We start from the raw sequence: 57,209 nt of genomic DNA on the forward strand, positions 1-57,209 counted from the left end.
CTTGCAAGTATCGGGCTTTGGTGAGTGTAGCCACCTTACCCCGCCATGACGCCTCGTATCCGCTTCCTGTTCGTCAGGCCAGCGTTTTGCCTCGGGCTGCCTTCAGATTCCCCCTCGCGAGGGACACCCTTGCCGTCGGCTAGCACTTCCCCTTGCAGGGCGTGCAGGGGACTTTCACCCCCAAGTCATCCTGAAGCACCACCCCCAGGAACAGCGCCGGTCAAGGCGCTGCGCGCCATGCCTGGCGCACTACAAAAACACCGACGCCGTGGCGTCGGTGTTGAGCAGCCATCCAAACCGATTTATTCGGCGGCGGGTTCCGCTTTGACTTTCTGACGTAGGCGGATGTTCAAATCTTTCAACTGCTCGGGGCTGACTTCGCCCGGTGCATTGGTCATCAAACAGGCAGCGCTTTGGGTTTTCGGGAAGGCGATGACTTCACGAATAGTTTTGGCACCGACCATCAGCATGACCAAGCGATCCAAGCCAAAGGCTAAGCCACCATGAGGCGGTGCACCATACTGAAGTGCATCCAGCAGGAAGCCAAATTTCTCTTGGGCTTCTTCTTCACCGATGCCTAGAATCTCAAACACCGTGCTCTGCATGGTCTGATCGTGGATACGAATAGAGCCGCCGCCCAATTCGGTACCGTTGAGCACCATATCGTAAGCGCGTGAAAGCGCATTGGCGGGGTCTGCCTTGAGCTCTTCCGGTGTGCAGGAAGGCGCGGTAAAGGGGTGGTGCAGCGGGCTCAGGCGACCACTGTCGTCGGCTTCAAACATTGGGAAGTCGACTACCCACAGTGGCGCCCACTCTTGAGTATAGAGTTCCAGATCAGCACCGAGCTTGACGCGCAGCGCGCCAATGGCTTCGTTAACGATACGGGCTTTATCGGCACCGAAGAAGATGATGTCACCATCTTCTGCGCCCACGCGGTCGAGCAGCTCTTCAACGATGTTTTCCATAAACTTGACGATCGGAGACTGCAGACCTTCAAGCCCTTTGGCGCGCTCGTTGACCTTGATCCACGCCAAGCCTTTGGCGCCGTAGATGCCGACAAACTTGGTATATTCGTCGATCTCTTTGCGCGATAGCTTGGCGCCGCCGGGTACTTTCAGCGCCGCTACGCGACCATCATCCGCGCTGGCGGGGCCAGAGAAGACTTTGAAATCGACTTGCTGCATCAGGTCGTCGACATCGGTCAGTTCCAGCGGGATACGCAGATCCGGCTTATCGGAACCGAAGCGGTCCATCGCTTCCTGCCAGGTCATGCGCGGGAACTCAGGGAGTTCGGCTTTTAGCACGTCCTGGAAAAGCTGACGAATCATGGCTTCGGTAATGCCCATGATGTCGTTCTCTTCCACAAACGACGCCTCGATATCAATCTGAGTGAACTCAGGCTGACGGTCGGCGCGCAAATCTTCATCGCGGAAGCACTTGGCAATTTGGTAGTAGCGGTCAAAGCCCGCCACCATCAACAGCTGCTTAAACAGTTGCGGCGACTGAGGCAGTGCAAAGAAACTACCCGCGTGGGTACGGCTAGGCACCAGGTAATCACGAGCACCCTCTGGCGTAGCGCGGGTGAGTACCGGCGTTTCGATATCCAGGAAGCCTTGGTTTTCGAGGTACGCGCGCACGTTATGAGAAATACGCGAGCGCAGACGCAGCTTCTCGATCATATCCGGGCGACGCAGATCGATATAGCGATGCTTTAAGCGCACTTCTTCGCCGACCTTGCCATGCTCATCCAGCTGGAATGGCGGGGTAACGGCGGTGTTGAGCACTTCAACGTCTTTTGCCAACACTTCAATCATACCCGTCGGCATGTTGGCGTTTTGGGTGCCTTCTGGGCGCAGCCGAACGCGACCAGTGATACGCAGGACAAATTCACTGCGGGCACGGTCGGCATTAGCGAATGCCTCGGCGGTATCAGGGTCGACCACGAACTGTGCGATGCCGTCGCGATCGCGCATATCGAGGAAAATTACCCCACCGTGGTCACGGCGGCGATGAACCCATCCGCATACCGTAACCGTTTGATCCACCAAAGTTTCGTTTAGCTGGCCGCAATAATGGCTGCGCATGTCAAATCCTGTTCTGTTACGTGGCAATGAGTGTGTCGCGGGCGTCCCGACCCTGACTGCCGCGGCTATGCCGCGGCGCCCTTGTCTTTGGGAGTGTCGCTCTTAGCGGTAGCGCTGGAATCGCTTGATTTACCGGCATCTGCAGAGGCAGTTTTGCCATCAGCGGCCAGGTTCTTTTTGCTACCCGTTTTGAAATCAGTTTCGTACCAACCGCCGCCGGCCAAACGGAATCCCGCTGCCGAGACAAGCCGTTCCAAGCCATCACTTTGGCATGCAGGGCAATCATTGAGAGGATCGGCGCTAATCTTCTGCAATTTTTCCATGCGATGGCCGCAGGCCTTGCACTCATATTCATAGATGGGCATCTTAATGACTCCTAATAAGCTCAACCCTGACAAGCTTAGTTCTGACAGGCCTGATTCTAAAGACCCAGCTCTAAAGGCTCAGTTCTAAAGACCCAGCTCTGACAAATCCAGTTCTATCTAAAAGACTCGTTCTGAAAAGAAAGAACAATGGCGAACACAAACGCTGCCAGGCTGCAATATGTGGCCAGTCGGGGTAAATTCCAAGGCTGCGGTTGATAAAGCGCCGCCATTATACCCTTTTGTGCCCCCTGACGAGCAAGGTTATACAGCCCCCTGCGGTTAATGGAGAGAAGAAAATGCCCCATGCGGTGATACTGGATGCGCAAAGTCTCGGCCCCGAGATCAATTTGGCCGCCATTAAAGAGACGGTTTCAAACCTTGAGGTGTTTGAGCAGAGTACCACGCAACAAGCGCGGGAACGCCTTGCTAACGCCGATGTAGCGATCGTGAACAAGGTAGTGCTGGACGCCGAAACGCTGCAGCAACTGCCAAAACTGCGGCTAATATGCGTATTGGCGACAGGTCTCAATAATATCGATCTTGAAAGCGCAAAAGAACACAACATTGAAGTTAAAAACGTCGCGGCTTACGGCACTGCCAGCGTTTCCCAACACACTTTGATGCTCATGCTCGCGTTAGCCAATCGTCTTCCCCAATATCAGCGCGATGTCGCCGCAGGCGAGTGGCAGCGTAGCGCCTTCTTCTGTTTGCAGGATTACCCAACGCTCCAACTGGCAGGTAAACAGCTAGTGATGGTCGGACAAGGCGAGTTAGGTACCGAAGTAGCACGCTTGGCGGAAGCCTTTGGCATGCAAGTCACCTTCGCCGCCCGCCCCGGCAAAGAAGCTAATGATAAGCGCCCTGCCCTGGACGACCTGCTTCCCGATGCCGATGTTATCAGCCTGCACTGCCCGTTGAGCGAGGCCACCAAGCACTTGATCAATCGGGAGCGCTTAACGCGCGCCAAGAACTCACTGCTACTGGTCAACTGCGCCCGCGGCGGGGTTATCGATGAAGTGGCAGCGTTAGAGGCGCTGCGTAGCGGCAAGCTGGGTGGATTAGGCGTTGATGTACTGCCCGCTGAACCACCCAGAGATGGGCACCCACTGCTGGATGCACTCAGCGAGCCGCTAAACTTAATTGTCACGCCTCACAACGCCTGGATTACACCAGAAGCGCGCCAGAATATTGTTAGCCTGACAGCTAACAATATCCTTGAATGGAAAGGTGCCCAATAGAGACCTGCCGTCTCATTAGAGGCTCCCAATAGGCTTTACTGGGTGGCAAAGTGGCTCGGGGCGCGGCAGTTATCCAGCACCTCGAGCTCTACATGGGTAACTTGTGCACCTTCTGAGCCCTGCCATAGCCATTCGCTTAGCAGCTTGACTGCGTCGGAGTGACCACACATCAACACTTCAACCCGGCCATCGGGCAAGTTTTTGGCATAGCCGGTGATACCGTGCTGAAGGGCTTTCTCTTGGGTAGCCCGGCGATACCAGACCCCCTGCACCTTACCGGTCACAAGGGCACGTACACAGCAATCACTCATACTTACCTCCTTACCTTGGCGCTTCTGAACGGAGTGTTAAACATACTCACGTTTGACAATCACTGCACTGTTACGCGGAATCAGCGGGCGGCCACGGCGTAGTAGCAATGAGCGGGTGAACGCCGCCCCAAACAGCAATATTAGTGAACTGTAGTAGACCCATAGCAAAATCATGACTACCGACCCGGCGGCGCCATAGGTAGATGCTGTAGCCGTATACGCCAGGTAAATCGCGATTACACTGCGCCCAATAGTAAACAGTACGGCAGTGACGACTGCGCCAATCAACACATCTTGCCAGCGCAACACAACGTCGGGAAGTACTTTAAAAATGGTGGCAAATAGTAAGGTGACCACAGCCAGCGAGACCAGCGACTCAACTGACGTTGTCAGTAAGCTGGCATAAGGCACCAGATTATCGGCGGCCTGGAGCATACCGCGCAAAACGACGCCTAATACCAGCGATACCATCAGTATAAATCCGATGGAGAGCACCACCGTTAACGATAGCAACCGGCTTTTAATAAAACGTAAAGCGCTATTAGAAGTGGGCTTTGCCGTTACGCCCCAAATGGTATTGAGCGAAAATTGCATCTGGGCGAAAACGGTTGTTGCACCGATCACCAGGGCTCCTACGCCCAATAGCGTTGGCAGGATACCCGACTCCTCAATCCTGGATTGAGCGACGGCGTCTTGAATAGCGACAGCTGCGTCAACCCCTAAGGTACCTTGCAGTTGCGCTACAATTTGTCCCTGAGCCGCCTCTTCTCCCATCACGACACCGATAACTGTGACAGCGATAATAATGGTAGGCGCCAATGAGAAAAGTGTATAGAACGCTAGCGAACCTGCGTAGCTAAAGGCATTACGCTCCAACCATAGTGACGTGGCGTCTTGGACTACTTTCCACCAAAAGATAGCGGCGCGTTTAATCATATTCACTCCCTGTGCTCTGGGTAACGGGGCTTTTTATAAGCGTTATCAACATCCTATTTTTCTAGCATACCTAACCACAGCGTTTAGCGCAGTTTTCTGGTAGGTTGCATCTCTGAGTTCACCAAACGAAAAAGGAAGCTTGGATGGCCACTGATACTTCGCGCTCTGCGACTGCCTGCGATTTCGACTGTTTGGTGTTTATTGGCCGTTTTCAGCCGCCACATCTGGGGCATCTCGCGGTCATTCGTGAAGCGCTCAAACGCGCACGGCAGGTCATTGTGTTGGTAGGCTCTTCTTGGCAGGCTCGCTCACTGCGTAACCCCTGGCGATTCGACGAACGACAAGCCATGCTTCGCGCGGGATTTGACGACGCCGATAATCAACGCTTGGAGATCACCCCGCTACTCGACGCCCTCTATAACGACGATGTTTGGGTGCGCGATGTGCAGCGCAAAGTGCGCGATTTAGCTGCACCTGCCAATGCTCGCCTACCACGTATTGGCTTGATCGGAGCCAGCCGCGGCCAGTCAAGCTACTACCTTTCACTGTTTCCTCAGTGGGAGTCTGTCAGCGTGCCGTCGGTGGAGGGGATTTCAGCCAGCCAAATACGTGAGCGACTGTTTCGCTCGCCGAGCTCAACGAATGACTACCTGAGTACCGGCGCTTACCACGATTTACCGCCAGGGGTGGTGGAGAGCGTCAAACACTTTTGCAATGAGGGCGCCTATCAGCGCCTGATCGAAGAGCAGCAGTTGTTGGATCAGTACCGTCAGGCCTGGGCTCACGCGCCCTACCCGCCTATTTTTGTCACGGTCAACGCAGTGGTCGTGCAGTCAGGCCATGTGCTGCTGGTACGACGCACGGCGGCACCGGGCAAAGGCCTTTATGCCCTGCCGGGAGGGTTTATTAACCCCCATGAACGGCTGCTGGATGCTTGCTTGCGTGAACTTCGCGAACGCATTCGCTTAAAGGTTCCTGAGCCTGTACTCAAAGGCTCGCTGCGTGGGCAACGCCTGTTTGATGAACCCCACCGCAGCTGGCGCGGGCGCACCTTGGCGGAAGCTTTCTATTTTGCGCTACGCCCCGATCAGCAGCTGCCACGCCTAAAGCCCGTTAAAGGCGGTGATCATGCGCGCTGGGTAGCACTTGCAGATCTCGAGCCCGACAGCCTGTTTGAAGATCACTTCTTCATCATTCAGAACTTTTTAGGGCTACCCGCAGATTTTGGCAGTAGCTAAACGTCAACAGGCCCTAGGCTTGTAGGAAATCCCGCGGCAGCTTCATCATCTGCCGCCATAAACGCTCTACGCCGGGCTTATGCACCATCGAGCAGCGATATAAGCGGATTTCCAGGGGGATATCCCAGCTAGGGTCGCCTGCCCTCACCAAACGGCCACTTTTCAGCTCTTCACGAATACAAAAGTCGGGGATCCATGCGACGCCAACGCCTTGTAATACCATTCCCTTCAGGCCTTCAGCCATGGCCGTTTCATATACCGTACGCAGCTTCATACGCAGCGGGTCATTTTTCAGCAGCATGCGCACACTGCGCCCTAAAAAGGCCCCCTGGGTGTACGAAAGATAGGGAATGGAGGTGTCGTGCTGGAGTGAAAACTTTGCTTTCCCATGCTCGTCGGGTAACGAAACGGGCAGCATATTGACCTTACCAATTGAGAAAGAGGGGAATACTTCAGCGTCCAGTTGCATCGTCGCAAAAGGGTCATAGTAGGCGAGCATCAGATCGCAGTTACCCTCTCGCAGCACATGTATTGCCTCGCCCACATTCATGGCCACCAAGCGGGTCGGCAACTCGCCCAAACCCTGCTGCAGGCGGGAGATCCAAGGCGGATAAAAACTCAATGCCAGGGAGTGCGCCGCGACAATATCCAGCGCCTCATTGGCAATAGAGAGACCGCGCAAATGGCTAAGCGATTCGTTTAACTGTTCGACCAGATTGCGCGCAGTAACCAAAAACAGCTGCCCTTCGGGCGTTAACCCCACGGGGGTAGTTGAACGATCTACCAAGGTGACATCAACGGCCTGCTCCAACGCGCGAATACGGCGACTAAAGGCTGGCTGGGTCACGTGTCGCTGGCGTGCTGACGCAGAGAAGCTGCGTGTATTGGCTAGCGCGACAAAATCCTCCAGCCATTTTGTTTCAAGATTCACCCCATGACTCCTTGTCTCACCCTGCGTTTGAGCATCTCGATTTTCCTTTTAGGCTGACGTATCTATTGAACCGGGGCCATTAAATAGGCCGCCCGCGAAACGACTTTCATCCATACCGGGCGCTGGTTAATTTCATCGATAGTGACACGACGACAGTGAGCAAAGTCTTTTTCCAGCATCGCCTCGACGCTGGTAGCAAAATCGCGGCTAGGAATAAACGCGGTAATCTCAAAATTTAACCGAAACGAGCGATTATCCAAATTGACTGTCCCTACCGTGGCTGCTTCGTCGTCTACCAGCATGACTTTTTGATGTAAAAAACCAGGAAGATAACGGTATATTTTAACACCCGCCCTTAACATATCGGGTAGAAATGAGAACGCAGAGAGGAAAACCAACAAGTGGTCGGGGCGCTCTGGAATCATCACCCGAACGTCGACGCCGCGCATCGCTGCCAGCCGCAGCGCATCCTGAACTCCCTGGTCAGGGACGAAATAGGGGCTAGTCACCCACAGCCGCTGCTTGGCGCTATGAATGACCTGCTGGACGAGAAGGCTGGCGGTGTCCTGACGGTCAGCGGGCCCAGAAGGCACGATCACCACATGGTGGTCGGTCACTGAGGAACACGTATCGGCCATCCAGTTCAGGCTAATCACTTCATCCGTCGCCCAGTGCCAATCCTCCCAAAATGCCTCCTGCAAGCCCAGTACGCTGGGCCCTGCAAGCTTGAGATGGGTATCACGCCAAGGCCCGTGCCGTGGGTTCTCGCCGAGATATTCGACCCCAATATTAAAGCCCCCTATCCAGCCCTCCTTGCCGTCTATTACCGTTATTTTGCGATGGTTGCGAAAGTTAAGCTGAAAACGGTGCTTAAAGCCTCGCGATGAGCGAAAGGCACTCACGGCCACCCCATCGCTGATTAAATCATTGAGGTAGCTATCGGCTAACTTGCGGCTACCCACTTCATCATAAAGAAAATAGACCCGCACGCCGCGCCGGGCAGCACACTGTAAATGGTGCTTCAAACGTTGCCCGAGAGCGTCGTCGCGAACAATGAAGAACTGCACCAAAACATATTTTTCCGCCCGGTCAATACCATCGAACAGGCTTTCAAACGTTGCTGGCCCGTCAATGAGCAGTGTCGCTTGATTGCCATGGGTTAACGGCATCATGGCAAGCTGCTCGACCGCCTGAATATCGGCGTTGGTAGAGGGCGCAACGTAGGGTTGAACGTTAGCCCGGTAGTGCACTAGAACCCGGCGTAGCACGGTGTCCCGCTGGCCGCGGGCAGACACATAGCCATAAAACCTTGGACGCCCGAAAAACCAGTACGCTGGAAGCGCGACATAAGGGAACGTCAGCAGCGAGATGATCCATGCCACGGCCCCCTGAGAGGTGCGACTAGACATCAGCGCCATAATGGCTGAAACGATGCCAAGCAGGTGTATCAGTAAGATGCTGGTCCCTAGCAACCAGGAGGTCATAGTCACGTCCTTATAAAAGCCCTCACATAGAACAAGGCCTCGCCGTCAGCGAGGCCCTTATGCGTCTAAAGCCTAATCAACCTTACCACTCCATTACGCCGATTGGGCAATAATCTCTTTCCACTTCGCAGGCCCGGTTTGATGTACCGATGTGCCCAGGCTATCAACGGCGACGGTCACCGGCATATCTTCAACCTCAAACTCATAGATTGCTTCCATACCTAGGTCTTCGAAGCCCACTACCCGCGATTTTTTAATCGCTTGAGCGACCAGATAAGCCGACCCACCGACCGCCATTAAGTACACCGCTTCATTGTCACGGATAGCATCAATAGCGGCTTGGCCACGCTCTGCTTTGCCGACCATGCCTAACAGGCCAGTCTCTTCCAGCATAGTGCGGGTAAATTTATCCATCCGCGTGGCGGTAGTTGGGCCAGCGGGGCCAACGACTTCGTCACCAATGGGATCAACCGGGCCCACGTAGTAGATAAAGCGACCTTTCATATCCACGGGCAGCGGCTCGCCTTTGGCCAGCATATCGACCATGCGCTTATGAGCAGCATCGCGCCCCGTGAGCAGCTTACCGTTCAACAGCAGCGTATCACCAGGCTGCCAGGTTTTAACCTCCTCAGGCGTCACCGTATCAAGATTGACACGTTTGACGTTTTCACCCGCCTCGCGAGTGATTTCCGGCCAATCCTCAAGCTTCGGCGGCTCAAGTACCGCGGGGCCAGAGCCGTCAAGCGTGAAATGGGCATGACGGGTCGCCGCGCAGTTGGGAATAATCGCGACGGGCTTGTTGGCCGCATGGGTTGGATAGTCTTTGACTTTAATATCCAGCACGGTGGTTAAGCCGCCTAACCCCTGGGCACCGATACCGCTCTTGTTGACCTTGTCAAACAGTTCTAAACGCAGCTCTTCGGCACGGTTGCTGGGGCCACGGGCCTGTAGATCCTGAATATTGATAGGATCGAGTAGCGCTTCTTTGGCAATCAGCATGGCCTTTTCGGCGGTGCCGCCGATGCCAATCCCCAGCATCCCGGGTGGACACCAGCCAGCGCCCATCTTCGGAAGCTGCTCCATCACCCAATCAACCACACTGTCGGAGGGATTCAGCATGGCGAACTTGGATTTTGCTTCGCTACCACCGCCCTTCGCCGCTACGTGAATATCGACCGTATCGCCGGGCACAATCGAGTGGTGAATAATCGCCGGGGTGTTGTCTTTGGTATTGGCACGCTTGCCGTCGGGATCCGCCAGCACCGAGGCGCGCAGGATATTATCGGGGAGCAAATAAGCGCGACGAACACCTTCGTTAATCATGTCGTCCAGGCTCATGTCCGCTTCCCAGGTAACGTTCATGCCCACGTGAACGAATACGGTGACGATGCCAGTGTCCTGACAGATTGGACGGTGCCCGGTGGCGCACATGCGTGAGTTAATCAAAATCTGTGCGATGGCGTCTTTGGCGGCAGGGTTCTCTTCGCGCTCATAGGCGGCGGCCATGGCGTCGATGAAATCTTTAGGATGGTAGTAAGAGATGTACTGCAGAGCATCGGCAACGCTTTGAATAACGTCGTCCTGGCGAATCACGGTCATGGACTAATAGCTCCTAGGTTATCGTCTAGTCAGCGGCTTCCCCTCCGCGCCCGCGGAGGTGCCGTCTTAGCGTGCTACCAGTATACCGTATTGGCACTTACGCAGCAGCAATCCCTGGCACCTATCTGACTACTATGGTTAGGGCTTTAGTCGATGGTATCTCTTAAGCAAGATAACGGTATAACCCTACTCACGCCGACTGACAATATGGGCATAAATAAAGCCTGCGCGCCCCGACCCTTTTGCGCTCGATCACCGTTCCACAGCGGTGGCACTCTAGCCCTGCTCGCTCGAAAACCGCAAAACGCCACTGCCTGCGCGGCTCACCCGCTGCTTTAGCCTGAGCAATCCAGGCCTCACAATTAGTAACACCTGCGGCTTGGTAGGCTTGCCGGGTAACATCAATGATGCAGTCAGCCAGAGTTTGCTGCTGTTCTGGGGTTAAATCCACCGGTCGAGCGCTTGGCGGAAGCTGGGAGAAAAACAGTATTTCAGAGCGCAAATAGTTGCCCAGCCCGGCGACCAACCCCTGATCGAGCAGCAGTGCCCCCAGGCTGCGTTTATGAAACTGCTTTAAATTCAGCCGCTGCTGCACATCGGAGGGAGCCACGTCTTGACTCAGTAGATCAGGGCCCAAGCGGGCTAAGAAAGGGTGTTCGGTGAGATGTTCTGCGTGCCAGAGGGAAATATCGGAGGCGCTATAGAGGCTGGCGCAGTGCCCTTCTGCGCTCAATCGAACCCGCAGCGCTCGCTTGGTATTAGGCGGCTTATCCTCGCTATGCAGCTTCCAAACACCATAAAGTTGGTTGTGGGAATAAAGCACGCGCTGATCGGCAAACCGGACCAGCATTGCTTTACCCCAGGTATCTACTCGGGCAACCCGAACACCAATAAATGAGGCTGCCTGCTCGGCAAGTTCTGGAAAGGCGAACCAGGCATCGTCGATCACCCGTCCACCTATCTGCTGCTCGATACGATCCGCCGCGCGGCGAATTTCTGGGCCTTCTGGCATACCGCTAGCCCAGCGCCAGCTGTTTGTCTTTCATTTGATGGAGCTGGTCGCGAAGCCGAGCCGCCTCTTCGAACTCCAGATTTTGTGCTGCCTCAAACATGGCGTCTTCGAGCTTGCTGATGGCGCCCAACAGATCATGCTTGCTCATCGTGGTGACATCATACTCGGCGGCGCTTTCCGCCACCTTGCGCTCATTACCACGCCGACGGCTGTTCTTCTTGCCCGGCGCCTGGGCGGCTTCAAGGATATCGGCCACTGAGCGGGTAACCGTTGTTGGCGTAATACCGTGTTCTAGGTTGTGTTCGGTCTGCTTGGCGCGACGACGCTCGGTTTCATCAATCGCCTTGCGCATCGAGTCAGTAATCCGATCACCGTAAAGAATCGCCTTGCCGTGGGCGTTACGGGCAGCACGGCCAATGGTCTGTATCAGCGAGCGCTCGGCACGCAGAAAGCCCTCTTTATCGGCGTCGAGAATTGCCACCAACGATACTTCGGGAATATCCAGGCCTTCACGTAGCAGGTTGATGCCCACTAACACATCAAACTTGCCCAGGCGTAAGTCACGAATAATCTCAACCCGCTCGACGGTGTCGATATCCGAATGTAAATAGCGCACTCGAATGCCGTGCTCGTCAAAATACTCGGTCAGGTCTTCCGCCATACGCTTGGTTAGCGTGGTCACCAGCACCCGCTCACCTACTGCAGTGCGCAGTCCAATTTCCGATAGCAGATCGTCTACTTGGGTACTGGCCGGACGCACTTCAATTTCAGGATCCAGCAGCCCGGTGGGACGCACCACCTGCTCAACGGTCTGGCTAGCGTGTTCGCCCTCATAGCGGCCTGGAGTGGCGGAAACAAAGATGGTTTGTGGTGAAATGGCCTCCCACTCTTCAAACTTCATGGGCCGGTTATCCAACGCCGAAGGCAACCGGAAACCATACTCGACCAGGGTCTCTTTACGCGAACGGTCGCCTTTGTACATACCACCTACCTGGGGCACGCTGACGTGGGACTCGTCGATAAATAGCAGTGCGTCATCGGGCAGGTAATCAAAGAAAGTAGGCGGTGGCTCGCCGGGGGCACGCCCAGAGAGGTAGCGGGAGTAGTTTTCGATACCGTTGCAGTAACCCAGCTCCAGCATCATCTCAATATCGTAAAGTGTGCGCTGCTCAAGACGCTGTGCTTCTACCAGCCGTTCATGCTTACGCATCCACTCCAGTCGCTCTTTGAGCTCCTCTTTAATGGCATCAATGGCGCCCAGAATCGTTTCCCGGGGGGTGACGTAGTGCGATTTTGGATAGATAGTCATCCTTGGCACCTCCCCGCGGACAGCGCCAGTGAGCGGATCAAACAGTCGGATAGTGTCGATTTCGCTGTCAAACAGCTCTACCCGCACCGCCTCCTCGTCAGAGTCGGCAGGAAAGATATCGATCACATCGCCGCGCACCCGGTAAGTACCGCGGCGGAAATCCATATCATTACGAGTGTACTGAAGCTCGGCCAAGCGCCGCAGGAAAGCGCGCTGGTCAATCAACTCGCCGCGAGTGAAGTGCAGACGCATCTTTAAGTATTGGTCGGGGTCACCCAAGCCGTAAATCGCTGACACTGATACCACAATCAGCGCATCGCGCCTTTCTAGCAGTGCCTTGGTGGCCGAAAGCCGCATCTGCTCGATATGGTCGTTTATCGAGGCATCTTTCTCGATAAAGGTATCCGAGGAAGGCACATAGGCTTCCGGCTGGTAGTAGTCGTAGTAGGAGACGAAATACTCTACGGCGTTATCCGGGAAAAACGCCTTGAATTCGCCATACAACTGGGCAGCCAGGGTCTTGTTCGGCGCCATCACGATGGTCGGGCGCTGCTGCTGTTCCACCACATTGGCCATGGTGAAGGTTTTGCCCGACCCGGTCACGCCAAGCAGCGTTTGGTGAGCAAGCCCAGATTCCAGGCCACTAATCAGCCCTTTAATAGCAGCAGGCTGGTCGCCAGCGGGCTGAAATTTTGACTGCAATCGAAAGGCTTTGCTCATCGGTGCTCCTATAAAAGATATAATTTAAACTAACCGGGTGGCGATCTCGACCGTAGACTGGGTCATCAGGCGTTGAATCGGGCACCGGTGGCTAATATCTTCCAGCCGGGCGCGCTGTTCGGGGTCTTCAATACCGTGCAGTGTTAATGCCACGTCTAGCTTGTAGATGCCCTTTTTTTCCTGACTATCGTCCCGCTGCACGGTGACGGTAATGCCCTCAAGCGGCCACTCTTTACGCTTGGCGTACATCTGCACGGTAACCGCCTTGCAGGTACCCAGAGCAATATCGAAATAGTCGTGGGGATCAGGGGCACTGCCCTCGCCACCTACTATCGGTGGCACATCGGCATATAGATCTTCCAAACCATTGACTTCAACTCGCTGCCTAAAGACATGGTTGCGTTCACTGATCACGGTAATGGGAGGGTGCATTAGGATACCTTTACGCCTAGCTTGAGTTTTTCAATGGCATTAATCAGCGTCTCGCGTTTTGCCCGGCCGTCCACATCGGCACCATGGCGCCCCACTTCGGCACTATCAACGCCATCAAGCATCATGAGTGCAGTGGTGATTTTGTTCACCTGATCGACCGATTTAACACCCTGGAATGTCAACGACTGCTGTGCCATAGCGTTTCCCTACCTGTTGCCCTGTGCAAAACTGATACAAGAGAAAGAGTCTAGCACGCTAATGGTGCCTTGCAATCAGTGACGACTGCCCACACCTAATAGCATTCAAGGCACTTTTACTTTTACGTACTGAATGCATCACTATCGAACGCTTTCCCACTTTTGCAGGAGTTTTTATGGCGACCGTTACCGCTAGCACCCCCGCCCTTGGCAGCGTCCGCCTTAACCACTTAGCCGCGCTGGATGTGAAGGGGGCGGATGCAGAAAAGTTCCTACAGGGCCAGACCAGCGCCCAAGTCAGCTTGGCCGACGGGCACTTTGCGCCGCTCACCTGTTTCTGCACGCCTAAGGGCCGCATGCTGGCCAACGCCCAGCTAATGCGCTTGGGCGAAGAGCATTATCGGCTACTGCTCAGTAATACCCTATTGGATAGCCTAGAGAGTCATCTTAAAAAATTCGCCGCTTTTTACCGTGCTGAACTAACCAGCCAACGCGACCTAGTATTCATTGGTGCCAGCGATGAGGCCCAATCGCTTGCGAATCAGCTGGGCCTGACGCTAGCTGATCAAGTAGGCACCCATACTAGCAACGATCAGGCCTGCGCAATCCGCTACCCTGGTGAGACACCGCGCTGGCTATTGTGTTTCGCAAACGACAGCAAGGTCGATTTAGCGTCGGCTCAGGATGACCAAGCGGGCCGTAACGCTTGGCAGCTTGAGGATATTCGTAGCGGTTTGGCGTGGCTAACCGATACCCAACAGGATCACTTCCTGCCCCAAATGCTGAACTGGGAAGCGCTGGGCGGCATTAGCTTTAAAAAAGGCTGTTACACCGGCCAGGAAGTCGTCGCCCGAGCACACTTCCGGGGTCAGGTGAAAAAGCGCTTGATGCGTATTAGCTTAGAAGCCGACTCACTGCCCGCAGCAGGTGCTAGCGTGGTTAATAGTGACGATAAAGCGGTAGGTGAAGTGGTGGTCAGTGCGTTTAATCATCAAGGCGGCGTCGAATTACTGGCAGTCATGAGCACCAAAGTCGCCGAAGAAACTATGCAACTTTATTTAGATGGGGTGCCAGCGACACTTCTCACGTTACCCTATACGATTGAACGCGTTGACCCTGAACAGCTGGCAGTTAGCCTTAACGGCTAGGCTTATTCTAGGTTGAAGGCAAGCCAAACAGCGTCGCGGCGGTATTACTGCTCTGAGCTGCGACCTGCTCCTCTGTTTGCCCGCGCAGTGCGGCAACAACGCTGCATACCTCAGCCACTCGACATGGCTCATTACGCATGCCCTGGTAGCCGCTAAGCGGCATATCGGGGCTGTCGGTTTCCAGCACAAAGGCATCGTCAGGCAGTCCCTCAACGGTTCGCCGTAACCGCCTGGCGCGTTCATAGGTGACTGCGCCGCCCAACCCCAGCTTGAAGCCCAGATCGAGAAACTTGGTTGCTTGCTCAATGGAGCCTGAGAAGGCGTGAATCAGCCCTGCCTCTGGAAGCGCAAGCTGGCGTAGGCGCTTGGCGACCTTATCGTTGGCGTGGACACAGTGCACCACTACCGGCAGAGAATGCTGTTTCGCTAGCTTCAGCTGGACATCAAAGTAGTGCCACTGCGCTTCAAGCGTGTCGGTAAAGCGACCATCAATACCGCACTCGCCCACTGCTACTATCTCAGGGTGCTCAGCGAGCAAATGATCAAGCGCGTTGATATCCGACGCTTGATGCTCATCGACAAAGTAAGGGTGCAAGCCCAAGCATACCGACGTATCCGGCCGCTCGCCGAGCGCCAGCACCTGCTGCCAGCGCGAACGGGTCGTCCCCGGTACCACAAAGTGCACGACACCCACTGCCTTAGCGGACTCGAACACCTCAGCCCGATCATCATCGAACTGAGTAAAATCGAGATGGCAATGAGCATCTATCAGCATGGGAACGCCTGACATATAGGGATTAGTGCTCGCGGGTAGGCTGGAAGCGAATATCCGGCCAACGCTCCTGAGTCATCTGCAGGTTCACCCGGGTAGGCGCAATGTAGGTGAGATAACCACCGCCATCGATCGCCAGGTTGGCGCTGGCCTTGCGCTTGAACTCTTCCAGCTTTTTGGCATCTTCACAGTAGACCCAGCGAGCTGTCTGGACATTGACACCTTCATAGAGGCAGTCGACCTTGTACTCCTCCTTGAGACGGTGGGCGACCACATCGAACTGCAGGGTACCTACGGCGCCGAGAATCAGATCGTTGTTGTCCATCGGCATAAAGACCTGGGTAGCCCCCTCTTCGGAAAGCTGCTGCAAGCCTTTTTGTAGCGCCTTCATCTTAAGTGGATCTTTAAGCCGTACGCGCTTAAATAGCTCGGGGGCAAAGTGGGGTATGCCGGTAAAGCGCATATCTTCGCCCACGGTAAAGGTATCGCCGATCTGAATCGTGCCGTGATTATGCAGGCCAATAATATCGCCGGGCCAAGCCTCTTCTACCTGGGAGCGGTCGGAGGCCATAAAGGTCAAGGCGTCGGCAATCTTAACGTCCTTGCCGATACGCACATGGCGCATCTTCATGTTCTTTTCGTACTTACCCGAGCAGACGCGCAAAAAAGCGATGCGGTCGCGGTGATTGGGATCCATATTGGCCTGGATTTTAAACACGAAGCCGGTGAAGCGCTCATCATCAGATGCGACTACCCGCGTATCGGTTTCGTGGGCCTGGGGCGGCGGCGCGTACTCGACAAAACCGTCAAGCATTTCACGCACACCAAAGTTACCCATGGCGGTACCGAAATAGACCGGTGAAAGCTCCCCCCTCCGGTAAGCATCCAGATCAAACTCATGGGAGGCACCGCGCACCAGCTCGACTTCCATGCGCAGCTCTTCGGCCTGCTCTTCTCCAAGCACAGCATCCACTTCGGGATTATCCAAACCCTCAATGCGCTTATCCTCGGGAATGCGGCTACCCTGCCCCTGGGTATAAAGATGAATCACGTCGTTATAAAGGTGATAAACGCCCTTAAAGTGGCGACCCATGCCAATCGGCCAGGTCATCGGCGCACACTGGATATTCAGTACCGTTTCAACTTCATCCATCACCTCAATGGGATCACGGATATCGCGATCCATTTTGTTGATGAAAGTGAGGATCGGCGTGGTGCGCAGACGACACACTTCCATCAATTTAATGGTGCGATCCTCAACACCTTTGGCGCCGTCGATCACCATCAAGGCAGAGTCAACCGCCGTAAGCGTACGGTAGGTATCTTCAGAGAAGTCTTCGTGACCCGGTGTATCCAGCAGATTGACGATGCGGCCGCCGTAGGGGAACTGCATCACCGAGGTCGTTACCGAGATCCCCCGCTCCTGCTCCATCTTCATCCAGTCTGACGTTGCATGGCGATCGTTACGCTTGCTCTTCACCGAGCCGGCTAACTGGATGGCATTCCCAAATAGCAGCATTTTTTCGGTAATGGTGGTTTTACCGGCGTCGGGGTGCGAAATAATAGCGAATGTCCTGCGAAGCTCGGCTTCACGGGCTAATTGAGTCTCTTTCATTGTGCCTCTTCAAATATAGGGTCTCATTCGCAGCACTCACTCAGCAGCTTTCGCTAACTGGCCACCGCGCGTTGAGCCATGTCCATTGCGACAATTGTAACGCTTGGAGGCGGCTGTTGTCGCGGGTGGCGTCAAATGTGACGCTCTTGAAAAAGGCCAAAAAAAACGCTGAACAAGTCAGCGTTTTAATCTTACAAAGTGGCACAAGGCCGATGTTAACCACCACCAAAGCCGGGGGCTAGGCGAAGGTATTTACCTGCGTACCTAGGGTGCCCTCTTTAGCTAGATCTGGCTGCGCGCCAGTATCGGCAGAGGCCATTATTTCAGTTACTTGATCAGCTTGCGTATCCAAAGCTTCTTTGAAAACCTGCATTTGAGCCTGTTCGGCGGTTTGCGCCTGATTCATATACAGCGATGCACTGACTGAACTGCTGATGCCTACATCCATATATCCACCTCATGGTGTGCAAATGTACTTATAAACTAGCAAAGCATTAGATCACGCGCAAAGATACCGTCTCTATTACTGGTGCTAGCGTCTATTACTATCGGCCTAACTCGCCTGATCATTAATAAATAAAGCGCTAGTTAGAACCTATCAGCACGAAATGGTGCCATATCGATGGCCGTGGGCTGCCCCTCCATCATATCCGCCATTAGATGACCGGTGGCGGGCCCCAGAGTGAACCCCTGATGGCCATGGCCAAAGGCAAGCCACAACCCTGGATGCCTTGGCGCAGGCCCAATCACTGGCTTCATATCGGGCAAACAGGGGCGCGCGCCTTTCCAAGGGGCGTCATCGCGTCGCTCGCCCAAGGGGAACACGCTGCGTGCCACTTTCTCGGCGGCGCCCAGTTGATTGACATCAGCAGGCGCATCCAAGCGATCAAGCTCAGCGCCGGTAGTCAAGCGAACCCCTGCGTTCATCGGCGCCAGCAGGTAGCCCACCTCGGCATCCATAACCCAGAAATTTAGCTTGGCTGGCGCTTGAGGCGCGTAATGCATGTGGTAGCCACGTTTTACAAAGGTAGGAAAGTGGTAGCCCAATTCTTTTAGCCAGCTTCCCGCCCAGGGCCCTAGCGCCACGACGACGTCATCTACTTCTAACGCTTCAGCAGCGGTATTGACCTGCCAGCGATCACCCATTTGCTGAACCGACTTGATATCCGACTGCAAAATACGCCCGCCATCATTACTAAACGCTTGGGCGTAAGCCGCGACCAACCCACCTGGATCAGCAACCGTCCAGGGATCAAGCCAGTGAATTGCGCCGATAATGGTGTCACTCAAAGAGGGCTCTTTCTGCGCAAGAGCCGCCTTATCCAGTTGCTCAAACTGCACGCCATAAAGGCGCCGTGCTTCTTCGGCCTCGGTTATCCGCGCAGCAAGTTTTTCAGGCGTGCGATATAGCTCAAGCCATCCCTGCCTGCGCACCAAGTGCTCAGCGCCTGCGGCTTCAATCATCGGGCCGTGGGTTTTTAGCGAAAGCTGAATCAGTGAGGCGTATTCCGGCACGATTTTCTGGTAAGTCTTCGGCGCTGAGTTCATCCAGTAGCGCAATAGCGGGGAGGCGGCGTTGACCATACCCGCGGGGCGGTAACGAATATCTACCCGACGGTTAGGTAAAACGCTGAGGAGCGTTTTAACGTCGCGGGGAAAAGGGTAAGGCCTTACCGCTTCCCGCTGAATGATACCCGCATTGCCAAACGAGGTTTCGCGGCCAGGCTGAAGGCGATCTACCAGGGTCACCTCATGCCCACGCTGGCGCAGATGCCAGGCAATGCTGACACCGACCATGCCTGCTCCCAAAACTACCGTTTGACGCGCCATCTTGATGCACTCCCTTTTCAGCGTTTATGAACCACAATTGAAGATCTATAACTAATTGAAAAATATCACCAATCAATGCGCATTAACACAGTAGAAAACGCTATTTTATTTCTAAAAATCAGTAATTAATGCTGCCATTAGCGTTAAAAAGGATGACTTCACTATTAGCGGCATAACAATTGCTTAGTTTCTATTAGGAAACCTGAATAGCAGTCAGTTAGCACCGGTGCAACGGTTCCCCCTCCTTCCGCTTAAAACAAACAAAGCACCAAAAAGAAGCGCACTTGCACCAAAAGATACTAAGGAAAACACCATGCCTACCACGCTAAATTTGGACAGCTCGTTGCTCGATATGCTCTGGGTGCTCTGGGCCGCTGCTCTGGTATTTGTGATGCAAGCTGGCTTTCTCTGCCTGGAAGCGGGCACTACGCGCACCAAGAATGCTATCAACGTCGCTATGAAAAACGTAGCGGACTTTGCCATTGCCGTCAGTATTTTTTGGTTAGTCGGTTTTGGTCTCATGTTTGGCGACTCTCACCACGGCTTAATCGGCACAACGCTGTTTGGTTGGCAATTAGAAGCCTCCAGCCACTGGGTGATTACCGTTTTTATTTTCCAAGCAATGTTCTGCGCCACCGCCGCTACCATTGTGTCGGGCGCAGTGGCAGAACGTATGCCCTTTTTAGCCTATACCTGGACGGCCCTCTGGATAGCCTTGGTTATCTATCCGGTTTTTGGGCATTGGGCATGGAGCGGGCTTTTGGATGGCGCGGAAGGCTGGTTAGGGGCGCTAGGGTTTGTCGACTTTGCGGGCTCCACGGTCGTACATAGCGTAGGCGGTTGGGTCGCCCTGGCAGCGGTACTGTGTATTGGGCCACGCAGCGGACGCTTCAGCCACGGTAAACCACCTACTGCCTTCCCTTCAGGCAACTTACCCCTCGCCATGTTAGGCGCACTGTTTATGATCTTAGGCTGGTTTGGCTTTAACGGCGGTAGCACCCTGGCCGTTACCGAGCAAATACCCAGCATAATAGCCAATACTGTTTTGGGCGCCGTCGGCGGCATCCTTTCGGGCATGCTGATGGGGCTACGCACTCGGCGCTACGCCGACGTTATGTATGCGATTAATGGCGCCATTGCGGGCTTGGTCGCCGTCACCGCCAGCGCTCATGTGATCTCCTTATCGGCGGCATTTGGGCTGGGTGCGGTTAGTGGCGTACTGATGGTACTGATCAGCGAATGGCTGATAAGCAAACATATTGATGATGCAGTCAGCGCCATACCCTCGCACCTCGTCGCGGGCGTATGGGGTACGCTAGCACTGCCCTGGGTCGCTGACTTAACACTGATGGATAGTGGCTTGTCGCGATCCGCTCAGTTTGGCGTTCAGTTGATCGGTGTTGTGGTGTGCGGCGTTTGGAGCTTTGGCAGCGCCTGGCTACTGTTCCGCATTACCCGGCGCTTCCTGCCCATACGCGTCTCACCTGAAGCAGAAAAGATGGGCCTCAATCTCGCCGAGCATGGCGCCAAAAATGAGTTGAACCAACTGCTTGAGCATATGCGCCAGCATGAACAGCAGGGTGATATGCGCCAGCGAATTGACGCCGACCCGTTTACCGAAGTGGGCGAAATAGCGGCGAGCTATAATCGCGTAACCGCTGCCCTTGAAAGCGCCGTTGGACATACCCGCGTGATGCTTCGCAATCTCCGCGATGGCGTGATTACCTGGCAGGCAGACGGCACCCTGACCAGCCTTAACCCTGGAGCGGAGCAACTCTTCGAGGTCGACGCCAAACAGATTATTGGCCAACCTGTCTCGCAGCTATTGCCAACCCGCTCCCTCAGCCCCGGAGCACGCCATGAAATTAAACGCCGCTGCGCAGATATGCAGGTGCGCCACCTGGAAATACAAGTCAGCGAAGGAGCCAGCGGTTCCGCGTCAGAGCGCTCAGGGATGGTGCGCGATATTACCGAGCGCAAACAGCTGCAGGAGCAGTTAAACCGCGAACGCGACCTTGCCCGTACTACCCTGGCATCGATCGGTGATGGCGTTATTACCTGCGACGCTAGTGGCAACGTAACGTTTATCAATGCGGAAGCTAAGCGCTTGACCGGATGGACACTCGAAGAGGCCATGGATAAACCCATTTACGTGGTGTATCAACTACTCGATGAAGCCAGTGGCCAACCGCTAAACAACCCGGCCCGGCAAGTGCTCACTCAACTAACTCCGGTGCACTCCACCGAGCACTGCCTACTGGTCAGTCGTGATCACTCGCATACCCCCATCCAACACAGCGCTTCACCAATACGTTCGCGCAGCGGCATTACCTTAGGTGCAGTGGTCGTTTTTCAGGATGTTAGCCTCACTCGCCAGTTGACCGAACAGCTGAGCTATCAGGTCAGCCATGACAACCTGACCGACCTGCTCAACCGCCGCGCCTTCGAATCAGCACTGACTGCGCTACTTAATCGCGACGATGGCCACCATGTGCTGTGTTACCTGGATCTCGATCAGTTCAAAATCGTCAATGACACCTGCGGCCATCTCGCTGGAGATGAGCTGCTGCGCCAATTGGCGTTAAAATTTAAAGACCATGTGCGCAGCAGCGATATCGCCGCCCGCCTGGGTGGCGATGAATTCGCTTTGTTGCTACCCGATTGCGGTATAGAGCGAGCATTGACGATTGCGGAAGCGTTACGCTGCGATATTGAGCAGTATCGTTTTTCTTGGCAGGGCCATACCTTTGGTATCGGCGTAAGCATTGGTTTGGTTGAACTCAACGCCGCTCAGCCCATGCAGTTGAGCCAGGCTCTCCACGCCTCTGACGCTGCGTGCTACGCCGCGAAAGAGGCAGGCCGCAATCGCATCCACTGCTATCAGCCTGACGATCATGCATTACTGGAGAAACACGGCGAACTGCAGTGGGTACAACGCTTGCAAAATGGCTTGGATAACGACACCTTCCGTCTTTTCGCCCAACCCATTGCAGCCATTTGCGCCACTGGCCCTGGCTACCGGGAAATTCTGCTGCGACTTGAAGAGCATGGAGAGATCATCGCGCCAGGTAGCTTTCTACCCGCTGCCGAGCGTTATCACTTTATGGAGCGCATTGACCGCTGGGTGATTCGTAACACCCTAGCCTGGCTAGGGGATCAAAACCGCCATGCGACGCTGCCACCTCACAGCTTATGGGGGATCAATCTTTCAGGTGCGTCGCTTTCCGATGCGGATTTTTGTCACGACCTTATTACTCAGGTCGCCATGGCAGGCCTGCCCCACGGCACGCTCTGCTTTGAAATTACCGAAAGCACCGCCATTGCCCAACTCTCAAGCGTGAGTGAAATAATTGTCACCCTTAAAGAGTACGGCTGTCGCTTTGCACTGGATGACTTTGGTACCGGCCTCTCCTCTTTTAGTTATTTGAAGCAGTTGCCCGTCGATTATTTGAAAATTGACGGTAATTTTATCCGCAATGTGCATCAGGATCCGATTGATCGGGCGATGGTTGAGGCGATTCATGCCGTCGGCAAGGCGTTAGGAATTGAAACCATTGCTGAATTTGTGGAAACCCAGGCAACGCTGGATATTTTGCACCACATGGGAATCAACTACGCGCAGGGGTATTTGCTGGGCAGGCCTGAGCCGCTCACCCATATGGCGGGTAACCGCATTAAGGTGATGCCGCGCTAGCTACAATAAAGGAGGAGTCTAAAAGCCAGAAACACAAAAACCCCAGTTAAGGGCATACTCTCTAAAAGAAGGGGTAAACTAAAAGGAAATTAAAAATAGCAGAAGCGATATATGCTGGGGTAATGGGGTGGATGATGGGACTTGAACCCACGACCACCGGAGTCACAATCCGGGGCTCTACCACTGAGCTACACCCACCACAACCTAAAACTGGAAACGCAAATATTGTCACTGGGGTGGATGATGGGATTTGAACCCACGACCACCGGAGTCACAATCCGGGGCTCTACCCCTGAGCTACACCCACCAAAGACAATCTTACGTAGAACAAATAGCATGCGCTTGAAGATATGATTCTGACAGGTTGTTACCACTGAATTAGGTGGCACGCCCAGCAGGAATCGAACCCGCAACCTACGGCTTAGAAGGCCGTTGCTCTATCCGGTTGAGCTATGGGCGCACATATAGTATTCATATAATACGAATACCGATGAGCACTAGACCACAACTGCAGCTTGGAAAAGCAAACTACTACCTTTCATGCTAAGTGATTGGTCGGGATGGAGGGATTCGAACCCCCGACATCCTGCTCCCAAAGCAGGCGCGCTACCAGACTGCGCTACATCCCGATTTTTATCACCTTAGACGCTACCGTGCTGCCCGTCTCAAGCGAGGCATATATTACTATTTTTAATTTTAAAGTCAACCATTAAAGTGATTGTTCGTGAAGGCGCTTTGCCTGGATGCTCCAGCGTGCGAAAATTACCGCCTTTAAAGCGCTGTGGCTTGAGCGCTTTAATGCCTAGGCTATTTTTAACATTCACAGGGACTCCATTACATGACCGCCCAACTAATCGATGGCAAAGCCATCGCTGCTACTGTCCGCCAACAGGTTGCCGAAAAGATCGCTGCACGCCGTCAAACCGGCGGACGGGCACCGGGACTAGCCGTGGTTGTGGTCGGGGACGATCCCGCCTCTCATGTGTATGTCAGCAATAAGCACCGCGCCTGCGAACAAGCTGGCATTCTCTCCTTTCAGCATGCCCTACCCGCTACAACCTCACAGCATGAACTGGAAGCCCTGGTTGATCAGCTCAACAGCGACCCGACCGTTGATGGCATCTTGGTTCAACTGCCACTGCCCAAGCATCTCGATGCCGAGCCCATTTTAGAGCGTATTCTGCCTGGCAAAGACGTCGATGGGTTTCACCCCTACAACATTGGCCGCTTAGCGCAGCGTATGCCCGCCCTACGCCCCTGCACGCCGAAAGGAATCATGACCCTACTGGCACAGAGCGATATTGCGCTACGCGGCTTAGATGCCACCGTTGTGGGCGCCTCTAACATTGTAGGCCGCCCTATGGCGCTGGAGCTGATGCTGGCAGGCTGTACCACCACCGTATGTCACCGTTTTACCCGCAACCTTGAAGATCACGTAAGCCGAGCCGACATCCTGGTCGTGGCCGTCGGCAAGCCGGGTATCGTGAAAGGCGAATGGATTAAGCCGGGCGCTATCGTGATCGACGTAGGCATCAATCGTCAGGAGGATGGCACGTTAAAAGGCGATCTTGATTTTGCCACCGCCGCCGAACGCGCCAGCTTTATCACCCCCGTACCTGGCGGCGTGGGGCCGATGACCGTAGCTACTCTGCTGGAAAATACCCTTGAAGCCGCCGAGAAGCACGATTTAGCTCCCCTAGAGCACGCCTGAGTTAAACAACACCACTTTTAATGTAGGAGCATGGCGCAGTGAAGCGTATTGGTATTATTGGCGCAATGGCGCAGGAAGTGAGCACCTTGGTGAGTCAGTTGGACAATCCCCAACGCTACGAGCACGCGGGTTTTGTCTTCCATACCGGCACGCGTTACGGCCTTGAGGTCATTGTGCTGCAGTCAGGGATTGGTAAGGTCAATGCCGCAGTAGGCACGGCTATTTTATTAGAGCGCCATCAGCCCGATGCCATTATCAATACCGGTTCCGCCGGTGGCTTTGCCGCCGATTTAGCCATTGGCGATGTAATCATTTCAGACGAAGTACGCCATCACGACGTCGACGCCGTGGTATTTGGCTACGAGATAGGCCAAGTGCCGGGAATGCCCGCCGCCTACTTGGCCGACAAATCGCTGCGAGAAGTGGCGCGTAATGCCATCGTCTCGTTAGGTGAAGTCCAGGTACGCGAAGGCTTGATCGCTACCGGTGACGCCTTTATGGCTGACCCTGCAAGGGTAGACGCTACCCGTGCCCAGTTCCCTAGCATGCTTGCGGTAGAGATGGAGGGCGCAGCCATTGCTCAAACGTGCCACCTCTACCAGTGCCCCTTCGTGGTGATCCGCGCGCTCTCTGACATTCCTGGCAGTGGCGACAACCACCTCTCCTTCGATGAATTTCTGGAAGTGGCCGCCGACCACTCATCGCGCATGGTTGACCAAATGCTTAAGCAACTTGGCAACGTCTAACAGGGCTTACTAAGCGCTTGGAGCCGTCGACCGTTAAAGCGTCGACGGCGCTTGTTAAGACCTGGCTTGTTAAGACCTAACCGCCCAGTTAAGCGTCTCCCCCGCCAGCAATGGAATAATGTTCTCTCCCTGAGCGTAAGGATAACTCTCCGGCAGTGTCCAACCCCGTCGCTCTAGCGTAATGGTGTCTGCGTTAGCCGATAACCCATAAAAACGCGGCCCATTCAGGCTGGCGAAGGCTTCCAACTTATCCAGGGCACCCATTTCATCGAAGGCGGTGGCGTAAAGCTCAATGGCCACGGGGGCAGTATAGGCACCGGCACAGCCGCAGCTTGACTCTTTAGCCCCCTGGGAGTGGGGCGCGCTATCGGTGCCCAAAAAGAACTTATGGCTACCGCTGGTGGCTGCTTTAAGCAGCGCCTGGCGATGCTGCTCACGCTTTAGAATGGGCAGGCAGTAGTAGTGAGGACGAATCCCACCCACCAGCATCTTATTGCGGTTAAAAAGCAGGTGATGCGCAGTAATGGTGGCGGCCACATTATCCGGTGCCTGGGCAACAAACTCTGCGGCTTGCTGGGTGGTGATATGCTCACACACTACTCTCAGCGCCGGATGGCGTTCCAGCAGCGGTTTTAGCACTGTTTCAATAAACACCGCTTCGCGATCAAAAATATCGATCTCAGCATGGGTGACTTCACCATGCACCAAAAGTGGCATGCCAACCTTAGCCATCATTTCGATAGTGGCGTCACAGTGGGCCAAATCGGTCACCCCTGAATCGGAGTTAGTCGTGGCACCCGCCGGGTAAAGCTTCACCGCTTTGACAATGCCACTTTGTGCCGCGCGCTCGATCTCTTCCGGTGGAGTTGTATCGGTGAGATAGAGCACCATTAAGGGCTCGAAGGTACTGCCCGCTGGCAAGGCAGCAAGAATACGCTGACGATACTCAAGCGCCTGAGCCGTAGTGGTAACCGGCGGGGTGAGATTGGGCATAATGATCGCCCGCCCCATCTGCGCTGCGGTATGGCCTACCACCGCGTTGAGCGCCTCATCGTCGCGCAAGTGAAGGTGCCAGTCATCGGGGCGGGTCAGTGTTACAGTGTCCACGGCATGTCCTGTAGTGGTGTTAAGTCGGGTAAAATACGCCATGTACAGTATACGCAATTGCGCGATGGGATAAATCCGCTCCTCAAGTGCCCACACCCCAGCCCAAGTATCGTATTATGGCGGCGCTGTTTTAGAGACACAGCTCTTTCAAGATCCAGATCTAACGGTTAGTTTTTGCAGTCGTTTATAAAAGTTAGTTTTGACGCTAAGGATTCGGTTGTTTATGCAGAACGTGCGCCGCTATGCGGATATTATTGCCAGCCTGGAAGGATTGATGTGGCTAAGCCTCGCTTGGTCGATTTCGCTCTCCGTTCATATCGGCAGCACAGAACCCACTCTTGCTAGCTTATTGGTGATTGGTGCTCTAGTGGTTTTCTGCTGGGCTCATCGGCCACTGCGTTACCTGTTGCGCCGCTACCATATTCGCAAGCGACGCACCGATATGTGGATCCATACCCTGGCTCTGCCGTTGCTGCTGGCGATGTTCCTCCACATCATGCTTGAAGCGTTATTGGGTAGCGCCTGGTTGCCGCCTAAAATGCTGCTGTTCAATATATTGGCGTCGGCTGGCTGGACAACCTACGTGATGACCCTGTTGATTAAATCTGTCATTCATGGCTTTAAAGCCAAGACCAAGTAAGCCCAAAATGCAAACTGCCCTACCCCTTCCGCTTTCTACTCCCAACCGAAACTTGGTGCGGCTGACTATTGTGCGCGGCATCACCTGGACCGGTTTCTTATTGGCTATTGTGGTGGGCGTTGAACTGCTCGCCTTCGATTTACCGGTGACCGCCGTGGTGAGCGTGGTCATTTCAATGGGCGTACTCAATATTGCCACCTGGTGGCGCCTGGGCCGTCCCCGCGCGGTGACGCACCTTGAGTATTTGCTGCATTTACTTGCCGATATCACCGGCTTAACACTACTGTTCTATTTCTCGGGCGGTTCCACCAACCCTTTTATTACCTACTACCTGGTGCCGGTTACCATCGCCGCCGCCACCCTGCCCTGGCGCCATGCCTGGATCATCGCCGCATGCTCCATGGCGGGCTATACCTTTTTAATGTTCTCCTACCACCCCATCCCGCAACTGGGCCATATCAACAGTGATAGCCCCTTGAGCCTGCATATACTAGGCATGTGGCTTAACTTTGGCCTCTCTGCGGGGCTGGTAACCTTTTTTATCTACAAAATGGCTCACGCGCTGCGTAGCCGTGATCAGGCGCTCTCCCGCACTCGGGAAGCGGCCCTGCGCAATGAGCAGGTGTTGGCGGTCGCGACCCAGGCCGCGGGCACTGCCCACGAACTGGGCACACCACTCTCTACCATGGCAGTCCTCCTCAAAGAGATGCAGGCCGATGCCCCCGCCGATTCGACGCTTGATCAGGACATTAACTTATTGCGCCAGCAGGTCGACGTATGCAAATCACGTCTACAAAATTTGGTCTCCAACGCTGACCGGCGGCGTATGGCAGAACCCGAAGTGCTCGATGCAGAAGTGTGGTTAGCGGGGGTTGTTCAGCGCTGGTTGGTGCTCCGTCCTGATGTGAGCCATCAGTTCGATGTGGCAGAGAAACGCGGAAGACCTTGGCTGGCCGTCGATGCCACGCTCGACCAAGCATTGACCAATTTGCTCAATAACGCCGCTGACGCCAATCCTGAGCACATTGCCATACGCTTAGACTGGCAGAGTGAGAGCGTGGTGATCGATATTCGTGACCATGGCCCAGGTGTCGCCATGTCGATCGCCGACCAGTTGGGTGAGACGTTTATTTCGACTAAAAGCAAAGGCATGGGCATCGGCTTGTTTTTAACCCATGCCACCATCAATCGCTTTGGTGGTGGTGTAAGCCTGTATAATCACCCGGAAGGGGGTACGCTAACGGAAGTCACGCTGCCCCGCTGCGCAGCGCCAACTTAATCGCGCCCGCCCCAAGCACCGCCAGTTATGGATTGAGGACAACATGCAAACGCGAGAGCAACGCCTGCTAATCATAGATGACGATGAAATGTTTTGTCATGTGCTGAACCGTGCCCTTACGCGCCGCGGTTACGACGTTATAGTTGCCCACGATGCCGAGCAGGCCCTGACCATGGCCGCGCAGCATTCACCCACCATGGCGACCCTTGATTTAAAACTGGAAAACAGCTCAGGTTTAAAACTGCTTCCGGAGCTGCTTGCCACCGTGCCCCAGTGTCGCATTGTGGTGCTGACCGGCTACTCCAGCATTGCCACCGCAGTGGAGGCGATTAAGCTCGGCGCGGTTAACTACCTGTGTAAGCCGGTGGATGCCGACGATGTATTAACCGCATTCGAGCGCCAAAGCGGTGACCCGGATATTGAGCTTGCAGACAATCCGCCATCGATTAACCGCATCACCTGGGAGCATATTCAGAAAGTGCTGCAGGAGCACGACGGCAATATATCCGCCACCGCACGAGCGCTGGGCATGCACCGCCGCACCCTGCAGCGCAAACTACAAAAACGCCCCGTACGTCGTTAAAGCCTGCAACAAAGCACCCCGCCAACCACATCAAGGTCACTGGCGGGGCCAAACTGATTAATTAATGCGCCGTCCAGCCTAAATCGATATTAAAGCTTGAGCCAGTCACAGCACCGGCTGCGTCGGATGCCAGATAAGCGACTAATTGCGCCACCTCTTCAGGTTCGATCAAGCGCTTGATGGCCGCCTGTTTGAGCATGACTTTCTCGATGACCTCCTGCTCATCCATACCGTGCAATTTAGCCTGGTCGGCGATTTGGTTGTCCACTAACGGGGTTTTCACATAGGCAGGACATACCGCATTCGCGGTGATGCCTTGTTCACCGCCCTCTAGCGCCGCCGTTTTGGTCAAACCAATCATGCCGTGTTTGGCACTGATGTACGCCGCCTTCCCTGGTGAAGCCACCTGAGCGTGTATCGAGGCCACGTTAACGATGCGTCCCCAACCCTTTTCACGCATATGCGGCCAAGCCGCCTGTGTTAGTAAGAAAGGCGCCGTTAGCATCAAGTCCATAATCTGACGCCACTTTTCCTCGGGGAAGGTCTCAATCGGGGCAACGTGCTGAATCCCAGCGTTATTGACCAATATATCAACACCGCCAAAGCGCTTGACCGCATCCGCCACCGCCGCACGGCAGGCGTCGGGATCGGTTAGATCCGCCTCAAAGAACGCCGCGCCGGATTTTTCAGCGACCGCCTTACCCGCCGGATTAAAATCGACGGCAAGCACTTGATGACCTAATTCGCAAAAGTGCTTAACCACAGCGGCACCGATCCCGCTGCTAGTACCGGTTACCAGCGCAACTCGCGGTGTTGTAACGGCTTGGGAAGTCATGGGTAATTTCCTTTTTCACTGCGTGGATGGAAGATACTGTTTGTAGAAATCCTGACAGTATAGCTGGCTGCACTTAGGCGTTGAGCCCTTCATCGGGTTGCATTAAACGCGCCATCATTTGCTGCGCCAGCCTCGCGGCCTCCTGCATGCTCTCCAGCTCGCTTAAATCTCGCAAAATGGCGCGCTTATAGAGTCCGTAGCCGCCTGGCAAGCGCTCAAGAGATAGTGGGTATGTGCCTGAAGGCAGAGAAAGCGTAAGCGTATCCGCCAGAGTCTCGGTCAGCAGGGAGTGGTCAGGCACTGCAACCAGCCACAGCTCGCAGGGCGTAATCAACGCCCCCACCATGTGCTTAGCGCCATGATGCTGGAAGCATAGCGCATCAACCCCTAAACGCGGGTTCCAGTCACTTTTTCGTTTAATGGATGGCAAGTGCCTATCTCGGTACGCTTTCGACAGATCAGTAAGAAAGGTGTATTCGTCAGCGGTGAGCGTTTGCATAGGCTTGTTGGTTTTCCCAGGTGATAACGGACATTAATGGTTCGTGTAGCGAGCTACTATTGGCGAAACGAGCTCTGCTCAGCCACAATGGGCGCGAATTTATCGCTTAGCCAAACGGCTATTTACCCTTCAGTTACTGTCTACCTGATAACTTACTCAGTTTATCGTAAAGGAGCACCACCTATGTTCGTGGTTATTTTTGGTCGGATGTCATGTCCTTTCTGCGTACGCGCAAAACAGCTGGCCGAGCATTTGGAAAAAGTCGGAAAAATTGAAGGCTATCGCTATGTGGATATGCCCTCTGAAGGCGTCACTAAAGAAGATATCGCCAAAACAGCGGGTAAACCCATTCACACTGTCCCGCAGGTATTTGTCGATCAAACCCATGTAGGCGGCTTTACTGAATTTGATCAGTTTGTCCGCGATCAACAGCTACTTGCCGTTTAACCGCTCGTTAATAGCCGTTGAACCCTTGCTTACCCCGCTTGCCTATACTGAGCAGTTATTTAATGGCTCACGCTAGGTGTGCCACTTTAGGCAAGGAGTTCACCATGCAGCGTCAGGAGTTCGTTCAGCAGCTGTGGCTTGACTATGTACATACCCATCCCGACATCGGCGCCCTTAGACTTTGGCCACTATCAACGGCGGCTGAATATTTAACGCTGGTAACGCTCAATTACGGGCCCTTTGCCGCTGCCGCGCTTACCGGCAATTTAGCTCATATGGGCTATCGCGTCATGGGCCATTACGCCATGGCCGATAAAGGCCTATTAGTGCAACTACTCGCGCCAAGCGACGGCAGTAGTTGGCTGGTGCTGGCAGAACTGCAAATAGGCACATTGTCCAAGGCGCCCCGGGAAGCCATTGAAGGGCTGGTGCAACAATCTCACCCTCAGGATTGCAAGGGGCATAATTTGCTCTGCCGCGGTCGCCCCTGGCCGATGCCTAGCTGGGCGCTTTATCAACAGCTACAGCAAGCTCACCCCTTGGCTGCCTGGATAGCGGTGATGGGCCCTCGATTGCATCACGCTGGCTTTGATTGTGGGCAGTTGGGGGAGCCCTTGAAAACGCTGGATCAACGCCTAAGTGAAGTGGGCATGCCAAGCCTTGAGGGCCAGCAAAACGGTGTCTTCACGGTATCATCACTGCTTGATCACCGCTTCTACCCCACCACACCACAGAAAACAGTCTTCGCCAATGGCGATGAACATCGCCTCTGCCTAGGCGGCCTGGCGTTAGCCCAAAAGCACGTTGAAGATAATCACGAGCATATTGCCGATTTACTGCTACCCCACCATACGCGCTGTGAAATGGCCTGAGACGCTAGCAGTAATGGCGCTAGCGTCTCACTGTGCAGTTTATTTAACCCTCTAACCTTCGGCTGTTTATCATTCGGGCTAATGGGAGCGTACTTACTCGGCATCAAACGTCATTTCGGGAACATGGTCAGGCACAATCAGTTTGCCCGCCGTCTTCTCGACGATTTCCTCAACGCTTACGCCCGGAGCGCGCTCCTTGAGAATAAAGGCACCGTCTTTGATTTCAAGATAAGCTAAATCTGTCAACACGCGGTTAATGCAGCCTGCGCCGGTCAGCGGTAGTTCGCATTTTTCCAATAGCTTGGATTCGCCGTGCTTAGAGGCATGGGTCATAGTGCAAATGATATTGTCGGCACCGGCAACGAGATCCATGGCACCGCCCATGCCTTTGATCAACTTCCCTGGAATCATCCAGGACGCGATATTGCCCTGCTGATCCACCTCGAAAGCCCCCAGCACGGTGAGATCCACGTGGCCACCACGAATCATCGCAAATGATTCTGCGGAAGAAAAAATCGCTGCGCCTGGGCGCGCCGTCACCGTCTCTTTACCCGCATTAATCATATCTGGATCAAGTTCGTCTTCGGTGGGGTAGCGGCCCATCCCCAGCAGACCGTTCTCGGATTGCAGCATGACATCGATGCCATCCGGAATATAGTTGGCAACCAGGGTGGGAATACCAATGCCCAGGTTGACGTAAAAACCATCTTGAAGTTCGCGGGCGACACGCTGAGCCATCTGTTCTCGTGTTAAAGCCATGGTGACTTCCTCTTGTTGAATCGTTAAATGAGAAGCTAGTGTTGCGTTTGAAGGCGCGGCGTATTAGCTGCGCACCGTGCGTTTCTCTATCCGCTTTTCAAACGTGCCTTGAATAATCCGATCCACATAAATTCCTGGGGTATGGATCTGGCTAGGCTCAAGCTCACCCGGTTCAACGATCTCTTCAACTTCCACCACGGTAATTTTCCCCGCCGTGGCGGCCATGGGGTTAAAATTCTGCGCCGTATGGCGATACATTACATTGCCATAGCGATCCGCCTTCCAGCCTTTCACTATGGCAAAATCACCTACAATGGCTTCTTCTAAAATACAGTGTCGGCCATTAAACTCGCGAACCTCTTTCCCCTCACCAATCGGCGTGCCGTAACCGGTAGCGGTGTAAAAGGCGGGAATACCAGCGCCGCCTGCGCGCATTTTTTCCGCCAATGTGCCTTGAGGCGTTAACACCACTTCAATCTCATCGTTGAGCATTTGCTTCTCAAACAGGGCATTCTCACCTACGTAAGAGGCCAGAATCTTACTGATTTGGCGGTCTTCAAGCAGTATTCCCAAGCCAAAACCATCGACACCGCAATTATTGGATACCACGGTAAGGTCAGTGACGCCGCGTCGCTTGATCTCGGCAATCAGGTTTTCGGGAATACCGCAGAGCCCGAAGCCACCGGCGATGACGGTCATACCGCTTTCGATGCCTTCCATAGCCTCTTCGTAGGAAGCTACACGCTTATCGAATCCTGCCATTGTTGTGCCTCACATTGTTGTTGATGATCAGTGTTATCGTAGATGAGTGCTGTCAAAAATTCGCGAACTGAAGCTTACGATAGTGCCAGTGTTGTGCGAGATGATATATTTGTTAAGTTTGTTTTTCTTATCAATTTATTTTTTAAACTTATAAAAGGTGCTTTATGACCGTCAAACAGCTGCGCGCCTTTCTGGCGGTCGCCCAAACCCTCAGCTTTACTCAAGCCTGCGAGCGCCTGCATTTATCCCAACCAGCGCTAAGCCTGGCAATTAAAGGCCTGGAAGAGTCCCTGGGTGGCAAACTGCTGATTCGTAGCACCCGCAGCGTCAGATTAACCCCAGAAGGCGAGTCGCTACTACCGCTAGCCAAACATCTGCTGGCCCAGTGGGACAATACCGAGGAGCGTTTGCGCCAGCGCTTCACCCTCCAGCTGGGGCGCCTTAGCGTGGCGGCGATGCCCGCCTTTGCCGGTAACTTACTCCCTGCGGCGCTGGTTAAATTTCGCCAACAGTACCCCAAAATCAACATAACCGTGCACGATGTCATCAACGAGGAGGTTACCGCCATGGTGCGCTCCCGACAGGTAGAGATGGGGATCGCTTTTTCTCCGGAGGGTACCGGCAGCCTGCTCTTTACGCCGCTGTTTGAAGACCATTTTGTGGCGGTCGTGCCGACTGGCTCTCCGTTAACCCAGAACACCCAGCTCGCCTGGTCGACGCTGCTAAGCTACGATTTCATTACTCTTCAGCGCCCCTCCATGGTACGTCGTTTATTGGAACAGGAGCTGAGCAAACAGGATATGGAGCTCACTGTGGCCTTTGAAAGCCACCAGCTCTCCACCGTGGGGCGGATGGTTGCCGACGGTCTGGGCGTCAGCGCTGTGCCTTCCATGTGCATTCGTCAAATGCATGAACTGGGCGCTCGCTGCATACCGCTGACAGCGCCCGCTATCTCCTGCCGGGTCGGCATTTTGACTCACCAAGAGCTCTCCGTAGCCACCCATGCACTGCGCACCGTTCTCTTGAACACCGTCCAAGCCCCTTCACTGCCGCTCGCCTAAAACATCATCAAGCTAATGAATTGCTGTAGGTTTCTGCTGGGCAGCGTGGCTAGGATCATTTAGCATTCAGTATTACGTTATTGGTCTGACGGTAAGGAAACGTGGTATGCCTATTTTAAAGGGGCTGATTAGCGCTCTGCTGCTAACGCTCAACACGCTGTTCTGGGGCGTACCTCTCATTCTGCTGACGCTACTTAAAGTCATTGCCCCAGGGCAGCGGCTTAAACAGTTAGTGTTGCAGGGGCTGAATGGCGTTGCGCTTAACTGGATAGGCGTTAATCTTTGGTGGATGCGGCACTGGCTCAAACCCGTGCTACACGCCAGCGTACCTGATAATTTGAGCCCACAGCAGTGGTGGCTGGTGATATCCAACCACCGCAGTTGGACGGATATCTTTATGCTGTTGATGGCGTTGCATCGGCGTATCCCCATGCCACGTTTTTTCTTAAAACGTCAATTAATCTGGATCCCCATCGTAGGGTTGGCTTTTTGGGCACTAGAATTTCCTTTTATGCGCCGCTTTAGCCGCGAACAAGTCGCTAAAAACCCTAAACTGGCCACCATTGATCGAGCAGCTACCGAACGGATGTGTCAGCAGGCAAGGCACTCGCCCATTGCGATTTTTAATTTTGTCGAGGGCACCCGCTTTTCGGTTACCAAACGCGATGCCCAGCAGAGCCCCTACCGCCACTTATTACGCCCTAAAGCGGGCGGCATTGCCCAAGTACTTAGTCTGCTAGGCAACCAATTGGATGGTATCCTGGATGTGACGATCAGCTACGCTAACCCCTCGCCGACGTTTTGGGGCTTTTTATGCGGCAGGGAAGCGCCCATAACATTACAGGCACGGCAACTCAGCATTCCTGAGTGGATGTACGCATCAGAAAACCACGAAGAAAAGCAGCATAAGGAACGCTTCCACACATGGATCAATGCACTCTGGTTGGAAAAAGATGGCATGCTGGACAGCCGAACCGATCACGCCTAGCCGGCTGGCTCACTGTTTGGCTGTTAGCGGGACTACTGACCGGCTGTTCCAGCGCTCCTCCATCGTCATCCCAGCGAGCAGCCGCTCCTAGCGCCAGCCAGATCAGTGGCAACTGGGTGCAAGTACAGCGTGGCGACACGCTGGGTAAGCTGGCGGCCCGGGCTAACGTGCCACTGGAACGCTTGGAGCGCTTTAACCCAGGTGCCGATACGCGGCGCCTGGAAATTGGGCAACGTCTATTAATTCCTACCCAGCAGGAGCGGGCACCTTCAGGTGGCCCCTACCGCTATCAAATCCGTCCTGGTGATACGTTCTCGAGCATCGCCCGACATTTTGGCACTACCAGTGGCCGCATTCAGAGTGCCAACCCTAGTGCCTCTCCCACTAATTTGAGAATTGGCCAAATAGTCAGCCTCCCCCTTAGCGGTTCAGCGGCGCGAAGTTCATCTAGAAGCTCAGCAAACAGTAGCAGCTCTTCAAGCGCTAACAAGCCTGCCGCTGCACCTACCAGCAGCGCTCCCAGTCAGGCGCTACCCTCATCAGCCAGGCGCTGGCCCTGGCCGCTGGAGGATTATCGAGTGGTTCGCCGCTTCGGGCCAGACAGCCGAGGCACCCTGCAGCCCATGCTGCTGGCTACTCAAGCTGGCGCTCAGGCTAAAGCCGTCGCCCCTGGCGAAGTACGCTTTGCCGACGGTATGCGTCAGTTGGGTGAAGTGGTGATTGTGCACCATGCCAATAACCTCCAAACCGTATACGCCCTTTGCGAGCGCATTTTGGTCGAGGTAGGCAAACAGGTTAGCGCGGGAGACCCACTTTGTGAGGTAGGTCAAAGCAGTGCCACCCAACGCTATGATCTACTCTTTGATCTGCGCCAAGGCGGCAAACCCATCGATCCCAAGCAGGTTCTGCGCTAAAACACTCGCTTGAAACCATCCCTCGTAATACTGTCCTTTATAAAGCAACGGCCCCTAGCTTAAGCAGGGGCCGCGGGTAGATGGACACGCTTCTAGCCGCGATAGTAGCCCGGCTTTACAAACGGCGTGGGAGTTACCACCATAGGTAACTGTTTACCGCGTACCACCGCGAATACAGTGCTTTGCGGTGCTTCCTGCTCGCGAGTGACATAACCCATCGCCACAGGCTTACCGACGCTGGGACCAAAGCTGCCGGAGGTAACGATTCCAATCTCATTGCCTGCCTCATCCACAAGCGGCGCACCCTCACGCACCGGCGCGCGACCTTCAGCTAACAGCCCAACACGCTTGCGGGTGTGATCTTTGGCATCGACCTGATGAAGAATCACATCGGCGCCTGGAAAACCTCCCGGCCGATCACCGCCACGACGACGGGGCTTGCCAATCGCCCAAATTAGACCTGCTTCTATCGGGGTGGTTTGCTCATCCATATCGTGGCCATACAGGCATAAACCCGCTTCCAAACGCAGCGAGTCCCGCGCTCCCAGGCCAATCGCTTCGACTTCAGGCTCAGCTAGCAGTTGCTCAGCGAAGGCTTCGCAAGCATCGGCGGCGACGGAAATTTCAAAACCATCTTCACCGGTATAGCCGCTGCGGCTCACCCAAACCTCCTGCCCAGCAATAGTGAAGCGGCCATGCTGCATAAACACAAGCTCACAGGCTTCAGGGCAAAGCCGCTGCATGACATCCCGCGCCTGAGGCCCTTGGAGCGCTAGTAAGCCACGATCCAAAGGTTCAATTGTATGGGTTGACGCCAAATTGAGGCGCAGGTGAGTCAAGTCCTGATCTTTACAGGCGGCATTCACTACCAGATAGAAGTGATCACCCGCATTGACCACCATCAGGTCGTCAATAATGCCGCCTTCTGTGTTGGTGAACAGCCCGTAACGTTGGGCACCTTTCTCAAGGCTCATCAAATCGGCAGGAATCAAGGTTTCCAGGGCTTCGGCCACGCCGTCACCGGAAACGCTGATTTGCCCCATATGGGAGACATCGAACAGCCCGCACTTTTGACGGGTGTGTTCATGTTCTTTTTTGACCCCCAGCGGATACTGCACCGGCATATCGTAGCCAGCAAAAGGTACCATCTTGGCGCCTAGCTTGAGGTGCAGCGCATGCAGTGGCGTTTGCTTTAATTCAGACATAGGGGCTTTCCTCACTTAAAAGTGTTCGCTCAAAAAAGAGAACGGGAAGCCACTGATTAAGTGCCTTCCCGACTCTCCTGTTATTCACGTTCACCTACAGCGCCGATGAACGCGCTGCGGGTATTATTGGTCGTGATCCAGTGCTTCACCCGGCAATACGTCTTTGCCGTCGAAATAGTCCTTGGTTAGCTTAAAGACTACCGGCGAAAGCAGTGCCAAGGCAATCAGGTTCGGGATCGCCATCATGGCGTTGAAGGTATCCGCCATGAGCCAGATAAAGCCCAGTTGAGCGATGGCGCCCAGCGGGATGGCCAGTACGAACAGCACCCGATAGATCATAATAGAGCGAGTGCCAAACAGGAACTGGCAGCACTTCTCACCGTAAAATGACCAGCCTAGGATGGTGGTAAAGGCAAAAATCGCCAACGCAATGGCGACAATCTGATTGCCAAAGCCAGGCAGTGCAGCGTCAAACGAAAGCGCGGTCAGCGACGCCCCCGCTTCACCCTCTTGCCAAACCGTTGAGGTCAAAATCACCAACGCGGTAATCGTGCACACAAGAATGGTATCGATAAAAGTGCCCAACATCGCGATTAAGCCTTGGCGCACTGGATTTTTGGTTTTGGCCGCCGCGTGCGCGATCGGCGCACTACCCAAACCCGCTTCGTTGGAAAAGATCCCGCGTGCCACACCAAAACGAATCGCCGCCATGACGGCGGCGCCCGCGAAACCACCTGCGGCCGCCATGGGGTTGAAGGCATAGTAGAAGATCAAACCAAAAGCTTCACCGATCTGCCCGGCATTGACGATCAATACCAACAAGCCAGCCACTACGTAGGCAATGCCCATAATCGGCACCAACTTGCCCGCCACTTTAGCAATACGCTTGATACCGCCCAGAATCACCGCGCCAGCCAGCACCATAATGACCACCCCCGTGAGCCAGTGCGGCACGCCGAAGGTGGCGTCCATGGCGTCAGCAACGGAGTTGGACTGAACGGTATTGCCGATCCCGAAGGCTGCGACAGCGCCAAAAAATGAGAACAGGCCGCCCAACCATAGCCACTTTTTACCCAGGCCATTCTTGATGTAAAACATCGGCCCGCCCACGTGGTAGCCAGTGCTATCGGTTTCACGATAGCGCACGGCCAGCACCGCTTCAGCAAATTTAGTGGCCATACCCACCAGTGCGGTAATCCACATCCAAAACACAGCGCCAGGGCCACCTAACGCAATGGCTGTGGCGACACCGGCAATATTACCGGTACCGATGGTCGCAGAGAGTGCGGTCATCAAGGCATTAAAAGGAGATATTTCCCCTTCGTCTCCCTCTTTGGCAGCTGCCGCTTTACCCACCCCAGGTTTCGCATCACGCCCCGCCCACATTAGCTTGAAGCCCATGCCGAGCTTTCTAATCGGCATTAGTTTCAAGCCAAGCTGCAGGTAGATCCCCACACCGAGTAGCAGAATCAACATGACGGGCCCCCAGACCACGCCGTTGATCGCCCCTAAGAGGCTAGTTAATGCTTCCATGTTCATCTCCTCGCTTTGTTGGTATGCAATATTGGTGTGTATTATTGGCTTGTTGCGATTACGGGCTAGTCCTAACGACGCTATTGTTGGTTAGCGCACGATTTGAATGTTTTACACCATAAACTTAGCTAGCATCTAGGGTGATGTCGCTTGTGCATAGAGGATACCGCTTTTTTCATAACCCGATCTTCTGCACAAACCCGGCGAAAAGTAGCTGAACCGATAACGCTACCAAGCAAGCTTTGAAGCAACGAAGAAATTTGTTTCCGATTGGAAACACGTTAACATGCTTGCTTATTCGCTCGATCTACCCCAGTCACTAGTCGCCAAGGCGAACGACAACCGCTAGTATGCTCGGGCCCAGAAAACTGTTTCATATAGGAAAACACCATGAGCAATCTTCCTACCAATCTTCGTTACGCAGAAAGCCACGAGTGGGTGCTGGATAATAAGGACGGCACCGTGACCGTGGGTATAACTGATCACGCCCAGCAGGCGCTCGGCGATGTCGTGTTTGTTGAACTGCCTGAAGTGGGAACAGCGCTGAACAAAGGGCAAGAGTTTGGCGTTATCGAATCGGTAAAAGCTGCTTCTGATCTCTACTCACCGGTTGTTGGCGAAGTCATTGAGGTCAATGACGCTCTTGAAGACGCCCCTGAAACAGTCAATGAAGCGCCTTACGAAGGCGGCTGGATTATGAAAGTGCGTTTAGACAGCGACTCACTTGATGGCCTGCTCGACGCAGATGCCTATCAAGCAACGCTAAGCGCCGACGACTAAAGGCGGTAGCTGAATCATATATTAGGGCCTGCCTTTATCCTTTATCGCAGGCTCTTCGCTTAACGCCCTGCACGGTTCTCTCTTAACGTCCGGAATCTTCTTCATGTCTCTTGAAACACGCCGTCTGGCCGAGCTGGCCGATCACGATGCTTTTATCAAACGTCATAATGGTCCAAGTCAAGATGACGTGGCCACCATGTTAAAAGCGCTCAACATGCAGCACATGGAAGATCTGATTGAACAGACCGTGCCGAGCGATATCCGTCTTGGCCGTGAGCTAGCGCTTGATGAACCGCGCAGCGAATCAGAGGCGCTAGAGTACCTAGCGCACCTCGCGCGGCAGAACCGCGTGGCTAAGAGCTATATTGGTCAGGGCTATTACGGCACCCATATGCCCGCGGTGATTCAGCGCAACGTATTGGAAAACCCAGGCTGGTACACGGCCTACACCCCCTACCAGCCGGAGATTTCTCAAGGACGCCTGGAAGGCTTGCTTAACTTCCAGCAGGTGGTCATGGATTTAACCGGCATGGAGCTGGCTAATGCGTCGCTGCTCGACGAAGCCACCGCTGCCGCCGAAGCCATGGCGCTGTGTAAGCGTGGTAATAAGAAAAGCAAATCCAACGCTTTTTTCGTCGCCGACGATGTTTTCCCGCAAACGCTGGATGTCGTTAAAACCCGTGCCGAGTTCTTTGGCTTTGAGCTGATCACCGGCCCTGCAGAAGAGTTGGCCAGCCACGATGTGTTTGGAGCCCTGGTTCAGTACCCCTCTGCCAGTGGTGAAGTGCGCGATCTGGCACCGCTATTAAGCGCCGCGGCTGAGCGCAATATAATGACCTGCGTGGCCAGCGATCTTTTGAGTCTGGTGCTGCTTAAAGAACCCGGCCAGCTGGGCGCGGATATTGTGGTGGGCAACTCCCAACGCTTTGGCGTACCCATGGGCTTTGGTGGCCCTCACGCGGCGTTCTTTGCTACATCCGACAAGCTCAAGCGCTCGATTCCTGGGCGTATCATCGGCGTATCAAAAGATAGCCGTGGTAACACCGCCCTGCGCATGGCAATGCAGACCCGCGAGCAGCATATCCGCCGCGAGAAAGCGACGTCCAATATCTGTACCGCCCAGGCGCTTCTGGCCAACATCGCAGGCTTTTATGCCACCTATCACGGTGCAGAAGGGTTGCGCAAAATTGCCGGCCGCGTTCATCGCCTAGCCACCCTGCTTGCCGAAGGCCTTAAGCAGGCAGGCGTATCGCTCGCTCATGACAGCTGGTTTGATACGCTACGTCTGACAGGTGTTGATGCAGGTAAGATCCATGGCCGAGCCATGACCCATGATATTAATCTGCACTACTTCGGCAATGGCGATGTCGGTATTAGCCTGGATGAAACCACCACCGCCCACGATGTAGCCACATTGTTTGATGTGCTGCTGGGCGATGAGCACGGCCTTGCCGTTGCAGTATTGGACGAGCAAGTGGTAGCTAGCGGCGCTTCCGGCATTCCCACGGCATGCCAGCGCGAAAGCGACTTCTTGAGCCATCCCACCTTTAACCGCTACCGCAGCGAAACCGAAATGCTGCGCTACTTAAAGCGTCTGGAGAATAAGGATCTGTCGCTTGCCCATGCAATGATCCCGCTCGGCTCCTGCACCATGAAGCTCAACGCCACCAGCGAAATGATCCCCGTCTCCTGGCCCTCGTTTGCGCACCTTCACCCCTTTGCACCTCGCGACCAGGTGGCTGGCTATCATCAAATGATCGACGAGCTCTCGGCCTTCCTGGTCGAAGTCACCGGTTACGATCACCTCTCGATGCAGCCTAACTCCGGCGCTCAGGGTGAATATGCTGGCCTTGTGGCAATTCGTCGTTACCAAGCGGCCCAAGGCGAAGGTCATCGCGATGTCTGCTTGATTCCAAGCTCTGCCCACGGTACCAACCCTGCCTCGGCAGCCATGGTGCAAATGAAGGTGGTGGTGGTCGAGTGCGATCAAAACGGCAATATCGACATAGCGGATTTACGCGCTAAAGCTGAACAGCATAGCGATAAGCTCTCCGCCATTATGCTGACCTACCCATCCACACACGGGGTGTTTGAAACCAGCGTACGCGAAGCGTGCAAGATCGTTCACGACAACGGTGGTCAGGTGTATATCGATGGCGCCAATATGAACGCCCAGGTAGGGTTAACCCGTCCTGGCGATTTTGGCGGCGATGTGTCTCACCTTAACCTGCACAAAACGTTCTGTATTCCCCACGGTGGCGGCGGCCCGGGCATGGGCCCTATCGGCGTGAAAGCCCACTTGGTGCCCTACGTTTCAAACCATGTGGTAACACCTATCAACGGCGTCAACACTGATAGCGGTGCAGTCTCCGCGGCTGCCTTCGGCAGTGCTTCCATTCTGCCCATTTCCTGGACCTACATTAAGATGATGGGTGCCCGCGGGCTGCGGGAAGCTACCGAGCTTGCCATCCTAAACGCCAATTACATTGCCAAACGATTGGAAGCGGCATTCCCGATTCTATACCGCGGTCAGAACGGTACCGTTGCCCACGAATGCATAATCGATATTCGTCCGCTCAAAGCGGCCTCTGGGATTAGCGAGGAGGATATCGCCAAGCGTTTGATGGATTACGGTTTTCACGCACCAACCATGTCGTTCCCAGTGCCGGGCACGCTGATGATCGAACCGACTGAGTCTGAGTCGCTGTATGAAATCGACCGTTTCTGCGATGCGATGATTGCCATTCGTGACGAGATCGCCCGAGTGGAGAGCGGCGAATGGCCGTTGGATAATAATCCGCTGGTCAATGCGCCACATACCCAGGCGGATCTAATGGATAGCGACTGGCAGCGGCCTTATGACCGCCAGTTGGCCGCCTTCCCGACCGCGGCTGTTCAAGCCGCTAAATACTGGCCCGCCGTTAACCGCGTCGATAACGTTTTCGGTGACCGTCAGTTAATCTGCTCCTGCCCTAGCATCGACGAATATCGCAACTAGCGGCAAAGCTGGCAAGATGTGAAAAAGCTGGCAAGATGTGAAGCGATAGCGCTCTAAGTAACGAAAACGCCCTTGGTGCCTAATCAATTAGACGGCATCAAGGGCGTTTTTTCTTGCAGACGCTGAGCGTGAAAACCGTCTAACAGCTTCGCGTAGCGCTTAGGCAGCACCGAGTCGCGGCGGCGCAGCAAATAGAGCACTTCATTGACCGCATTGGGCAGGTTCAACGCTTTTACCTGGCGCTGCCAAGGCGAAGTTTCCAATACCAATCGCGATACCACGCTAAAGCCCAATCCCCTGGCCACTGCATCCAGCACCATGCTGACCTCATTGGTAAAGCCTTGATGGCGGAAATGGGTCATTGAGCGAAACTCGTCGGGGTAATTGGCTCGCAGCAGTGCATTGGCATGGTTAATGCCGTCGTAATAATTGAGAAAGCCGATGCCCATTAAATCTGATAACGTGCTGCCCGCAAAATCTGCAGGCACCACCAAGCAGAGCGGTTCTTCATGCCAAATGCTGCAGCTAAGCTCAGGGTGCCGCATTGCCTCGGTGACTATCCCGATGTCATAACGCCCTTCAAGCAGGTCATTGACGATTTCGTGGTTGAACGCAAAGCTATAGTTGACCGTTAAATTGGGGTGCATTTGCTGCTGCCCCAATATATACGGATAGAACATCAGGCCAACGCTACCCGGCGAGGCAATGCGGCAGTCACCGCTATCCAAAGAGTCATCGTCTAGCCCGTGACGGAACTGTTCATGCTCAGCAAATAACTTTAAAGCGTAATCGTAAGCACGCCGCCCCGATTCGGTTAATGTAAAGCTACGCCCCTTGCGCTCTAGCAGCTCTTTATTTAAATAGTCTTCTAACTTGCGTACATGCTGGCTTACGCCCGGCTGGGTCATTTCTAAACGTTGCGCCGTACGGGTAAAACTGCCTGTTTCAACAAGCGTAATAAAGGTACGAAAATAGTGGGCATTGAACATAGTGAAGCGCCATGGTCTTTGATAACGGTCTTTAGCAGCTCTCTTTGAGAACCCGCTTTAGGCAACAGTTTAGTAACTAACAAAAAACGCTATTGCCGCCGCCCTATAAAATAGACCTCATAATAGCACACCCCGGCGAGCCAGCCGCTGCGCTGTACCCACCGCTTGGGCGTGGTAATATGCCAAGAGACATCAAACGATTAGGGACAGCCCCGCTAATGACCGAAAACGTTCAACCTCGCGCCACTCTTTCCAGCATCATTTCCCCCGAGGGGAGCCTCGAAGTACTCTCTCAGCATGAAGTTAATCGACTGCATAAAACTTCTCAAAGCGGTCTGCACGACCTTCTTCGGCGCTGTGCGTTGGCAGTACTCAATTGCGGTAATCCCAGCGACGATAGCCTGGCGATTTTAGAAGCCTATAAAGATTTCGATATTGAAGTGCTGCAGCAAGACCGCGGCATTCGCTTAAAGCTCACTAACGCCCCCGCCGAAGCCTTTGTTGATGGCCGCATGATTCGCGGTATCCGCGAGCATCTATCCTCGATCATTCGCGACATCGTTTACGTCTACAATGAGATTCAGCACCACAATCGTTTTGACCTGAGTACGGGAGAAGGCACCACCAATGCGGTCTTCCATATTCTGCGCAAAGCGGGCACGCTCAAACCCGGCCGCGACCCTAGCCTGGTGGTGTGCTGGGGCGGTCACTCTATCTCCCGGGAAGAGTACGAATATACCAAAGATGTGGGCTATCACTTGGGTCTGCGCGATTTAGATATTTGTACCGGCTGTGGCCCTGGCGCAATGAAAGGCCCCATGAAAGGCGCGAACGTTGCCCATGCCAAGCAGCGGCGTAAAGAAGGCCGCTATTTGGGTGTTTCAGAGCCCGGCATTATCGCTGCCGAAGCGCCTAACCCCATCGTCAATGAACTGGTTGTCATGCCAGACATTGAAAAACGCTTGGAAGCCTTTGTGCGCCTGGGCCATGGCATTATTGTGTTTCCTGGCGGGGTGGGCACCGCAGAAGAGATTCTCTATCTGCTGGGCATTCTGCTGCACCCTAGCAACCAGGATATTCCTTTTCCGTTAATTTTCACTGGCCCTGCTGATTCTGCGGCCTACTTTCAGAAAATTGATGAATTTCTGGTCTATACCCTCGGTGAGGATATCCGCCGTTACTACACCATCATTACCGGCGATCCGGTCTCGGTTGCACGCACCATGCGCCACGGCATCGATGAGATCGCTGAATTCCGGCGCACCCATCAGGATGCTTTCTACTACAACTGGCGATTGACCATTGCGCGCGACTTCCAGGCAACCTTTGAACCGACACACGACGCCATGCGTGGCTTAGCGCTCCACCGCCAGCAGCCTACCCATGAGCTCGCTGCTAATCTGCGCCGCGCTTTCTCGGGGATCGTCGCAGGCAACGTCAAAGAGGCTGGCATTCGAGCCATTGAAGCTCATGGCCCCTTTGTACTGACCGCAGAGCCCGAACTAATGCAACGCCTTGACGAGCTACTCACCTCGTTTGTAGCCCAAGGGCGCATGAAACTCGATGGCCAGCACTATGTGCCCTGCTATGTGCTGAAATAACAGCGTTTAGGCTCTGCCTGAAAACTGGCTGCGCTCGACCATACGGCGTTAAAAATCGGCTCAAAGTACTCATTTACACAACGTAAACTCCGTCTTTTCGCCGATTTTTGCCTTGTCTGGCCTTCGCTCGCCGACTTTTCAGACAAAACCTAATCCTGAAGAAAATCAATACGCACAGCTGCCGGTTGCGTGGCGGCTGTGCGCTAAAAAGGGCCGGTAACCTTATGCTGTTAATTGCGTTTATAGCGCTACTCGTTGCAGGTATCGTCAAAGGTGCCATCGGTTCAGGTGTCCCGGTTATTGTCGTACCCATTCTCACCATGCTGTACGACGTTCAACTCGCTATCGCTCTATTAGTCGCGCCTAACCTATTTAGTAATGCTTTACAGGTATGGCAATATCGACGCCACCTACTACCCTTGCGCTTCTTGGCAGCTTTCTCCATTGCTGGCGGGCTAGGCATCGTTCTGGGCACTTGGGGATTAGTCGTTTTATCTCCCGAAATACTGTCACTGGGTGTCGCGGGTGTGATCGTGCTTTACCTGATCATCAAAGTGATGAAACGTCGTATCGCCCTGCCTTTTAATATCGCTGCGCGACTAGTGATCCCTATTGGCCTACTCGCTGGCGTGCTTCAAGGCGCTGCAGGCATGTCGGCGCCAGCCTCGGTTACGTTTCTCAATGCGATGCAGTTGAAACGAAGCGTATTTATTGGCTCCATCTCAGTCTTCTTCGTCGCTATTACCAGTGTTCAAATACCGGCGCTTTTAAACGCGGGCATTTTAACTCTGGAACGCTTTTTGTTTAGTATTTTTGCCCTTGTGGTGATACTCGCCGCCATGCCCCTAGGCGCCCGCCTGGGCAATCGGCTGCCCCACCGCTGGTTTGATAATTTGGTTATGCTGCTGCTGGCAAGTATCGCCGGTAAAATTTTTATCGATACGCTGATGGCTGGCTAGCCCACGGAAAACCTTTTCTACGCTTTTTTTCTCACTTCAGCTAAGCAGTGTTGAGAACCAAGTCAGGTAAAAGCGGCCAGAATAGCTACACTGAGTGAGCATTACCTCACTATTGACCTTGAAAGGAACTCAACATGTCGATGATTAATCAGCTAAAAGATGTCAAAACCAAAGATTTCGCCAAGCACTGCTATGAAAGCAGCAGCGTCGATAAACTACGCGAGGCGTCGGCAGGCAGCGCCGATCAGTCAGAAATGGAGCATTGGGGGTTAACCGAAGGGCAGTGGGAAGAGGCAATTGTTGCCGCCCTCGCCGACCATGAAGCCAAAGAGTAAGTAACCCCGTTTGGCGAAAAGATAATTGGTAGAAATGTTTGCGCCCTATCGGATAACCGCTAGGGCGCTGTGGTTTTTGCATCGCTTACCTCACAAAGAGCTTAGTCCACACGAGACTCACTCCAAACGGGAGAAAGCAATGCCACCATACTCCTTCTGCAGTTGCTCAAGCCTGGCCAGTTCGTGTTCCGTTAGCTCAGGGGAGTCCCATAATGGCTGCTCATCAAGCCCTTTCAACCCTTGCAAGGTGACCGTCAGCTCTGCATCGCTGGGTATTTGAGCATTCCCCCATGGGCCAAAGCGGTTAGGCGCAAGGCTCCACTCAAGTGTTTCACCAGGCTCAATGCCACCAGGAACAACGTAGTAAAACGTTTCGTCTACCCAAGCTGCTGAGTGATCAGAGCTCGTCACCACGCCCCTCAACAGAAGCTCAGAAATGGCCTGATCCGTGTCATTGGTCACTGTAAGATCAATCACAGGTTCCGGAGCGCCATAAGGGCTTGAGCCAATGTAATAGCGAGCACTGTCAATGGTAAACCGCGCTAACTGCTGCTGATCACTGGTGGCTTTTGCACGCTTCTCTTCCAGCCGCTTTAAGGTGCGAATAGCCTGTTCGCGTTCGCGTGCCCGACGCTCGCGCAGAATTTGATCGGCACGCTGAATCACCTGATCCCCCGTTAACCCATGCATTTGCACATTGGCAGTTTCGGCAATCTCAGCGGCATTCATGCGGTGGGGGTTGAGAATATCGATACCACTAAACGACGTCGACGTGGCGATAATGATCAAGCCTTGATCAAACTCATCGCGCTTGTAGGTGGGCAAGGAGTTACGCACTTTCTCAACCGAGACAACCGACGCAGGCATGGAGCTAGTATCAATTTTGGGATCTGAGCAACCAGCTATCATGAGTACTGATAGTGATATTGCAGACAGCCTTAGCAGGCTCCACATACAATCACCTCAACGCAACCAAAAATAAAAAATTGTCGAGGAGCTTAACGGAAAGCGCTATTCACCACTAGCCCCTGCTAGCTTTGAACGCTGACCGAATCGTATTACCCGCCTGTTGCATTCATAAACCTCACTATTTGAACTTCACCATCCGTCGTGAAGTGATGGCGCTCAGGTTTTTTCTTCATTGCCGCCACAATGCTCGATTTAAGCCGCTGAGTATCACCCGGATAACGTCGCATTACGGCGCGTAAATCTACCGAGTGCTCATTGCCCAAGCAAAGGAGTAGTCGCCCTTCAGCCGTCACCCGAACACGATTACAGGCAGAGCAGAAATTGTGGCTATGGGGAGAAATAAAGCCAATCCTCGACTGGCTGTCTACCATGCGGTAATAACGGGATGGCCCTAGGGTGGTCTCGGTGGTGGGTAAGAGTTGATAGTGGTTTTCTATGGTCTCGCGAACCGCATCGGTGGAAAGAAAGGTTTCACCACGGTTATGCTCGCTGATAGCGCCCAGCGGCATCTCCTCAATAAAGCTTATATCGACTTGTTCATCCCGGGCAAAGTTTACCAAGTCGATAATTTCGTCGTCATTGCGCCCCTTGAGCAATACGGCGTTGAGCTTAATCGACTGAAAGCCAGCGCGGCGCGCTGCACGGATACCCGCGATCACCTGATCAAGATCCCCCGTCCGGGTTAATGCTTTAAAGCGTTCGGGCTTGAGCGAGTCGAGGCTAATATTGAGCCGATGTAGCCCGCCTTGCCGCAAAGCATTGGCATGCTTGACCAACCCTGAGCCGTTGGTGGTCATCGCCAGCTCGCGCAGACCTTCCAATGCACCGAGTTTTTGCACTAGCGTGAGTACGCCCTGGCGTACCAGCGGCTCACCGCCGGTTAGACGGATTTTCTCCACGCCCAGCTCGACAAATGCCTGTGAAAGCGCGGCTATCTCCTCAAGGGTAAGCAGTTGGGCGCGTGGCAGAAAGGTCATTTCCTCAGCCATGCAGTACACACAGCGAAAATCACAACGATCAGTTACCGATATACGCAGGTAACGCACCGTACGGCCATACCCATCGACTAGCGCACTCATTCCATGGGTTCCTCTTGGGTATTGGCATTAACGGGCAGCCGTGCAATGAGTTCTTTTACTTCTGCGGTGACGTCGATGATTGTTTGCTCATCATAAAACTGGCCCCGCCGCTTGCGCAGGCCGTTTTCATATAGCTTTACGTGCTCTGTGGGTATCACATCCGCTTTGGCGAGACAGTGGCTGGCGCAGTGCATCTGGCACCCGTCAATGGCTACAATAGGGCGCCCTGAGCGGGCAATGCGCACCAGACCGGGCACACCACCGCCCACACCAGCAATGCAGGACATTTCTGCCTCTCCTGCATGGTCAAGACGCAGGGCAACGCTATTGGCAAGTTGCGCCACATCAGAGCAGCCGGAGCAGGCATAAATCAGTGTGCGGGGTTTGTGTTGTGAAGACATACCCTCTCCTATGAAAAAAAACGAGGTCAGTGGCCACGATAGGAAAAGCTGTTCAAGCGGCGAACTGATTGATGGGGTAATAGTGATAGGTGGCCCCTTCAGTTACCTCCGTGGCGGGGTTAATCATTAAATAACCATGGGCCTGGCTAGCCGCGCTGAGCATATGTGAGCCCTGCCCGCCCGCTAGCTGCGCCACGGGAGCCCCCTGTGACCAATCCATCACCACCCGTAGTAGCTCGCAGCGCCCCTGGGGGCCACGCTGAGAAAAGCCCGCTTTTACCGGATAACGCTGTAGAGCCGCTACGGCTCTACCTTGCATGGCATGGATAAACGGCAGCGCCAGCAGCTGCCAGCCCACCAGGGAGGCCACAGGATTACCCGGCAGCGCCATTAACGGTGTGGAAGAGGCAGGCTCCGCGCCCAGATAACCGAACGCAAAGGGCTTCCCTGGCTTCATGGCGACACCATGAAAATGTAAGCCACCGCGCTGCTCGATCACTGGGCGTACATGATCCTCCTCGCCTACCGAAACGCCTCCGGTGCACATCACCACATCCGCAACGGTTTGTGCGTGCTCAAAGGCCTGATGCAATGACTGCGGTGAATCAGCGATGATGCCCAAATCCAGCACGTCGCACTGAGCTTGCGCTAGCAGTACGTTAAGCATGGCGCGGTTGCTGTCGTATACCTGTCCCGGTGATCGCACTGTACCTGGGGCAATCAGCTCATCGCCGGTGGAAAGCAGCGCCACCCTCAGACGCCGTTTGACAGTCACGGCATTGATTCCATGGCTTGCCAGCAGCGCAATCGACGCGGCATCAAGAAGCTTACCCGCAGCGAGCAGCGGGGTGCCTATGCGAGTCTCCTCGCCTTGGCGACGAATGTTAGCGCCTAGCACCAAGCTACCCTCGAGGTGTATATGCCCGCGCGGATCAAGAGTCACCCGCTCTTGAGGCACCACAATATCTGCCCCCATGGGCACCGGCGCGCCGGTAAAAATACGCGCGCAGCCTCCTTCCGGTAGCAGCATGACGCCTGCGCCAGCTGGTACGCGTTGGAGAATGGGTAAGCCTGCGCCGCGAGGTGCCGCTTGGTAATCAGCCAGGCACAGCGCGTAACCATCCATAGCGCTATTGTCCACGCCCGGCATATCGAGAGGAGCGACCAGCGTTTCTGCCAGCACTCGCCCTGTCGATTGTTCTAGGGTGATGGTTTCTACTGCATTAATGGGCGTGGCTGCGTCGATAAGCCGTTGGCGCGCATCAAACAGATCTAACAAGCCGGGCGTGACTATTTCTGCGCAGTGACAGTTCATAAGCGCTCCACCTCATTGGAAGAAGTCGCTGTGTGACGTCCACTGCACGGGGTCGCTGAAGGCAGCACCATGGCGGCGAAGTTGCAGGGCCGAGTGCGGGAGTCCAGCTGCAAAGCAATAATCCTGTCCCACGCCAAGGCACACGCTTTGGGCGAACCGGGCATCGCAAATATCATCGTTCGGTTGGCCACCCCCGCTACGGCGCGAGACTGGATCGTCGCTGTGCCGATTGTTTTCAGGGAGTAGTGGCGGAACAGCTCGCCATACCCCTCAATCGCTTTGTCGAACAGCGGTATCAACGCCTCGGGAGTGGTATCCCGGGAGGTAAAGCCAGTGCCGCCATTAACCAGAATCGCGTGGACATCCGTTCGAGCAATCCACTCCGAGACCACGGCACGAACCTGGTAGATATCATCAGAAACGATGCGCCTCTCGACCAGGCTATGGCCGCTTTCGCTCAGATGTTCAACCAGCAGGTCACCGCTACCATCCTCGTCGAAACCACGGGTATCGGAAACCGTTAGCACCGCGATGCCGAGCGGAGTGAAAAGAGCATCTACCGGAACATGGGACATCAAGCCTCTCCTATTAGCTTTGCTATTGCTTCAAGCTATTGCATCAAGCTGCCGCCAGCATCGTCATCCAGAACAATCCCTTCGACGCCTATTTCGCTCTCTAACGCCAGCAAATAGTGACGCAGCGCACGTCGAGTTGCCTGTTCCCGTAGGCTATGGCGCACCCGGTCAATCACTTGATCGAAAGGTAACGCCCTACCGTCTCGCCGCTCGTCAATACTCACCACATGCCAGCCATAGCGAGACGCCAAGGGGCGCTCGTGTAGACCTTCGGGTAAGTGCTGCAAAGCGCGATCCAACTCCGGAACAGTCTGCCCTGACACCAGCCAGCCCAAATCACCATCCAGCTCTTTTGAAGGGCACGCGGAGTGGTGTTGAGCAAATTCGGCAAACCGTTCGGGTATCTGCTTAAGCTGTTCGAGTAGCTTTTCACCAAGCTGGTAAGCGTCGTCGCGACCCTGGGAGTCATCGGGTGCGGCCGCGAGCAGGATATGCCGAACGCGTAACTGCACTGGTTCGCTGAAGCGCTCGCGGTGGGTGTCAAAAAAGCGCTGGCAATCTGTTTCCCCCGGTTCCGGCACCTCAAGCTCCTGTTCGAGCAAGGCAGCAATCGCCGCATCTTCCTGTGCTTCGTTAGTTGCCTGCCTCGACAGTAGGCCCAGGACGTTGGCTCGCTGGCGCAGCAGTTCCCTGACCACCAGGGCGCGGGCCGCCTGAAGCTGGGCCTCCCCCGACGTTTCGGCGGGGTGGTACTGCATCTCCAACGCAATCGTTGCTTCATCGATAGGGGTGTCACCGACACGTACCGGAGGCGCAGCGACGCCCCCAGGTAGCTGTTCGATATCAATCATCTGCATGTTATTTCTCCTCTAGGCCTGGCCGAGCACAAGCCAGTTTTTAGCCACGACGGCGGACAAGCTGATAGCGCCGGGTTACATAGCCGAACGGCGCGCTCCACACATGCACCAGCCGCGAAAACGGGAACAGCAGGATGATGGTTAAGCCGATAAAGATATGCAGTTTGTAGATCCATGACACTTCCTGCATGTAGTCCGCCGCACCGCCGCTGAAGAAGACAATCGACTGCGCCCAGCTGGAGAGTGTCAGCATCATCTCGCCGTCCATATGGCCCAACGAGAAGATGATGGTCACCATACCCAGGCACGCCTGTAAGACGATCAAGCCCAGGATCAAGGTATCCATCATGCTCGACGACGCCTTTACGCGTGGGTTGGCCAGGCGACGATAGAGCAACATGGCGCCGCCCACCACGCACATGGCACCGGCAATACCGCCCACCACGATAGCCACTAGCTGTTTAGTACCGGCGTGCAGGAACGGTTCATAGACCCAGTGCGGTGTGAGCATGCCCACCAGATGGCCGAAGAAAATCACGATAATACCGATATGAAACAGGTTGCTGCCCAGGCGCATATTCTTTGAAGAGAGCATCTGGCTAGAACCGGTCTTCCAGGTGTACTGACCATGATCAAAACGGAGCAGGCTGCCAAGCAGAAACACCGTGCCCGCGAGATAGGGGTAGTAACCGTAGATCAGATGGGTTAAGTAATGCGCAATCGCGTCATACATGGTGATTCTCCTATTAACGATCGGCGGAAGGAGCGGAAGAGGCATTTAAAGACGGAGCAGGCATAATGCGTACCGGCTGGCTCTGAACGGTGTGTTTGCGCTCGGCCAAGCGGCGGCCTTCGGCAGACTGCAGCGCGCAGTCTTCGTCAGAGGTTGCCGAGAAACGCACCGCTTCTTCTTCCCATACGGCGTCCAAGGCTTCGGGGGTGTTATCAGGCGCTTCTTTTTTGACCTGGGGCCGATGCTCTTCGACATCGCCCTCGGCCCCAATTAACGCCAAGAGTGATAGCGGCACCAGGGCGTGATCCGCTCCGCGCTCCTCCAGCCGCGCGGTGAGCAGCGCCAGGATATGACGTATTTCGCCCAACCAACGGCCGATCTCGGCGTCGTCGCACATCGAAAGGTATTCAAGAAATACCGGTATATGGTCCGGCAGCTCCCGGGCATCCAGTTCGAAACCGGCCGCGCTATATTCGGCCATAAGATCGACCATGGCCTGACCACGATCGCGGGATTCACCGTGAACGTGCTCGAATAGCAGCAGCGACGTAGCCCGCCCCTTATCGAACATGGCGACGTACTCGGCCTGCAGCTCAAGCAGGTCGCCCTCTTGGAGACGCTGACACCACTCCATTAGCGACGATTTGAGAGCCGCCCCCAGGCGGCGTTCGGCATTGAGAATTTCGATGAGCTCGCCGCTGGCATCCTGCAGTTCCTGGGTCGGGTAATCGAGCAGGCGGGCCAGTACGCGTAGGCTACGCATACCCTGTAGCGGTTCGAACGACGGCTCTACCGGGGTCGGCGATTGGGTAGCGGCTTCAGTCATGACGAGACTCCTCAAGTTGTGGCTGTGGGTCGAAGACCTCTACCGGTTTTACCAAAACGCTGGTCTGCTTACGGCCGTTAAATAGGTTGGGCTGGCTCTCACCGTGGCAACCATCACCAAAGGTAAAGCCACATCCACCCCGCTCGGGGAAGGCTTCGGTTGCCATCTCACGATGGCTGGTGGGGATCACGAAACGATCCTCGTAGTTGGCAATGGCCAGGTAGCGGTACATTTCTTCCACCTGGGCTACGCTCAGACCTACGGCGTCGAGCACCTCGGCATTAGGGGCGCCATCCACGTGCTTGCCGCGCATGTAGACACGCATCGCCATCAAGCGCTTGAGTGCCAATACCACGGGCTCCTCTTCACCGGCTGTCAACAGGTTAGCCAGGTACTTCACCGGGATACGCAGTGATTCGATCTTGGGCAGGATGCCATCGAACTCTACATGCCCCGCCTCAGCGGCGGACTGAATCGGCGACAGCGGCGGCACGTACCACACCATCGGCAGCGTGCGGTATTCCGGGTGCAGCGGCAGCGCCAATCCCCAGTCGATAGCCATCTTGTAAACCGGTGAGGCCTGGGCGGCTTTGATGACGTTATCCTGGATGCCATCCCGCTTGGCCTGGGCAATCACTTCCGGATCGTTGGGATCTAGGAAAATCTCGCACTGGCGGTGGTAGAGATCACGCTCGTCAGGGGAGCTTGCCACTTCCTCGATCCGATCAGCGTCATACAGCAGCACGCCGAGATAGCGAATGCGGCCCACACAGGTCTCGGAGCAGATGGTCGGCTGACCGGCCTCGATACGCGGGTAGCAGAAAATACACTTCTCGGACTTACCGCTTTTCCAGTTGTAGTAGATCTTCTTGTAGGGGCAGCCGGAGATACACATACGCCAGCCACGGCACTTGTCCTGGTCGATTAGAACGATGCCGTCCTCTTCCCGCTTGTAGATCGCACCACTTGGGCAAGCCGCTACACAGGTTGGGTTCAAGCAGTGCTCGCACAGACGCGGCAGATACATCATGAAGGTGTTTTCGAACTGGCCGTAAATATCTGCCTGCACCTTGTCGAAGTTGGCGTCTTTGCGCCGCTGGGCGAACTCGGTGCCAAGAATCTCTTCCCAGTTCGGGCCCCATTCGATCTTTTTCATACGCTGACCGGAAATCAGCGAGCGCGGACGCGCCACCGGCTGGTGCTCGCCGATCTTGGCGGTATGCAGGTGTTGGTAGTCGAAAGTGAACGGCTCATAGTAGTCATCCATCTCGGGCAAGTCGGGGTTGGCGAAAATGTTCGCCAGCACCCGCCATTTGCCACCAATACGCGGTTCAATCCGACCGTCGTTACGGCGCATCCAGCCGCCCTTCCACTTGGCCTGGTTCTCCCACTCTTTGGGATAGCCGATACCGGGCTTGGTCTCGACATTGTTGAACCAGGCGTACTCCATACCTTCGCGACTGGTCCAGACATTTTTGCAGGTCACCGAACAGGTGTGGCAACCAATACACTTATCAAGATTGAGAACCATGCCTACCTGGGAACGAATTTTCATTTCACGGCCTCCTGAACGCTGTCATTGCCTTCACCATCCAGCCAGTCAACGTGTTTCATCTTGCGCACTAACACGAACTCATCGCGATTTGAGCCGACGGTGCCGTAATAATTAAAACTGTAAGAGAGCTGCGCGTAGCCGCCGATCATATGGGTTGGCTTGGGGCAGACACGGGTGACCGAGTTGTGAATACCGCCCCGCGTACCGGTGACCTCAGAGCCAGGGACGTTCACGTTGCGTTCCTGGGCGTGGTACATCATCACCATGCCCGCCTTGACCCGCTGGCTGACCACTGCCCGCGCGGCAATCGAGCCGTTGGCGTTGTAGACCTCGATCCAGTCGTTGTCCTCGATATCGATCTCAGCCGCGTCAGCCTCGGAGAGCCACACCACCGGGCCGCCTCGGTTAAGCGTCAACATCAGCAGGTTGTCCGAGTAAGTGGAGTGGATGCCCCACTTCTGGTGCGGCGTGAGAAAGTTCAGCGCCTTGCTCTTGAAGCCGTTGTCGGCGGGAAGCTGGAAGCCTTTGGCCGCCTTGGTATCGATGGGCGGACGATAGACCAGCAGGCTTTCACCGAAAGCGCGCATCCAGGCATGATCCTGATAGAACTGCTGACGACCACTCACGGTGCGCCAGGGAATCAGCTCGTGAACGTTGGTGTAACCGGCGTTATAGGAGACATGCTCATCCTCGAGGCCAGACCAGGTCGGGCTGGAGATAATCTTGCGCGGCTGGGCGACGACATCGCGGAAGCGGATTTTTTCGTCATGTTTGGGCCTTGCCAGGTGGGTATGGTCACGCCCGGTAATTTTGGAGAGTGCATCCCACGCTTTTACTGCCACGGCGCCGTTGGTTTCTGGTGCCAGGGTCAGAATCATCTCGGCGGCATCGATAGCGCTGTCGATCAACGGACGCCCTTTATGCGGGCCATCCAGCTTGCGATGGTTGAGTTTGCCCAGCAGCTCGACTTCAGCATCGGTATTCCAAGCGATACCCTTGCCGCCGTTACCAATGCTTTCCAGCAGCGGCCCAACAGAAGTGAAGCGCTCATAGGTTTCGGGATAGTTGCGCTTGACCTCAATCAGCGATGGCATGGTCTTGCCGGGAATCGGCGCGCATTCGCCCTTCTTCCAATCCCTCACCGCCGGCTGGGCCAACTCTCCTGGCGAGTCGTGCTGCATCGGCAGCGTGACCAGGTCGGTCTCTTCTCCCAGGTGGCCTACACACACCTTGGAAAACGCTTTGGCAATACCCTTGTAAATATCCCAGTCGCTGCGCGATTCCCAGGCCGGGTCGGTGGCGGCAGTCAAGGGGTGAATAAAGGGGTGCATATCAGAAGTGTTAAGGTCGTCCTTCTCATACCAGGTCGCCGTCGGCAGCACGATATCCGAGTAGAGGCAGGTGGTGGACATGCGGAAATCCAGCGTCACCAGCAGGTCGAGCTTGCCTTCCGGCGCCTCGTCACGCCATACCACTTCTTCGGGCTTCTGGCCGCCGAAGTCGCCCAGATCTTTACCCTGAATACCGTGGCGAGTACCCAGCAGGTACTTGAGCATGTACTCATGGCCCTTACCGGAACTACCCAGCAGGTTGGAGCGCCAGATGAACATATTACGCGGGAAGTTCTCTGGTGCATCCGGGTCTTCCGCTGCAAAGCGCAGTTCACCGCTCTTGAGCTGCTGAACAGCATAGTCGGCTGTCGACATACCCGCGGCTTCGGCTTTTTTCGCTAGGCGTAGCGGGTTAGTGTCCAGTTGTGGTGCTGACGGCAGCCAGCCCATGCGCTCAGCACGCACGTTAAAGTCAATCAGGCTACCGGGGTAATCCTCGGCCTTGGCCAACGGCGAAAGAATTTCTTTAATCTCGAGCTTCTCGTAGCGCCACTGGGAGGAGTGACTATAGAAGAAGGAAGTAGAGTTCATGTGGCGCGGCGGGCGCTGCCAGTCGAGGCCAAAGGCCAAAGGCGTCCAGCCAGTCTGCGGACGCAGTTTTTCCTGACCAACATAGTGGGCCCAGCCGCCACCGCTTTGACCGATACAACCACACATGACCAGCATGTTAATCAGGCCGCGGTAGTTCATATCCATGTGGTACCAGTGGTTCATACCGGCACCAACGATGATCATGCTACGGCCGTTGGTTTTATGGGCGTTGTCGGCAAACTCACGGGCAATACGGGTGCACTGCTCTGCCGAGACACCGGTGATTTTCTCCTGCCACGCGGGGGTATAGGGGCGAATCTGATCAAACGAGGTCGCGCCATCATCTTCGCCGTCGCCGACAAAGCCACGGTCGATACCGTAGTTGGCACACATCAGATCAAAAACGGTGACCGCCAGCATTTCGCTGCCATCGGCTCTCTTTAACCGCTTGGCGGGCAA

53 protein-coding genes and 4 tRNA genes (1 of these 57 cut by a window edge) are annotated in these 57,209 nt (G+C 54.8%); 19 read left to right on the plus strand and 38 right to left on the minus strand.

From position 1 onward, the window contains the following. Positions 1–302: 302 nt before the first annotated feature. Together aspS and HALA3H3_RS20940 are read right to left on the minus strand one after the other, a co-directional pair. Positions 303–2,084 (minus strand): aspartate--tRNA ligase, encoded by a 1,782-nt coding sequence (aspS, locus tag HALA3H3_RS20935; protein WP_022523491.1) that lies wholly within the window; start codon positions 2,082–2,084, stop codon positions 303–305. Between the two features lie 65 nt (positions 2,085–2,149). Next, positions 2,150–2,449 (minus strand): FmdB family zinc ribbon protein, encoded by a 300-nt coding sequence (locus HALA3H3_RS20940; RefSeq protein ID WP_022523492.1) that lies wholly within the window; start codon positions 2,447–2,449, stop codon positions 2,150–2,152. Positions 2,450–2,745: 296 nt separating this feature from the next. Between HALA3H3_RS20940 and HALA3H3_RS20945 the strand changes: the two genes are divergently transcribed. Beyond that, entirely contained in the window at positions 2,746–3,687 is a 942-nt protein-coding gene (locus tag HALA3H3_RS20945) for a D-2-hydroxyacid dehydrogenase (RefSeq protein WP_022523493.1), read from the plus strand. A 35-nt stretch (positions 3,688–3,722) separates the two neighbouring features. Here the strand turns inward: HALA3H3_RS20945 and HALA3H3_RS20950 are convergent, their stop codons facing one another. Both HALA3H3_RS20950 and HALA3H3_RS20955 read right to left on the minus strand, forming a co-directional pair. Continuing rightward, positions 3,723–3,998, minus strand: a complete 276-nt coding sequence (locus HALA3H3_RS20950; RefSeq protein WP_022523494.1) for an acylphosphatase — start codon at positions 3,996–3,998, stop codon at positions 3,723–3,725. 36 nt (positions 3,999–4,034) lie between these two features. Then, positions 4,035–4,934 carry a YihY/virulence factor BrkB family protein gene (locus HALA3H3_RS20955; protein ID WP_022523495.1) on the minus strand — a complete coding sequence of 300 codons (900 nt, stop codon included), beginning with the start codon at positions 4,932–4,934 and terminating at the stop codon, positions 4,035–4,037. Between the two features lie 143 nt (positions 4,935–5,077). On the opposite strand from HALA3H3_RS20955, the gene HALA3H3_RS20960 reads away from it, so the two are divergent. Beyond that, complete coding sequence (locus tag HALA3H3_RS20960; protein ID WP_022523496.1) at positions 5,078–6,172, plus strand: bifunctional nicotinamide-nucleotide adenylyltransferase/Nudix hydroxylase; 1,095 nt, start codon at positions 5,078–5,080, stop codon at positions 6,170–6,172. Positions 6,173–6,185: 13 nt separating this feature from the next. On the opposite strand, the gene HALA3H3_RS20965 is transcribed toward HALA3H3_RS20960, so the two are convergent. From HALA3H3_RS20965 to HALA3H3_RS20995, 7 genes are all read right to left on the minus strand, one after another. Then, positions 6,186–7,103 (minus strand): LysR substrate-binding domain-containing protein, encoded by a 918-nt coding sequence (locus tag HALA3H3_RS20965; RefSeq protein WP_009286686.1) that lies wholly within the window; start codon positions 7,101–7,103, stop codon positions 6,186–6,188. Between the two features lie 62 nt (positions 7,104–7,165). Beyond that, positions 7,166–8,587 carry a cardiolipin synthase gene (gene cls / locus HALA3H3_RS20970; RefSeq protein WP_022523497.1) on the minus strand — a complete coding sequence of 474 codons (1,422 nt, stop codon included), beginning with the start codon at positions 8,585–8,587 and terminating at the stop codon, positions 7,166–7,168. A 93-nt stretch (positions 8,588–8,680) separates the two neighbouring features. After that, positions 8,681–10,186: a fumarate hydratase gene (locus HALA3H3_RS20975; RefSeq protein WP_022523498.1), complete on the minus strand. Its 1,506-nt coding sequence runs from the start codon at positions 10,184–10,186 to the stop codon at positions 8,681–8,683. Positions 10,187–10,376: 190 nt separating this feature from the next. Further along, positions 10,377–11,198: an endonuclease VIII gene (gene nei / locus HALA3H3_RS20980; protein WP_022523499.1), complete on the minus strand. Its 822-nt coding sequence runs from the start codon at positions 11,196–11,198 to the stop codon at positions 10,377–10,379. A gap of 4 nt (positions 11,199–11,202) precedes the next feature. After that, positions 11,203–13,227: an excinuclease ABC subunit UvrB gene (uvrB, locus tag HALA3H3_RS20985; protein ID WP_009286682.1), complete on the minus strand. Its 2,025-nt coding sequence runs from the start codon at positions 13,225–13,227 to the stop codon at positions 11,203–11,205. A gap of 24 nt (positions 13,228–13,251) precedes the next feature. After that, positions 13,252–13,659: an OsmC family protein gene (locus HALA3H3_RS20990; RefSeq protein ID WP_022523500.1), complete on the minus strand. Its 408-nt coding sequence runs from the start codon at positions 13,657–13,659 to the stop codon at positions 13,252–13,254. Continuing rightward, positions 13,659–13,856 carry a hypothetical protein gene (locus tag HALA3H3_RS20995; RefSeq protein ID WP_007114205.1) on the minus strand — a complete coding sequence of 66 codons (198 nt, stop codon included), beginning with the start codon at positions 13,854–13,856 and terminating at the stop codon, positions 13,659–13,661. Before HALA3H3_RS20995 ends, HALA3H3_RS20990 begins: the two co-directional genes overlap by 1 nt. Positions 13,857–14,032: 176 nt before the next feature. On the opposite strand from HALA3H3_RS20995, the gene ygfZ reads away from it, so the two are divergent. Next, positions 14,033–15,004 carry a CAF17-like 4Fe-4S cluster assembly/insertion protein YgfZ gene (gene ygfZ / locus HALA3H3_RS21000; RefSeq protein WP_009286681.1) on the plus strand — a complete coding sequence of 324 codons (972 nt, stop codon included), beginning with the start codon at positions 14,033–14,035 and terminating at the stop codon, positions 15,002–15,004. Positions 15,005–15,011: 7 nt separating this feature from the next. On the opposite strand, the gene HALA3H3_RS21005 is transcribed toward ygfZ, so the two are convergent. From HALA3H3_RS21005 to HALA3H3_RS21020, 4 genes are all read right to left on the minus strand, one after another. Next, on the minus strand, positions 15,012–15,779 hold the full coding sequence (locus HALA3H3_RS21005; RefSeq protein ID WP_027959408.1) for a TatD family hydrolase: 768 nt from the start codon (positions 15,777–15,779) through the stop codon (positions 15,012–15,014). A gap of 22 nt (positions 15,780–15,801) precedes the next feature. Next, positions 15,802–17,391, minus strand: coding sequence for a peptide chain release factor 3 (locus HALA3H3_RS21010; protein WP_022523502.1), 1,590 nt, complete (start codon positions 17,389–17,391; stop codon positions 15,802–15,804). Between the two features lie 238 nt (positions 17,392–17,629). Beyond that, positions 17,630–17,839: a putative motility protein gene (locus tag HALA3H3_RS21015; protein WP_022523503.1), complete on the minus strand. Its 210-nt coding sequence runs from the start codon at positions 17,837–17,839 to the stop codon at positions 17,630–17,632. A 140-nt stretch (positions 17,840–17,979) separates the two neighbouring features. Next, positions 17,980–19,221, minus strand: coding sequence for an NAD(P)/FAD-dependent oxidoreductase (locus HALA3H3_RS21020; RefSeq protein WP_009286678.1), 1,242 nt, complete (start codon positions 19,219–19,221; stop codon positions 17,980–17,982). A gap of 313 nt (positions 19,222–19,534) precedes the next feature. Here HALA3H3_RS21020 and amt point away from each other — a divergent pair, with 313 nt between their 5' ends. Next, positions 19,535–22,915 carry an ammonium transporter gene (gene amt / locus HALA3H3_RS21025; RefSeq protein ID WP_022523504.1) on the plus strand — a complete coding sequence of 1,127 codons (3,381 nt, stop codon included), beginning with the start codon at positions 19,535–19,537 and terminating at the stop codon, positions 22,913–22,915. Between the two features lie 123 nt (positions 22,916–23,038). Here amt and HALA3H3_RS21030 read toward each other — a convergent pair. From HALA3H3_RS21030 to HALA3H3_RS26965, 5 genes are all read right to left on the minus strand, one after another. Further along, positions 23,039–23,113 (minus strand) — tRNA-His (locus HALA3H3_RS21030). Positions 23,114–23,147: 34 nt separating this feature from the next. Further along, positions 23,148–23,222 (minus strand) — tRNA-His (locus tag HALA3H3_RS21035). Positions 23,223–23,298: 76 nt separating this feature from the next. Then, positions 23,299–23,375: transfer RNA gene (locus tag HALA3H3_RS21040), tRNA-Arg, on the minus strand. A gap of 92 nt (positions 23,376–23,467) precedes the next feature. Beyond that, positions 23,468–23,544, minus strand: a tRNA-Pro gene (locus HALA3H3_RS21045). Positions 23,545–23,580: 36 nt separating this feature from the next. Beyond that, entirely contained in the window at positions 23,581–23,739 is a 159-nt protein-coding gene (locus HALA3H3_RS26965) for a hypothetical protein (protein WP_022523505.1), read from the minus strand. A 14-nt stretch (positions 23,740–23,753) separates the two neighbouring features. On the opposite strand from HALA3H3_RS26965, the gene folD reads away from it, so the two are divergent. After that, the gene (folD, locus tag HALA3H3_RS21050) at positions 23,754–24,626 is read left to right on the plus strand and encodes a bifunctional methylenetetrahydrofolate dehydrogenase/methenyltetrahydrofolate cyclohydrolase FolD (RefSeq protein ID WP_009286677.1); all 873 of its coding nucleotides are present in this window, start codon (positions 23,754–23,756) and stop codon (positions 24,624–24,626) included. Between the two features lie 38 nt (positions 24,627–24,664). Then, entirely contained in the window at positions 24,665–25,372 is a 708-nt protein-coding gene (mtnN, locus tag HALA3H3_RS21055; RefSeq protein WP_022523506.1) for a 5'-methylthioadenosine/S-adenosylhomocysteine nucleosidase, read from the plus strand. A 69-nt stretch (positions 25,373–25,441) separates the two neighbouring features. Here the strand turns inward: mtnN and pyrC are convergent, their stop codons facing one another. After that, complete coding sequence (pyrC, locus tag HALA3H3_RS21060; RefSeq protein ID WP_022523507.1) at positions 25,442–26,479, minus strand: dihydroorotase; 1,038 nt, start codon at positions 26,477–26,479, stop codon at positions 25,442–25,444. A 223-nt stretch (positions 26,480–26,702) separates the two neighbouring features. Here pyrC and HALA3H3_RS21065 point away from each other — a divergent pair, with 223 nt between their 5' ends. From HALA3H3_RS21065 to HALA3H3_RS21075, 3 genes are read left to right on the plus strand one after another with little or no spacing between them, the layout of a single operon-like run. After that, positions 26,703–27,119 carry a hypothetical protein gene (locus tag HALA3H3_RS21065; RefSeq protein WP_022523508.1) on the plus strand — a complete coding sequence of 139 codons (417 nt, stop codon included), beginning with the start codon at positions 26,703–26,705 and terminating at the stop codon, positions 27,117–27,119. Between the two features lie 7 nt (positions 27,120–27,126). Then, positions 27,127–28,398: an ATP-binding protein gene (locus HALA3H3_RS21070; protein WP_022523509.1), complete on the plus strand. Its 1,272-nt coding sequence runs from the start codon at positions 27,127–27,129 to the stop codon at positions 28,396–28,398. A gap of 43 nt (positions 28,399–28,441) precedes the next feature. Then, a complete protein-coding gene (locus tag HALA3H3_RS21075) occupies positions 28,442–28,981 on the plus strand; it encodes a response regulator transcription factor (protein WP_009286672.1) in 540 nt (179 codons plus the stop codon). A 61-nt stretch (positions 28,982–29,042) separates the two neighbouring features. On the opposite strand, the gene HALA3H3_RS21080 is transcribed toward HALA3H3_RS21075, so the two are convergent. Both HALA3H3_RS21080 and hybE read right to left on the minus strand, forming a co-directional pair. Continuing rightward, the gene (locus tag HALA3H3_RS21080; protein ID WP_022523510.1) at positions 29,043–29,816 is read right to left on the minus strand and encodes a 3-hydroxybutyrate dehydrogenase; all 774 of its coding nucleotides are present in this window, start codon (positions 29,814–29,816) and stop codon (positions 29,043–29,045) included. 73 nt (positions 29,817–29,889) lie between these two features. Beyond that, positions 29,890–30,315: a [NiFe]-hydrogenase assembly chaperone HybE gene (gene hybE / locus HALA3H3_RS21085; RefSeq protein WP_022523511.1), complete on the minus strand. Its 426-nt coding sequence runs from the start codon at positions 30,313–30,315 to the stop codon at positions 29,890–29,892. A gap of 183 nt (positions 30,316–30,498) precedes the next feature. Here hybE and HALA3H3_RS21090 point away from each other — a divergent pair, with 183 nt between their 5' ends. Together HALA3H3_RS21090 and HALA3H3_RS21095 are read left to right on the plus strand one after the other, a co-directional pair. Beyond that, positions 30,499–30,762 (plus strand): GrxA family glutaredoxin, encoded by a 264-nt coding sequence (locus tag HALA3H3_RS21090; protein ID WP_022523512.1) that lies wholly within the window; start codon positions 30,499–30,501, stop codon positions 30,760–30,762. Positions 30,763–30,866: 104 nt separating this feature from the next. Continuing rightward, on the plus strand, positions 30,867–31,634 hold the full coding sequence (locus tag HALA3H3_RS21095) for a VOC family protein (protein ID WP_022523513.1): 768 nt from the start codon (positions 30,867–30,869) through the stop codon (positions 31,632–31,634). Positions 31,635–31,727: 93 nt separating this feature from the next. On the opposite strand, the gene HALA3H3_RS21100 is transcribed toward HALA3H3_RS21095, so the two are convergent. Continuing rightward, positions 31,728–32,393, minus strand: a complete 666-nt coding sequence (locus HALA3H3_RS21100) for a CoA transferase subunit B (RefSeq protein ID WP_022523514.1) — start codon at positions 32,391–32,393, stop codon at positions 31,728–31,730. 63 nt (positions 32,394–32,456) lie between these two features. Next, entirely contained in the window at positions 32,457–33,155 is a 699-nt protein-coding gene (locus HALA3H3_RS21105) for a CoA transferase subunit A (RefSeq protein ID WP_009286666.1), read from the minus strand. Positions 33,156–33,319: 164 nt separating this feature from the next. Here HALA3H3_RS21105 and HALA3H3_RS21110 point away from each other — a divergent pair, with 164 nt between their 5' ends. The 3 genes from HALA3H3_RS21110 (at position 33,320) to HALA3H3_RS21120 (ending at position 36,118) form a co-directional block, all read left to right on the plus strand. After that, on the plus strand, positions 33,320–34,216 hold the full coding sequence (locus tag HALA3H3_RS21110; RefSeq protein WP_022523515.1) for a LysR family transcriptional regulator: 897 nt from the start codon (positions 33,320–33,322) through the stop codon (positions 34,214–34,216). Between the two features lie 106 nt (positions 34,217–34,322). Beyond that, positions 34,323–35,204: an acyltransferase gene (locus tag HALA3H3_RS21115; protein ID WP_022523516.1), complete on the plus strand. Its 882-nt coding sequence runs from the start codon at positions 34,323–34,325 to the stop codon at positions 35,202–35,204. A 116-nt stretch (positions 35,205–35,320) separates the two neighbouring features. Next, positions 35,321–36,118 (plus strand): LysM peptidoglycan-binding domain-containing protein, encoded by a 798-nt coding sequence (locus HALA3H3_RS21120; protein ID WP_027959398.1) that lies wholly within the window; start codon positions 35,321–35,323, stop codon positions 36,116–36,118. Between the two features lie 92 nt (positions 36,119–36,210). On the opposite strand, the gene gcvT is transcribed toward HALA3H3_RS21120, so the two are convergent. Both gcvT and HALA3H3_RS21130 read right to left on the minus strand, forming a co-directional pair. After that, entirely contained in the window at positions 36,211–37,323 is a 1,113-nt protein-coding gene (gene gcvT / locus HALA3H3_RS21125; protein ID WP_022523518.1) for a glycine cleavage system aminomethyltransferase GcvT, read from the minus strand. A 123-nt stretch (positions 37,324–37,446) separates the two neighbouring features. Beyond that, positions 37,447–38,856 carry an alanine/glycine:cation symporter family protein gene (locus HALA3H3_RS21130; protein WP_022523519.1) on the minus strand — a complete coding sequence of 470 codons (1,410 nt, stop codon included), beginning with the start codon at positions 38,854–38,856 and terminating at the stop codon, positions 37,447–37,449. Positions 38,857–39,246: 390 nt separating this feature from the next. Here HALA3H3_RS21130 and gcvH point away from each other — a divergent pair, with 390 nt between their 5' ends. Both gcvH and gcvP read left to right on the plus strand, forming a co-directional pair. Beyond that, entirely contained in the window at positions 39,247–39,636 is a 390-nt protein-coding gene (gene gcvH / locus HALA3H3_RS21135; protein ID WP_022523520.1) for a glycine cleavage system protein GcvH, read from the plus strand. A 103-nt stretch (positions 39,637–39,739) separates the two neighbouring features. Beyond that, positions 39,740–42,634, plus strand: coding sequence for an aminomethyl-transferring glycine dehydrogenase (gene gcvP, locus HALA3H3_RS21140; protein WP_022523521.1), 2,895 nt, complete (start codon positions 39,740–39,742; stop codon positions 42,632–42,634). 83 nt (positions 42,635–42,717) lie between these two features. Here the strand turns inward: gcvP and HALA3H3_RS21145 are convergent, their stop codons facing one another. Further along, positions 42,718–43,623, minus strand: coding sequence for a LysR family transcriptional regulator (locus tag HALA3H3_RS21145; RefSeq protein WP_009286662.1), 906 nt, complete (start codon positions 43,621–43,623; stop codon positions 42,718–42,720). A gap of 218 nt (positions 43,624–43,841) precedes the next feature. Here HALA3H3_RS21145 and ppnN point away from each other — a divergent pair, with 218 nt between their 5' ends. The 3 genes from ppnN (at position 43,842) to HALA3H3_RS21160 (ending at position 46,518) form a co-directional block, all read left to right on the plus strand. Further along, entirely contained in the window at positions 43,842–45,224 is a 1,383-nt protein-coding gene (gene ppnN / locus HALA3H3_RS21150; RefSeq protein ID WP_022523522.1) for a nucleotide 5'-monophosphate nucleosidase PpnN, read from the plus strand. Between the two features lie 224 nt (positions 45,225–45,448). Further along, on the plus strand, positions 45,449–46,183 hold the full coding sequence (locus HALA3H3_RS21155) for a sulfite exporter TauE/SafE family protein (protein ID WP_022523523.1): 735 nt from the start codon (positions 45,449–45,451) through the stop codon (positions 46,181–46,183). Between the two features lie 134 nt (positions 46,184–46,317). After that, complete coding sequence (locus HALA3H3_RS21160; RefSeq protein ID WP_022523524.1) at positions 46,318–46,518, plus strand: hypothetical protein; 201 nt, start codon at positions 46,318–46,320, stop codon at positions 46,516–46,518. A 117-nt stretch (positions 46,519–46,635) separates the two neighbouring features. Here the strand turns inward: HALA3H3_RS21160 and HALA3H3_RS21165 are convergent, their stop codons facing one another. From HALA3H3_RS21165 to HALA3H3_RS21210, 10 genes are all read right to left on the minus strand, one after another. Further along, positions 46,636–47,472 carry a DUF6694 family lipoprotein gene (locus HALA3H3_RS21165; RefSeq protein ID WP_022523525.1) on the minus strand — a complete coding sequence of 279 codons (837 nt, stop codon included), beginning with the start codon at positions 47,470–47,472 and terminating at the stop codon, positions 46,636–46,638. 104 nt (positions 47,473–47,576) lie between these two features. Then, entirely contained in the window at positions 47,577–48,566 is a 990-nt protein-coding gene (moaA, locus tag HALA3H3_RS21170) for a GTP 3',8-cyclase MoaA (RefSeq protein WP_022523526.1), read from the minus strand. Then, a complete protein-coding gene (locus tag HALA3H3_RS21175) occupies positions 48,563–48,967 on the minus strand; it encodes a putative zinc-binding protein (protein ID WP_009286657.1) in 405 nt (134 codons plus the stop codon). Before HALA3H3_RS21175 ends, moaA begins: the two co-directional genes overlap by 4 nt. Before the next feature lie 52 nt (positions 48,968–49,019). Next, positions 49,020–50,282 (minus strand): molybdopterin molybdotransferase MoeA, encoded by a 1,263-nt coding sequence (locus HALA3H3_RS21180; RefSeq protein WP_022523527.1) that lies wholly within the window; start codon positions 50,280–50,282, stop codon positions 49,020–49,022. Beyond that, complete coding sequence (gene moaB / locus HALA3H3_RS21185; protein WP_022523528.1) at positions 50,279–50,857, minus strand: molybdenum cofactor biosynthesis protein B; 579 nt, start codon at positions 50,855–50,857, stop codon at positions 50,279–50,281. Before moaB ends, HALA3H3_RS21180 begins: the two co-directional genes overlap by 4 nt. Before the next feature lie 35 nt (positions 50,858–50,892). Continuing rightward, complete coding sequence (locus HALA3H3_RS21190) at positions 50,893–51,714, minus strand: peptidylprolyl isomerase (RefSeq protein WP_022523529.1); 822 nt, start codon at positions 51,712–51,714, stop codon at positions 50,893–50,895. Positions 51,715–51,754: 40 nt separating this feature from the next. After that, positions 51,755–52,447: a respiratory nitrate reductase subunit gamma gene (gene narI / locus HALA3H3_RS21195; RefSeq protein ID WP_039858452.1), complete on the minus strand. Its 693-nt coding sequence runs from the start codon at positions 52,445–52,447 to the stop codon at positions 51,755–51,757. 13 nt (positions 52,448–52,460) lie between these two features. Beyond that, positions 52,461–53,273 carry a nitrate reductase molybdenum cofactor assembly chaperone gene (gene narJ / locus HALA3H3_RS21200; protein ID WP_022523530.1) on the minus strand — a complete coding sequence of 271 codons (813 nt, stop codon included), beginning with the start codon at positions 53,271–53,273 and terminating at the stop codon, positions 52,461–52,463. After that, positions 53,266–54,828 carry a nitrate reductase subunit beta gene (gene narH / locus HALA3H3_RS21205; RefSeq protein WP_022523531.1) on the minus strand — a complete coding sequence of 521 codons (1,563 nt, stop codon included), beginning with the start codon at positions 54,826–54,828 and terminating at the stop codon, positions 53,266–53,268. The genes narJ and narH overlap by 8 nt, the downstream gene beginning before the upstream one ends. Further along, on the minus strand, positions 54,825–57,209 hold the 3' portion of the coding sequence (locus HALA3H3_RS21210; RefSeq protein WP_022523532.1) for a nitrate reductase subunit alpha. Its footprint extends 1,398 nt past the window's final position; only the last 2,385 of its 3,783 coding nucleotides appear in the window; its start codon lies beyond the right edge, outside the window — the gene reads right to left on this strand; the stop codon is at positions 54,825–54,827. Before HALA3H3_RS21210 ends, narH begins: the two co-directional genes overlap by 4 nt.

The sequence above is a fragment of the Halomonas sp. A3H3 genome (genome assembly GCF_000982975.1).
In the GTDB taxonomy this organism is placed as follows: domain Bacteria; phylum Pseudomonadota; class Gammaproteobacteria; order Pseudomonadales; family Halomonadaceae; genus Vreelandella; species Vreelandella titanicae.

Coding starts and splice junctions, on each gene's coding strand:
- aspS (WP_022523491.1), bottom strand. CDS start 2,084: ATGCGCAGCCATTATTGCGGCCAGCTAAACGAAACTTTGGTGGATCAA.
- HALA3H3_RS20940 (WP_022523492.1), bottom strand. CDS start 2,449: ATGCCCATCTATGAATATGAGTGCAAGGCCTGCGGCCATCGCATGGAA.
- HALA3H3_RS20945 (WP_022523493.1), top strand. CDS start 2,746: ATGCCCCATGCGGTGATACTGGATGCGCAAAGTCTCGGCCCCGAGATC.
- HALA3H3_RS20950 (WP_022523494.1), bottom strand. CDS start 3,998: ATGAGTGATTGCTGTGTACGTGCCCTTGTGACCGGTAAGGTGCAGGGG.
- HALA3H3_RS20955 (WP_022523495.1), bottom strand. CDS start 4,934: ATGATTAAACGCGCCGCTATCTTTTGGTGGAAAGTAGTCCAAGACGCC.
- HALA3H3_RS20960 (WP_022523496.1), top strand. CDS start 5,078: ATGGCCACTGATACTTCGCGCTCTGCGACTGCCTGCGATTTCGACTGT.
- cls (WP_022523497.1), bottom strand. CDS start 8,587: ATGACCTCCTGGTTGCTAGGGACCAGCATCTTACTGATACACCTGCTT.
- HALA3H3_RS20975 (WP_022523498.1), bottom strand. CDS start 10,186: ATGACCGTGATTCGCCAGGACGACGTTATTCAAAGCGTTGCCGATGCT.
- nei (WP_022523499.1), bottom strand. CDS start 11,198: ATGCCAGAAGGCCCAGAAATTCGCCGCGCGGCGGATCGTATCGAGCAG.
- uvrB (WP_009286682.1), bottom strand. CDS start 13,227: ATGAGCAAAGCCTTTCGATTGCAGTCAAAATTTCAGCCCGCTGGCGAC.
- HALA3H3_RS20990 (WP_022523500.1), bottom strand. CDS start 13,659: ATGCACCCTCCCATTACCGTGATCAGTGAACGCAACCATGTCTTTAGG.
- HALA3H3_RS20995 (WP_007114205.1), bottom strand. CDS start 13,856: ATGGCACAGCAGTCGTTGACATTCCAGGGTGTTAAATCGGTCGATCAG.
- ygfZ (WP_009286681.1), top strand. CDS start 14,033: ATGGCGACCGTTACCGCTAGCACCCCCGCCCTTGGCAGCGTCCGCCTT.
- HALA3H3_RS21005 (WP_027959408.1), bottom strand. CDS start 15,779: ATGCTGATAGATGCTCATTGCCATCTCGATTTTACTCAGTTCGATGAT.
- HALA3H3_RS21010 (WP_022523502.1), bottom strand. CDS start 17,391: ATGAAAGAGACTCAATTAGCCCGTGAAGCCGAGCTTCGCAGGACATTC.
- HALA3H3_RS21015 (WP_022523503.1), bottom strand. CDS start 17,839: ATGGATGTAGGCATCAGCAGTTCAGTCAGTGCATCGCTGTATATGAAT.
- HALA3H3_RS21020 (WP_009286678.1), bottom strand. CDS start 19,221: ATGGCGCGTCAAACGGTAGTTTTGGGAGCAGGCATGGTCGGTGTCAGC.
- amt (WP_022523504.1), top strand. CDS start 19,535: ATGCCTACCACGCTAAATTTGGACAGCTCGTTGCTCGATATGCTCTGG.
- folD (WP_009286677.1), top strand. CDS start 23,754: ATGACCGCCCAACTAATCGATGGCAAAGCCATCGCTGCTACTGTCCGC.
- HALA3H3_RS21065 (WP_022523508.1), top strand. CDS start 26,703: ATGCAGAACGTGCGCCGCTATGCGGATATTATTGCCAGCCTGGAAGGA.
- HALA3H3_RS21070 (WP_022523509.1), top strand. CDS start 27,127: ATGCAAACTGCCCTACCCCTTCCGCTTTCTACTCCCAACCGAAACTTG.
- HALA3H3_RS21075 (WP_009286672.1), top strand. CDS start 28,442: ATGCAAACGCGAGAGCAACGCCTGCTAATCATAGATGACGATGAAATG.
- HALA3H3_RS21080 (WP_022523510.1), bottom strand. CDS start 29,816: ATGACTTCCCAAGCCGTTACAACACCGCGAGTTGCGCTGGTAACCGGT.
- hybE (WP_022523511.1), bottom strand. CDS start 30,315: ATGCAAACGCTCACCGCTGACGAATACACCTTTCTTACTGATCTGTCG.
- HALA3H3_RS21090 (WP_022523512.1), top strand. CDS start 30,499: ATGTTCGTGGTTATTTTTGGTCGGATGTCATGTCCTTTCTGCGTACGC.
- HALA3H3_RS21095 (WP_022523513.1), top strand. CDS start 30,867: ATGCAGCGTCAGGAGTTCGTTCAGCAGCTGTGGCTTGACTATGTACAT.
- HALA3H3_RS21100 (WP_022523514.1), bottom strand. CDS start 32,393: ATGGCTTTAACACGAGAACAGATGGCTCAGCGTGTCGCCCGCGAACTT.
- HALA3H3_RS21105 (WP_009286666.1), bottom strand. CDS start 33,155: ATGGCAGGATTCGATAAGCGTGTAGCTTCCTACGAAGAGGCTATGGAA.
- HALA3H3_RS21110 (WP_022523515.1), top strand. CDS start 33,320: ATGACCGTCAAACAGCTGCGCGCCTTTCTGGCGGTCGCCCAAACCCTC.
- HALA3H3_RS21115 (WP_022523516.1), top strand. CDS start 34,323: ATGCCTATTTTAAAGGGGCTGATTAGCGCTCTGCTGCTAACGCTCAAC.
- gcvT (WP_022523518.1), bottom strand. CDS start 37,323: ATGTCTGAATTAAAGCAAACGCCACTGCATGCGCTGCACCTCAAGCTA.
- HALA3H3_RS21130 (WP_022523519.1), bottom strand. CDS start 38,856: ATGGAAGCATTAACTAGCCTCTTAGGGGCGATCAACGGCGTGGTCTGG.
- gcvH (WP_022523520.1), top strand. CDS start 39,247: ATGAGCAATCTTCCTACCAATCTTCGTTACGCAGAAAGCCACGAGTGG.
- gcvP (WP_022523521.1), top strand. CDS start 39,740: ATGTCTCTTGAAACACGCCGTCTGGCCGAGCTGGCCGATCACGATGCT.
- HALA3H3_RS21145 (WP_009286662.1), bottom strand. CDS start 43,623: ATGTTCAATGCCCACTATTTTCGTACCTTTATTACGCTTGTTGAAACA.
- ppnN (WP_022523522.1), top strand. CDS start 43,842: ATGACCGAAAACGTTCAACCTCGCGCCACTCTTTCCAGCATCATTTCC.
- HALA3H3_RS21155 (WP_022523523.1), top strand. CDS start 45,449: ATGCTGTTAATTGCGTTTATAGCGCTACTCGTTGCAGGTATCGTCAAA.
- HALA3H3_RS21160 (WP_022523524.1), top strand. CDS start 46,318: ATGTCGATGATTAATCAGCTAAAAGATGTCAAAACCAAAGATTTCGCC.
- HALA3H3_RS21165 (WP_022523525.1), bottom strand. CDS start 47,472: ATGTGGAGCCTGCTAAGGCTGTCTGCAATATCACTATCAGTACTCATG.
- moaA (WP_022523526.1), bottom strand. CDS start 48,566: ATGAGTGCGCTAGTCGATGGGTATGGCCGTACGGTGCGTTACCTGCGT.
- HALA3H3_RS21175 (WP_009286657.1), bottom strand. CDS start 48,967: ATGTCTTCACAACACAAACCCCGCACACTGATTTATGCCTGCTCCGGC.
- HALA3H3_RS21180 (WP_022523527.1), bottom strand. CDS start 50,282: ATGAACTGTCACTGCGCAGAAATAGTCACGCCCGGCTTGTTAGATCTG.
- moaB (WP_022523528.1), bottom strand. CDS start 50,857: ATGTCCCATGTTCCGGTAGATGCTCTTTTCACTCCGCTCGGCATCGCG.
- HALA3H3_RS21190 (WP_022523529.1), bottom strand. CDS start 51,714: ATGCAGATGATTGATATCGAACAGCTACCTGGGGGCGTCGCTGCGCCT.
- narI (WP_039858452.1), bottom strand. CDS start 52,447: ATGTATGACGCGATTGCGCATTACTTAACCCATCTGATCTACGGTTAC.
- narJ (WP_022523530.1), bottom strand. CDS start 53,273: ATGACTGAAGCCGCTACCCAATCGCCGACCCCGGTAGAGCCGTCGTTC.
- narH (WP_022523531.1), bottom strand. CDS start 54,828: ATGAAAATTCGTTCCCAGGTAGGCATGGTTCTCAATCTTGATAAGTGT.